This is a genomic window from Fictibacillus arsenicus (assembly GCF_001999465.1).
Classification (GTDB): Bacteria; Bacillota; Bacilli; order Bacillales; family Fictibacillaceae; genus Fictibacillus; species Fictibacillus arsenicus.
This window is the reverse complement of sequence record NZ_MQMF01000001.1, coordinates 1153425-1211095: the sequence shown is the minus strand read 5'-3', so window position 1 is coordinate 1211095 and position 57671 is coordinate 1153425. Positions and strand designations below refer to the sequence as shown.

General features: G+C 42.8%; 59 protein-coding genes and 1 riboswitch (2 of these 60 cut by a window edge). Of the genes, 50 read left to right on the top strand and 9 right to left on the bottom strand.

Going from position 1 to position 57671, the window contains the following annotated elements:
* Nucleotides 1-534, bottom strand: partial view of a MurR/RpiR family transcriptional regulator gene (locus UN64_RS05935; protein WP_077360621.1) — the 5' portion only. Its footprint begins 315 nt before the window's first position; 534 of the gene's 849 nt are visible here — the first part of the coding sequence; the start codon lies at nt 532-534; the stop codon falls past the left edge of the window.
* 154 nt (nt 535-688) lie between these two features.
* Between UN64_RS05935 and UN64_RS05930 the strand changes: the two genes are divergently transcribed.
* Together UN64_RS05930 and UN64_RS05925 are read left to right on the top strand one after the other, a co-directional pair.
* Complete coding sequence (locus tag UN64_RS05930) at nt 689-2032, top strand: GntP family permease (RefSeq protein WP_077360619.1); 1344 nt, start codon at nt 689-691, stop codon at nt 2030-2032.
* Nucleotides 2033-2104: 72 nt separating this feature from the next.
* Entirely contained in the window at nt 2105-3628 is a 1524-nt protein-coding gene (locus tag UN64_RS05925; RefSeq protein ID WP_306460355.1) for a gluconokinase, read from the top strand.
* Between the two features lie 240 nt (nt 3629-3868).
* On the opposite strand, the gene UN64_RS05920 is transcribed toward UN64_RS05925, so the two are convergent.
* Complete coding sequence (locus UN64_RS05920; protein WP_077360615.1) at nt 3869-4312, bottom strand: hypothetical protein; 444 nt, start codon at nt 4310-4312, stop codon at nt 3869-3871.
* 204 nt (nt 4313-4516) lie between these two features.
* Between UN64_RS05920 and UN64_RS05915 the strand changes: the two genes are divergently transcribed.
* From UN64_RS05915 to upp, 4 genes are all read left to right on the top strand, one after another.
* Nucleotides 4517-5752 carry a serine hydroxymethyltransferase gene (locus UN64_RS05915; protein ID WP_077360613.1) on the top strand — a complete coding sequence of 412 codons (1236 nt, stop codon included), beginning with the start codon at nt 4517-4519 and terminating at the stop codon, nt 5750-5752.
* A gap of 341 nt (nt 5753-6093) precedes the next feature.
* Nucleotides 6094-6666: a sigma-70 family RNA polymerase sigma factor gene (locus UN64_RS05910; RefSeq protein ID WP_245801967.1), complete on the top strand. Its 573-nt coding sequence runs from the start codon at nt 6094-6096 to the stop codon at nt 6664-6666.
* Nucleotides 6656-7702 (top strand): DUF4030 domain-containing protein, encoded by a 1047-nt coding sequence (locus UN64_RS05905; protein ID WP_139343029.1) that lies wholly within the window; start codon nt 6656-6658, stop codon nt 7700-7702. Before UN64_RS05910 ends, UN64_RS05905 begins: the two co-directional genes overlap by 11 nt.
* A 450-nt stretch (nt 7703-8152) precedes the next feature.
* Complete coding sequence (upp, locus tag UN64_RS05900) at nt 8153-8782, top strand: uracil phosphoribosyltransferase (protein ID WP_066293906.1); 630 nt, start codon at nt 8153-8155, stop codon at nt 8780-8782.
* Between the two features lie 283 nt (nt 8783-9065).
* On the opposite strand, the gene UN64_RS05895 is transcribed toward upp, so the two are convergent.
* Nucleotides 9066-9473 carry a DUF3889 domain-containing protein gene (locus tag UN64_RS05895; RefSeq protein ID WP_077360609.1) on the bottom strand — a complete coding sequence of 136 codons (408 nt, stop codon included), beginning with the start codon at nt 9471-9473 and terminating at the stop codon, nt 9066-9068.
* A gap of 299 nt (nt 9474-9772) precedes the next feature.
* On the opposite strand from UN64_RS05895, the gene UN64_RS05890 reads away from it, so the two are divergent.
* The 10 genes from UN64_RS05890 to UN64_RS05845 all read left to right on the top strand — a co-directional run bounded on the left by UN64_RS05890 (nt 9773) and on the right by UN64_RS05845 (nt 17055).
* Entirely contained in the window at nt 9773-9997 is a 225-nt protein-coding gene (locus UN64_RS05890) for an AtpZ/AtpI family protein (RefSeq protein WP_077360607.1), read from the top strand.
* Entirely contained in the window at nt 9997-10380 is a 384-nt protein-coding gene (locus tag UN64_RS05885) for an ATP synthase subunit I (protein ID WP_077360605.1), read from the top strand. The genes UN64_RS05890 and UN64_RS05885 overlap by 1 nt, the downstream gene beginning before the upstream one ends.
* Before the next feature lie 6 nt (nt 10381-10386).
* Nucleotides 10387-11097 carry a F0F1 ATP synthase subunit A gene (gene atpB, locus UN64_RS05880; protein ID WP_077360603.1) on the top strand — a complete coding sequence of 237 codons (711 nt, stop codon included), beginning with the start codon at nt 10387-10389 and terminating at the stop codon, nt 11095-11097.
* A gap of 83 nt (nt 11098-11180) precedes the next feature.
* A complete protein-coding gene (gene atpE, locus UN64_RS05875) occupies nt 11181-11396 on the top strand; it encodes a F0F1 ATP synthase subunit C (RefSeq protein ID WP_066293895.1) in 216 nt (71 codons plus the stop codon).
* Nucleotides 11397-11505: 109 nt separating this feature from the next.
* Nucleotides 11506-12021, top strand: coding sequence for a F0F1 ATP synthase subunit B (gene atpF / locus UN64_RS05870; protein WP_245801966.1), 516 nt, complete (start codon nt 11506-11508; stop codon nt 12019-12021).
* Nucleotides 12018-12569 carry a F0F1 ATP synthase subunit delta gene (locus UN64_RS05865; RefSeq protein WP_077360599.1) on the top strand — a complete coding sequence of 184 codons (552 nt, stop codon included), beginning with the start codon at nt 12018-12020 and terminating at the stop codon, nt 12567-12569. The genes atpF and UN64_RS05865 overlap by 4 nt, the downstream gene beginning before the upstream one ends.
* 19 nt (nt 12570-12588) lie before the next feature.
* Nucleotides 12589-14088 carry a F0F1 ATP synthase subunit alpha gene (atpA, locus tag UN64_RS05860; protein WP_066293888.1) on the top strand — a complete coding sequence of 500 codons (1500 nt, stop codon included), beginning with the start codon at nt 12589-12591 and terminating at the stop codon, nt 14086-14088.
* A 239-nt stretch (nt 14089-14327) separates the two neighbouring features.
* A complete protein-coding gene (atpG, locus tag UN64_RS05855; protein ID WP_077360598.1) occupies nt 14328-15179 on the top strand; it encodes an ATP synthase F1 subunit gamma in 852 nt (283 codons plus the stop codon).
* A gap of 57 nt (nt 15180-15236) precedes the next feature.
* Nucleotides 15237-16625: a F0F1 ATP synthase subunit beta gene (atpD, locus tag UN64_RS05850; RefSeq protein ID WP_077360596.1), complete on the top strand. Its 1389-nt coding sequence runs from the start codon at nt 15237-15239 to the stop codon at nt 16623-16625.
* Nucleotides 16626-16647: 22 nt separating this feature from the next.
* Entirely contained in the window at nt 16648-17055 is a 408-nt protein-coding gene (locus UN64_RS05845; protein ID WP_066293883.1) for a F0F1 ATP synthase subunit epsilon, read from the top strand.
* Nucleotides 17056-17551: 496 nt separating this feature from the next.
* On the opposite strand, the gene UN64_RS05840 is transcribed toward UN64_RS05845, so the two are convergent.
* Nucleotides 17552-17734, bottom strand: coding sequence for a hypothetical protein (locus UN64_RS05840; protein ID WP_077360595.1), 183 nt, complete (start codon nt 17732-17734; stop codon nt 17552-17554).
* Between the two features lie 166 nt (nt 17735-17900).
* Between UN64_RS05840 and UN64_RS05835 the strand changes: the two genes are divergently transcribed.
* The 4 genes from UN64_RS05835 to UN64_RS05820 all read left to right on the top strand — a co-directional run bounded on the left by UN64_RS05835 (nt 17901) and on the right by UN64_RS05820 (nt 22919).
* Complete coding sequence (locus tag UN64_RS05835) at nt 17901-18446, top strand: glycerol-3-phosphate responsive antiterminator (RefSeq protein WP_077360593.1); 546 nt, start codon at nt 17901-17903, stop codon at nt 18444-18446.
* 213 nt (nt 18447-18659) lie between these two features.
* On the top strand, nt 18660-19487 hold the full coding sequence (locus tag UN64_RS05830) for an MIP/aquaporin family protein (RefSeq protein WP_077360591.1): 828 nt from the start codon (nt 18660-18662) through the stop codon (nt 19485-19487).
* Between the two features lie 33 nt (nt 19488-19520).
* A complete protein-coding gene (glpK, locus tag UN64_RS05825; protein ID WP_077360589.1) occupies nt 19521-21023 on the top strand; it encodes a glycerol kinase GlpK in 1503 nt (500 codons plus the stop codon).
* 231 nt (nt 21024-21254) lie between these two features.
* A complete protein-coding gene (locus UN64_RS05820; protein WP_077360587.1) occupies nt 21255-22919 on the top strand; it encodes a glycerol-3-phosphate dehydrogenase/oxidase in 1665 nt (554 codons plus the stop codon).
* A gap of 298 nt (nt 22920-23217) precedes the next feature.
* Here the strand turns inward: UN64_RS05820 and UN64_RS05815 are convergent, their stop codons facing one another.
* Nucleotides 23218-23607 (bottom strand): DUF1722 domain-containing protein, encoded by a 390-nt coding sequence (locus UN64_RS05815; protein WP_077360585.1) that lies wholly within the window; start codon nt 23605-23607, stop codon nt 23218-23220.
* Nucleotides 23608-23639: 32 nt separating this feature from the next.
* On the bottom strand, nt 23640-23837 hold the full coding sequence (locus tag UN64_RS05810; protein WP_077361165.1) for a hypothetical protein: 198 nt from the start codon (nt 23835-23837) through the stop codon (nt 23640-23642).
* 227 nt (nt 23838-24064) lie between these two features.
* Here UN64_RS05810 and UN64_RS05805 point away from each other — a divergent pair, with 227 nt between their 5' ends.
* The 16 genes from UN64_RS05805 (at nt 24065) to UN64_RS05735 (ending at nt 40825) form a co-directional block, all read left to right on the top strand.
* Complete coding sequence (locus UN64_RS05805; protein WP_077360583.1) at nt 24065-24439, top strand: NADH-quinone oxidoreductase subunit A; 375 nt, start codon at nt 24065-24067, stop codon at nt 24437-24439.
* Nucleotides 24430-24945 (top strand): NuoB/complex I 20 kDa subunit family protein, encoded by a 516-nt coding sequence (locus UN64_RS05800; protein ID WP_066293864.1) that lies wholly within the window; start codon nt 24430-24432, stop codon nt 24943-24945. Before UN64_RS05805 ends, UN64_RS05800 begins: the two co-directional genes overlap by 10 nt.
* A complete protein-coding gene (locus tag UN64_RS05795) occupies nt 24942-26342 on the top strand; it encodes an NADH-quinone oxidoreductase subunit C (protein WP_077360581.1) in 1401 nt (466 codons plus the stop codon). The genes UN64_RS05800 and UN64_RS05795 overlap by 4 nt, the downstream gene beginning before the upstream one ends.
* Before the next feature lie 3 nt (nt 26343-26345).
* A complete protein-coding gene (locus UN64_RS05790) occupies nt 26346-27446 on the top strand; it encodes an NADH-quinone oxidoreductase subunit D (RefSeq protein WP_077360578.1) in 1101 nt (366 codons plus the stop codon).
* Nucleotides 27446-28447 (top strand): NADH-quinone oxidoreductase subunit NuoH, encoded by a 1002-nt coding sequence (nuoH, locus tag UN64_RS05785; RefSeq protein WP_077360576.1) that lies wholly within the window; start codon nt 27446-27448, stop codon nt 28445-28447. The genes UN64_RS05790 and nuoH overlap by 1 nt, the downstream gene beginning before the upstream one ends.
* Nucleotides 28448-29046: 599 nt before the next feature.
* Nucleotides 29047-29466, top strand: a complete 420-nt coding sequence (gene nuoI, locus UN64_RS05780) for an NADH-quinone oxidoreductase subunit NuoI (protein ID WP_077360573.1) — start codon at nt 29047-29049, stop codon at nt 29464-29466.
* Nucleotides 29463-29975 carry an NADH-quinone oxidoreductase subunit J gene (locus UN64_RS05775; protein ID WP_066293848.1) on the top strand — a complete coding sequence of 171 codons (513 nt, stop codon included), beginning with the start codon at nt 29463-29465 and terminating at the stop codon, nt 29973-29975. The genes nuoI and UN64_RS05775 overlap by 4 nt, the downstream gene beginning before the upstream one ends.
* Complete coding sequence (gene nuoK, locus UN64_RS05770) at nt 29972-30286, top strand: NADH-quinone oxidoreductase subunit NuoK (protein ID WP_066293845.1); 315 nt, start codon at nt 29972-29974, stop codon at nt 30284-30286. The genes UN64_RS05775 and nuoK overlap by 4 nt, the downstream gene beginning before the upstream one ends.
* An 18-nt stretch (nt 30287-30304) precedes the next feature.
* On the top strand, nt 30305-32173 hold the full coding sequence (gene nuoL / locus UN64_RS05765; RefSeq protein WP_077360571.1) for an NADH-quinone oxidoreductase subunit L: 1869 nt from the start codon (nt 30305-30307) through the stop codon (nt 32171-32173).
* Entirely contained in the window at nt 32170-33687 is a 1518-nt protein-coding gene (locus UN64_RS05760) for a complex I subunit 4 family protein (RefSeq protein ID WP_077360569.1), read from the top strand. Before nuoL ends, UN64_RS05760 begins: the two co-directional genes overlap by 4 nt.
* A 3-nt stretch (nt 33688-33690) precedes the next feature.
* Entirely contained in the window at nt 33691-35226 is a 1536-nt protein-coding gene (nuoN, locus tag UN64_RS05755) for an NADH-quinone oxidoreductase subunit NuoN (protein ID WP_077360567.1), read from the top strand.
* 535 nt (nt 35227-35761) lie between these two features.
* Nucleotides 35762-35995 (top strand): DUF1146 family protein, encoded by a 234-nt coding sequence (locus tag UN64_RS05750; RefSeq protein WP_077360565.1) that lies wholly within the window; start codon nt 35762-35764, stop codon nt 35993-35995.
* A gap of 108 nt (nt 35996-36103) precedes the next feature.
* A complete protein-coding gene (locus UN64_RS05745) occupies nt 36104-36847 on the top strand; it encodes a YwmB family TATA-box binding protein (protein WP_171978805.1) in 744 nt (247 codons plus the stop codon).
* Nucleotides 36848-36877: 30 nt separating this feature from the next.
* Nucleotides 36878-38188: a UDP-N-acetylglucosamine 1-carboxyvinyltransferase gene (gene murA, locus UN64_RS05740; RefSeq protein WP_077360561.1), complete on the top strand. Its 1311-nt coding sequence runs from the start codon at nt 36878-36880 to the stop codon at nt 38186-38188.
* A gap of 442 nt (nt 38189-38630) precedes the next feature.
* A complete protein-coding gene (locus tag UN64_RS20480) occupies nt 38631-38777 on the top strand; it encodes a lmo0937 family membrane protein (protein WP_139343027.1) in 147 nt (48 codons plus the stop codon).
* A 374-nt stretch (nt 38778-39151) separates the two neighbouring features.
* Entirely contained in the window at nt 39152-40825 is a 1674-nt protein-coding gene (locus UN64_RS05735) for a M4 family metallopeptidase (protein ID WP_077360559.1), read from the top strand.
* 49 nt (nt 40826-40874) lie between these two features.
* Here the strand turns inward: UN64_RS05735 and UN64_RS05730 are convergent, their stop codons facing one another.
* Nucleotides 40875-41489, bottom strand: a complete 615-nt coding sequence (locus UN64_RS05730) for an RsiV family protein (RefSeq protein WP_077361163.1) — start codon at nt 41487-41489, stop codon at nt 40875-40877.
* Nucleotides 41490-41682: 193 nt separating this feature from the next.
* On the opposite strand from UN64_RS05730, the gene spoIID reads away from it, so the two are divergent.
* The 10 genes from spoIID to UN64_RS05680 all read left to right on the top strand — a co-directional run bounded on the left by spoIID (nt 41683) and on the right by UN64_RS05680 (nt 50910).
* On the top strand, nt 41683-42714 hold the full coding sequence (gene spoIID / locus UN64_RS05725; RefSeq protein ID WP_139343026.1) for a stage II sporulation protein D: 1032 nt from the start codon (nt 41683-41685) through the stop codon (nt 42712-42714).
* Between the two features lie 191 nt (nt 42715-42905).
* Complete coding sequence (gene spoIIQ, locus UN64_RS05720) at nt 42906-43868, top strand: stage II sporulation protein SpoIIQ (RefSeq protein ID WP_077360557.1); 963 nt, start codon at nt 42906-42908, stop codon at nt 43866-43868.
* 574 nt (nt 43869-44442) lie between these two features.
* Nucleotides 44443-44709: a sporulation transcriptional regulator SpoIIID gene (spoIIID, locus tag UN64_RS05715; protein ID WP_007203593.1), complete on the top strand. Its 267-nt coding sequence runs from the start codon at nt 44443-44445 to the stop codon at nt 44707-44709.
* A gap of 197 nt (nt 44710-44906) precedes the next feature.
* Entirely contained in the window at nt 44907-45908 is a 1002-nt protein-coding gene (mreB, locus tag UN64_RS05710; RefSeq protein WP_077360555.1) for a rod shape-determining protein, read from the top strand.
* Between the two features lie 288 nt (nt 45909-46196).
* Nucleotides 46197-47024: a flagellar hook-basal body protein gene (locus UN64_RS05705; RefSeq protein WP_077360553.1), complete on the top strand. Its 828-nt coding sequence runs from the start codon at nt 46197-46199 to the stop codon at nt 47022-47024.
* Between the two features lie 11 nt (nt 47025-47035).
* Nucleotides 47036-47863, top strand: a complete 828-nt coding sequence (locus tag UN64_RS05700; protein ID WP_077360551.1) for a flagellar hook-basal body protein — start codon at nt 47036-47038, stop codon at nt 47861-47863.
* A gap of 15 nt (nt 47864-47878) precedes the next feature.
* Nucleotides 47879-48175: a DNA-directed RNA polymerase subunit beta gene (locus UN64_RS05695; protein WP_066293813.1), complete on the top strand. Its 297-nt coding sequence runs from the start codon at nt 47879-47881 to the stop codon at nt 48173-48175.
* Between the two features lie 347 nt (nt 48176-48522).
* Entirely contained in the window at nt 48523-48948 is a 426-nt protein-coding gene (gene fabZ, locus UN64_RS05690; RefSeq protein ID WP_066244840.1) for a 3-hydroxyacyl-ACP dehydratase FabZ, read from the top strand.
* 186 nt (nt 48949-49134) lie between these two features.
* The gene (locus tag UN64_RS05685) at nt 49135-50121 is read left to right on the top strand and encodes a hypothetical protein (protein WP_077360549.1); all 987 of its coding nucleotides are present in this window, start codon (nt 49135-49137) and stop codon (nt 50119-50121) included.
* 27 nt (nt 50122-50148) lie between these two features.
* Nucleotides 50149-50910 carry a hypothetical protein gene (locus tag UN64_RS05680; protein WP_077360547.1) on the top strand — a complete coding sequence of 254 codons (762 nt, stop codon included), beginning with the start codon at nt 50149-50151 and terminating at the stop codon, nt 50908-50910.
* A gap of 169 nt (nt 50911-51079) precedes the next feature.
* On the opposite strand, the gene UN64_RS05675 is transcribed toward UN64_RS05680, so the two are convergent.
* On the bottom strand, nt 51080-52114 hold the full coding sequence (locus UN64_RS05675) for a class I SAM-dependent methyltransferase (protein ID WP_077360545.1): 1035 nt from the start codon (nt 52112-52114) through the stop codon (nt 51080-51082).
* A gap of 124 nt (nt 52115-52238) precedes the next feature.
* Here UN64_RS05675 and UN64_RS05670 point away from each other — a divergent pair, with 124 nt between their 5' ends.
* From UN64_RS05670 to UN64_RS05660, 3 genes are all read left to right on the top strand, one after another.
* Complete coding sequence (locus UN64_RS05670) at nt 52239-52835, top strand: SGNH/GDSL hydrolase family protein (protein ID WP_077360543.1); 597 nt, start codon at nt 52239-52241, stop codon at nt 52833-52835.
* Nucleotides 52836-52855: 20 nt separating this feature from the next.
* The gene (locus UN64_RS05665; protein ID WP_139343025.1) at nt 52856-53332 is read left to right on the top strand and encodes a GNAT family N-acetyltransferase; all 477 of its coding nucleotides are present in this window, start codon (nt 52856-52858) and stop codon (nt 53330-53332) included.
* Nucleotides 53333-53506: 174 nt separating this feature from the next.
* The gene (locus tag UN64_RS05660; RefSeq protein ID WP_077360539.1) at nt 53507-53728 is read left to right on the top strand and encodes a hypothetical protein; all 222 of its coding nucleotides are present in this window, start codon (nt 53507-53509) and stop codon (nt 53726-53728) included.
* 228 nt (nt 53729-53956) lie between these two features.
* On the opposite strand, the gene UN64_RS20790 is transcribed toward UN64_RS05660, so the two are convergent.
* Nucleotides 53957-55138 (bottom strand): DUF5667 domain-containing protein, encoded by a 1182-nt coding sequence (locus UN64_RS20790; protein WP_077360537.1) that lies wholly within the window; start codon nt 55136-55138, stop codon nt 53957-53959.
* Nucleotides 55139-55221: 83 nt separating this feature from the next.
* Nucleotides 55222-55307, bottom strand: a riboswitch (cyclic di-GMP riboswitch).
* 234 nt (nt 55308-55541) lie between these two features.
* Between UN64_RS20790 and UN64_RS05650 the strand changes: the two genes are divergently transcribed.
* A protein-coding gene (locus UN64_RS05650) for an alpha-amylase family glycosyl hydrolase (protein ID WP_245801965.1) crosses the window boundary here: on the top strand, nt 55542-57671 show its beginning. Its footprint extends 2217 nt past the window's final position; only the first 2130 of its 4347 coding nucleotides appear in the window; its start codon is at nt 55542-55544; its stop codon lies off the right edge, out of view.

Below are 57671 nucleotides of genomic sequence, written 5' to 3'. Positions count from 1 at the left end.
ATCAGTCAGCTGTGACGCGGACATGAGCTGCATATGCGTGTCACTGTATGCGGAGCTGCTTTTGCCTGTCCGGATAAATTTATGATGAGCGTCCATCGCGATGACACCTGAGCCGCCGTTTCCGTAGAAATCGATTTTCCGGGCCGCATTCAAAACAGAAACAGCACGCTCTAAAACTTCGCTGTTCATGATATTTAACGTTTCTTCCAACGTGCGGATATTGGATTTCACGACTTTTGATGCAATATCGATCTCAGCATCTGATTCCAGGATCTGCTCGTGGATATCTTTTATCGGTGTCACGATGTCGGCGGCAAGAGCGATCCTCATCGCTTGATAGCCTTTATAGCCCAGTCGCTTACAGAACCGGAACACCGTTGCATCCGCCACATCGAGATCATCTGCGACTTGATTGATGCTTTTATGAACCATCTGTTTTGGATCTTTCAGGACGTAGTCTGCGATTTGCTTTTCTTTTTCGCTGAAAGAAAAATAGGACGATTTTATACGTAAAATACAAGATTGGTGATTCATAGGTAGACTCCTTTTTAAGAAAAGGTTAGTAAGTTAAGTGTAGCGTAGAAAAAGAATCTTGAAAATAATTTTCTTGAAAACGTTTACAATAAAAAAATTTTATTATAAAATACCGTTACATGAAAAAAATTTTAATATATAAAGGATGATAAGTATGTCAGGATCTACATTGATTCTCGTTGCACTACTTGGTGTTTTTGCACTCTTATTTTTAGTTATTCGAACAAAGCTGCATGCATTTGTTGCGCTCCTTCTTGTATCTTTGCTGGTAGGTATAGCAGCTGGCATGCCGCTTAATAAAGTCATAGAGTCTATCACGAACGGAATGGGCGGTACCCTAGGATTCGTAGCTGTTGTCGTTGGACTTGGTGCGATGTTTGGACAGATGCTTGAAGTGTCAGGCGGTGCTGAACGTCTTGCGCAGACATTGGTGAAAAAGTTTGGTCAGGATAAAGCACAATGGGCGCTTACGTTGACAGGTTTCCTCGTTGCGATTCCGGTATTTTTCGATGTTGGTTTCATTATTTTAGTTCCGATCGTTTACGGTTTAGCGAAAAAGACAGGTCGTTCATTGCTTTATTACGGTATTCCACTTTTAGCAGGGTTAGCGGTAACACACAGTTTTGTACCGCCGACACCAGGACCGATCGCGGTCGCTGACCTTTTAGGAGCTGAGCTTGGCTGGGTTATCTTATTTGGTGTTTTAGCAGGTATTCCTTCTGCAATCTTGGCTGGACCTGTATTTGGTAGATACATTGCGAAAAAGATTCATGTATCTGTGCCGGATTATATGGAGCTTGAAGAAAAGCAATATGACAAAGAGCTTCCAAGCTTTGCGATGATCGCAAGCTTAATCTTCATTCCGCTTGTACTGATTTTAGCGAACACAGTTTCAGGCGTTTTATTAGAAGAAGGAAACACAGTGCGTTCTGTATTAACATTCCTTGGTCATCCGTTCGTAGCGCTGATTATCGCGACATTGCTCGCATTCTACTTCCTAGGTGTTAGAAGAGGATACAGCGGTGACGAGATTCAGAGCATCGCAACAAAAGCGCTTGAACCAGCTGGGATTATTATCTTAGTTACAGGTGCAGGTGGTGTTTTTAAACAAATCTTGATCGATTCAGGTGTTGGTAAAGTTTTAGGTGACATGATGGCGGGTTCAGCATTGCCTCCAATCTTACTAGCGTTCCTGATCGCATCGATCGTTCGTGTTGCACAAGGTTCAGCGACGGTTGCGATGGTTACAGCAGCTGGATTGATCTCTCCGCTAATCGACACATTAGGTTTAGAAGGACCAGTACTAGGTTTGATCGTTATTTCGATCGCAGCGGGTGCAACGATTCTGTCGCACGTTAACGACTCAGGCTTCTGGCTTGTAAACCGATACTTTGGATTGGATGTAAGAGATACATTGCGTTCTTGGACAATCATGGAGACGATTATTGCATTAACTGGATTTACGGTCGTATTTGTATTAGGATTCTTTATACAATAGGATAGTGGTTAATAGAGGGAGGGCATACTAATGCTGCTCCCTTTTGTGAACGGTTTGAAAGGAGAATAGATTTTGAAAAGTTATGCGATCGGCATTGATATAGGAACAACAAGCACGAAGGTCGTCCTTTTTGATGAAAAAGGAGCGGCTGTTGCTCATCATGCAAAAAGTTACCCTTTGCTCGCAGAGGTTCCCGGTGCTGCGGAACAAAGACCTGATGAGATTTATGAAGCAGTCGTTTATTCTTTAAGAGAGACGGTAAGAAAGAGCGGGGATCTCGCTGAAAAAATTGGCTTTATCTCATTCAGTACGGCGATGCATTCTCTTATTGCGGTGGATTCGGATGGAAAACCGCTGACGAACAGCATCACGTGGGCAGACACGCGCAGTGAGTCATATGCTTTTGCGGTGAGATCCAGCGCTGAAGGATTAGATTTATATAAAAGAACAGGCGTGCCGCTGCACCCGATGACACCTCTGTTTAAATTGCAGTGGCTGAAGAATGAGCAGCCGGAGATTTTTCAAAAAGCAGTAAAGTTTGTTGGTATAAAAGATTATATACTGTATCGCTGGTTCGATGAATGGGCAACCGATTATGCGTCGGCTGCTGCAATGGGTATGTGGAACATGAACACACTCGAGTGGGATGAAGAAGCTTTACAGATGGCGGGAGTTACTCCTGAACAGCTGCCTGTGATCCAGCCTACGACATTTTACTGGGACAGCCTTTCTGAGACACTAGAAAAATTGAGCGGACTCGATTCCTCTGTAAAAGTAGTGATCGGAGCGACAGATGGCCCGCTATCTAATCTTGGAGTCGGTGCGATTTCACCCGGAGATGTTGCGGTAACGATCGGAACGAGCGGAGCGATCAGGACAATTTCAAAGACGCCGATTTTAGATGCAGAGGGAAGAACGTTTTGCTATCCCCTGACCGAAAAGTACTGGGTCTCAGGCGGTCCGGTGAATAATGGGGGTATCGCTTTTCAATGGGTTCACGACCTTTTTACAGAAGATGAAATCGAAGGGTCGTATGAAGAGCTTTCCCGACGAGCTGATGCCGCATCCCCAGGCAGTGATGGCTTGATTTTCCTGCCCCATTTAACGGGTGAACGTGCCCCATTATGGGATGCGCAGGCAAAAGGTTCTTTTATCGGTTTGACGCTTCGCCATAAAAAAGATCATATGGTAAGAGCGGTATTAGAAGGTACGATCTTCAATCTGTACCAAGTTTATAGCCTAGTGAAAACGCAAGCGCAGGAAAAAGCAGACGTTAAGATCTTCGCGACTGGCGGTTTTACGAACTCACCGGTGTGGAAACAGATTTTAGCAGACGTGTTTCAGAAAGAAGTCAGCATTCCTGAGCACACAGAAAGTTCTTGTCTTGGAGCGGTTCAGCTTGGAAGATTTGCAATCGGTGAAACAGACGTTTTACAGGAAGTGGCTGAAGAAACGAAGCAGTATGGAAAAGTGATGCCGAACGCTGAACATAAAGAGATCTATGAAGAGATGTTTGGAATCTATCAAAGTTTATCCAAAGCGATGGAATCTCAATATAAGGCGATTCATGAGTTTCAAAATAGACGTAAAAAATAGGGGATCACTCACAAGGAGCTGTTTTCGCAATCATTGTAGTACTTGGAAGTGGTTGATTTCCGTTTCAGATACTCGCTTTCCACGGGGCGTGCGGTGAGCCCCCTAGGCTAATCAAGCCTGTCGTGGTCTCACCTGTCCCCGTAGGAGTCTCGCATCTTACACTCCTATCAACTTGTCAATGAAGAGTAAAAAAACAGGGCAGCCAAAGTAAGTTTACTTACTTTTGACAAGCCCTTTTCTCTATTCAATATAAGTAGCGTTGATCAACGAAAGTCCTGATTTTGCATCTTTTCCAGTCTTCACGTTTCCGTAGACGATGATGTCAGAACCAGGTGCGACTTTGCTCATCGTAAAGTTCATAACCTTAAAGTCTGTTTCTCCCACTTTAAGCTCAAAGCTTCCGCCTGTTGCGACTGGAGTTTCCGAATTAACGGTACCAACCGCTTTAATAATTTTTTGCTCATAAGCTTTCGGGTCGGCTTCTAATGCTTTTGGATCTAATTCAACTGCATTTTCCTGCATGTTTTTAATGATTTTAGCCTGATTGGCTGTTTCATCAGAAGCTGTTTTCTCTTCTGTTTGTTCCTTTTTTGGCTTTTCTTCTGGCTTCACATTTTCCTCGCTGCAGCCAGCAAGTGCAAGCATAAGGACGAGAAGACTCGCTCCAAACCACTTTTTCTTCATGATGTATGACACCCCTTTTAAATCTACTGTTTCTCTCTATTATGTATCATCATACCATGTTCATCCCTATCAAATAAAATGAATTTTCACACCTTTGTGAAAGATTGTGCATTTCCTCTTACAACTGACAGCATAAATGTGTAAGATAGAAGGGTATGTTACAATCATAATAGTTTTTTCACATAAGGTAAGGGGGAAGCGAAAATGAACCATTTGAAAACAGCTGATCAAGAAGTCTACCAATCCATCATGGATGAACTGCATCGCCAGCGTACAAAAATCGAATTGATTGCTTCTGAAAACTTTGTTAGCCAAGCCGTAATGGAAGCTCAAGGCTCCGTTTTAACGAATAAATACGCAGAAGGCTACCCGTCAAGACGCTATTATGGCGGATGTGAACACGTGGATGTGGTTGAGAACCTGGCAAGAGACCGCGCGAAGAAAATCTTTGGTGCCGAGCATGCCAACGTTCAGCCGCACTCTGGTGCACAAGCCAACATGGCGGTTTACTTCACAATTTTAGAGCAAGGTGACACCGTTCTTGGTATGAACCTTTCTCATGGCGGCCATTTAACTCACGGAAGTGCTGTTAACTTTTCCGGCATTCAATACAATTTTGTAGAGTACGGAGTTGATAAAGAGAAGAATGTCATCGATTATGAGGATGTTCGTCAAAAAGCGCTTGAACACCGTCCGAAGCTGATCGTCGCTGGAGCGAGTGCGTATCCGCGTGCGATCGATTTCGCAAAGTTCCGTGAAATTGCTGATGAAGTGGAAGCTTACCTTATGGTGGACATGGCCCACATCGCTGGTCTTGTAGCAGCCGGCCTTCACCAGAATCCAGTTCCTTATGCTGACTTTGTAACGACGACAACACACAAAACGCTTCGCGGACCGCGCGGCGGAATGATTTTATGTAAAGAAGAATTTGCTAAAAAAATTGATAAATCCATCTTCCCGGGCATCCAGGGCGGTCCTTTGATGCATGTGATCGCTGCAAAAGCGGTATCGTTCGGTGAAGTGTTAACAGATGATTTTAAGGTATATGCTGAGCAGATCGTGAAAAACGCGAAGCGCCTTGCTGAGTCTCTTAAAAAAGAAGGACTTACGCTAGTTTCTGATGGTACAGATAACCACTTGATCCTGATCAACGTGAGCGAGCTTGCGTTAACAGGAAAAGTAGCTGAAAAAGCGCTTGATGATATCGGAATCACAGTGAACAAAAACACGATCCCATTTGATCAGGAAAGCCCGTTTGTAACAAGCGGAATTCGTATCGGAACTGCAGCCGTTACTTCCCGTGGTTTTGTAGAAGAAGATATGGATGAGATCGCATCGATCATGGCATCCGTATTGAAGAACGTTGAAGATGCAGATGTATTGAAAGATGCGGAAGCACGTGTTGGGAAGCTAGCAGGTAAATATAAGCTTTACGAATAAAAATAGATTTGATTAGAACCAGAACCCTTTTGCCGATTGGCGGAAGGGTTCTTGTTTTCTTAATGAAACTCATATTATGGGAAAATTTTAAATAAAGATGTTAGGTGAATGATGACGCCGGTGTATGTATTGTTGGGTGTTTCAGTCGTTTCGGTCGTGTAGTTAAGTGAATTTATCAGGTGGAGCGGAAAGGTAGAATGCTCATTACACCTTGCTGTAAAAAAGTGTATGTTAGGAGTGTCGGTTTTTTAACGACACTTCTTTTTTTATAAAAAAATTTATATTTTACGGAACCGTTTAAAAAAAATGTCGTCTGTATCTGTAGAAAAGGAGGTACGACTTTGATTAATCACATAAAGTCTGAAGCTGGTCAGCATACCGGCTATGATCTCATACAGAGAAAGGAATGCGACCTTGACAGTCTTATGAAAGAGTATGGACAAAGTGTTTTGTGGTTAGCTTATTCTTATGTAAAAGATAAAAGCCTAGCAGAGGAGATTACACAGGATGTATTTATCAGCTGTTACGAAAAGATGGATACTTTCCGGGAAGAATCTTCAATAAAAACATGGGTATACCGAATTGCGAGCAACCGATGTAAAGATGTCTTGAAGTCACGTGCGTACAAGTATAAGAAACTCACACAATCTTTATTTGATCACTATTTTTCTACTGAGCAGACACCAGAAGATTCCTTTATTAAGAAATCAGACGAAAATGAGCTCTCACTAAAAGTCCTGGCTTTGCCCATCAAGTACAGAGAAGTGATATACCTTTATTATTTTGAAAACTTGAAACTGGATGAAATCAGCATCCTTCTATCAATAAAAACAAACACGGTAAAAACGAGACTGCACAGAGGCAGAGATCTTTTAAAGAAAATGTATGAAAGAGGTGGGAGTCATGGAAGATAAGCTGAAAAAATTAAGGGGAAGCATGACAAATACAGTATTATCAGATGTTACATTCGATCAAAACCTGGAGCGGAAAATACATGACCGGATAGAAAGACGAAGCTTTACCAGCAAGAGGAACCATTTGGGGAAGAGATTCATGTACCTTACTGCTGCTGCTGTACTTCTTTTTGCATTATTTATCGGCTCAGCATTCGTTTCTCCCGCAATGGCAAAAATGGCCGCAAAGATTCCGTACTTAGGACAGTACTTTGAATCTGAAAATATCGGTTATGTCATCCATGAAAAACTGAAGGAAGAAAGATATCAAATAAGCGGAGTAGGTGCCTCTTATCAAGGGAAAAAAGAAATATTTATTGATATACAAGGCGATGATCAATATTTCGAAAAAGTGAAAAACGAAGTCCAATCTTTGGCTGCAGAGATTTTGAAATCCCGAGGCTATGATGCATATTCCGTTAAGGTAGGTAAATATCAGGAACGTATCTTAAGTGAAGAAGACAAAAAGTTTATGCAAGAGCAGGAAAAACAAGCAGAACAAGATGAGAATATATTAACGGCTATCAATAAGAAGCGTGAAGAGTATCAATTAGAAGGTTTAGGGATCGACTCCAATAAAAAAATAATCGAGATGGAAGTTCCAAACACGGTTGAAAGAACAGATGAAATGAAACAACAAGTTCAAAAGATTGTTAGCGCTCATACGAATGAGTCTTACACGATTAAGATTAAAAAAATAAATATGAAGAAAAGAGATCAGGATTGGAGATGGGGACAGATCCTTACAATGGTTGGCGAGGATTTAATGGGCAAAAAAGTGTATAAAGTAACCGGTCTGGCGTACTCTGTCTACCCATCACCTGAAATCATTTTTAAAACTTCTTTAAAAAGCACTGATCCTGATTCAAAAGAGCATGCAGAACAGCTTGAGAAAGTGATTGAAGACTATCTGAAAACAGACGAAATGAAAGAAAAGGTAAAAGGCGATTCTTATACGATCACAATCCGCAGCAAAGATCAAAAGAAATTAAATTAAGGTAAAAAAAGAGATCGCGGTGCTGCGGTCTCTTTTTCATTGGTAGTTATGACCGCTGTCTTTCTAAGGCGGACACTAAATTTCATTAAATTCATAATTGTACGGTGGCTCTTATTTTTTGTATGGTAACGCGCTATTTTTGTACGGTTTCGGCAAATTTTTGTTCGGTCTAACTTCCTAATTTTTACTTGCCTCAACAAATAGAAAGAAAATGTATTTGTGAAAAAGAATGATGAGTACTCGCGTCAATATTTATCCTTTTTTTCATGGTTTCATCCCACAAAAAGGGGAATAGTAACAAGTGAGCTGAACAAGAAATATTTGGAGTACATATTGCGGGAATATTACCGCTGATTTTCCTTGAAGTGCACCATGTTTTTCTGTACAATGCTAGAGATGCTTTTTTAGAAACGCCAATAAAAGTTACATAAAAGGAGAGGTGCTTTAAACATGAGCAATGTATATGTCCTTGATCATCCGTTAATTCAGCATAAATTGACATACATTCGAGATGAAAGAACGGGTACAAAAGAATTTCGCGAGCTTGTAGATGAAGTGGCTGGGCTGATGGCTTTTGAAATTACGCGTGACCTTCCATTGCAGGAAGTTACCGTGAAGACGCCAGTTGCTGAAGCGACAATGAAAACAATCGCCGGAAAAAAATTAGGGCTAGTACCTATCCTTCGTGCCGGTCTTGGTATGGTAGACGGCATTCTTAAACTGATTCCAGCGGCAAAAGTAGGACATGTCGGTCTATACCGCGATCCTGAAACGCTGACACCGATCGAATATTACGTAAAGCTTCCTTCCGATGTAGAAGAGCGCGACTTTATCGTGATTGATCCGATGCTTGCGACAGGCGGATCTGCATCTGCAGCGATCACTTCTATTAAAAACCGCGGTGCGAAAAACATTAAGCTTATGTGCTTAGTTGCTGCTCCAGAAGGTGTAAAAGTGATCCAGGACGAGCACCCTGATGTGGATATTTTCTTGGCTGCATTAGACGAGAAGCTGAACGACCACGGATACATCGTTCCAGGTCTTGGCGACGCTGGTGACCGTTTGTTCGGAACAAAATAAGACGGAAAAATGATGAAACTGACTCGATCGAGGGTGGAAATGCCTCTGTCGGGTCAGTTTTTTTGGAATATAGGTTGTGTGCGTGAAACTAACATAATCCTGCGTGGACAGATAGAGATTCTGCGTGGAAGTCATGAGTTTCTGCGTGAAACAAAGTAATGTTTGCGTGGAAATGAGATTTCCTTGAGCGAACGTGTAATAAATAAAAGAACACGTACCGTAAATCCGTAAAATCCAATAAAAGAAGGCTGACAACCGTCAGCCACCCTCGCCAAAAATCTATTTAGCCCATTTCCTCAAACTTCATATCGATCAGTTTCTCATCATCATGCATCACGCCGACTTTCACGAGATGCTTCTTATTCTTCTGATACACCGTAAAATCAAAGTAATCGGTGATCGTCCCGTCCGGGGCAACTCTGCGCGTGTCATATTGATAATCGCTGACGCGGCTTTCCGGATACTTCTTTTTAGTTTCTTCTAAGGCCATTTTACCCCATTTTGCATAATCAACCTGTGTCATGCCCGTTGGTGTCTGATCGTTATATTGTACATTCAATGGTTTGTCGCGATCATTCTCGACATTATTTCTCATATCGCGGGACTCTTCCACCGGTTTTTTGTCGTAGTTCATGCAGCCGGCAGCGAAAATGGCAACAACAGCAAATAATATTAAAACTTTTTGTTTCATTTTGACCAAGCTCCTTCCATATATTTAATGTAAGTATTTATCAAATAGGTAATATTATTCCGTTTAATCCGGTTTCATGGGAAATTGAGGAAAAAATAGTACACAATGTTAACTATAAACCTTTGAAACAAGCCACAAAATTTCCACAATTTATTTAATAAACCGCCCCGGAAGTCGTTGACATAGAAATGTCACTATTGTATTCTTACAAAGGGAATATGGTAAGGTTTACATTCTTGTCTTTTCAAGGGTTTTTTAAGAAAAAATTACCTGTTTCCAGAAGGAAGGAGTCCACATCTATGAGCAATGGGAAACGCCCCTATAAAGCAATGGCTTTAATGTCTGGCATTCTCTCTCAGCTTGTTGGCTGCATTTTGATTGGACTTTTTGGAGGGAAATGGCTTGATGAATACATCGGCAATGAATTTCCAATCTTCCTCATCATCGGGTTGTTTCTTGGTCTTGGAGCAGGTGTTTACGGGATGATCCGCTTAATATCGAAGTTTTCAGGGGATGGGCAATAATGGATGAGTACCGATCGGTGTTTTTTAAATACATAAAGTACACATTATATCTCCTCTCGATTCTTTTCGTCGGTTACGCTGTCACTCCTTACAAAACCATCTTTTTAGGACTGGCTCTAGGTACTGTTTTCGGTCTCTATAATCTTTGGAGTATGTATTCGAAGATTGAAAGAATGGGACAAGCAGTGATTCAGCAAAAAAAAGTGAAGTCACTCGGTTCACTTTCAAGACTCCTATTAGCAGGGTTAGCGGTGCTCATCGCAATGAAATACCCGGAACATTTTCATTTATTAAGTGTGGTAGTGGGATTGATGTCGGTCTACATTATCATGTTAATAGATTCACTAACTCAAGCTATACGCACTCCAAAGGAAAAGAGGTGAACATAGGTGGAACATGGTGCAGTTACTAAAGATTTTCTCGGTTTGACGTTTAACTTGTCAAACGTACTGATGATCACAGTTTCATCCGTTATTGTTTTCCTAATTGCGGTACTCGCTACTCGGGCCTTGTCAATGCGACCAGGAGGAATGCAAAACTTCCTTGAATGGGTAGTCGATTTCGTAAAAGGAATCATAGGCAGCACGATGGACTGGCATACTGGCGGACGTTTTCTTGCTTTAGGACTTACGCTTATCATGTATATTTTCGTAGCCAACATGCTGGGATTACCTTTTGCAGTAGTAGTCGACCATAATTTATGGTGGAAATCACCTACTGCAGACCCGACGATTACATTGACTCTAGCGGTTATGGTAGTGGCGCTTTCACACTATTACGGTGTGAGAATGAAGGGGTTCAAAGAATATGGAGCAGAATTTTTCAAGCCAATGAAGTTCTTGTTCCCGTTGAAGATTATTGAGGAGTTTGCAAACACCCTTACGCTTGGTCTTCGTCTTTACGGAAACATTTTCGCTGGTGAGATGCTCTTAGCACTATTAGCAGGACTTGGTACAAGCGGTATTTTCCAAGGAGTCTTCGCATTGCTGCCGATGATGGTATGGCAAGGGTTCTCGATCTTTGTCGGTGCGATCCAGGCGTTTATCTTCACAATGCTGACAATGGTTTACTTGGCACATAAAGTAAGCCACGATCACTAATTATCGGGAAAAATCAAGCTTCTATATATAGGAGCCAATTTTCATAAAAATTTTAAGGGAATTCAGAAGGGAGAAATTTTATCATGAATCTTATTGCAGCTGCAATCGCGGTAGGTCTAGCGGCACTTGGTGCTGGTATTGGTAACGGTTTAATCGTAGGACGTACAGTTGAGGGTGTTGCTCGTCAACCAGAACTACGTGGTACTCTTCAAACAACAATGTTCATCGGGGTTGCGTTAGTTGAAGCACTTCCAATCATCGGTGTAGTTATCGCGTTCATCGCTCTTGGCGCTGAGTAATCATAACAAGCATTGTTTATTACGATTTTTATAATGGCGAAGCAAGTTTCCGAATAGGGACTACCCTTCGCCATTCCTTATGTATGATCGATTGAAGGGAGGAAATGCTGTGCAATCCTTAATTCTAGGTGCTGCTACAGGTGGAATTAACACTGGAGATATCCTTTTCCAGTTAGTATCATTTATCATCCTATTAGTATTGCTGCGCAAATACGCATGGGGCCCGTTAATGGGAATCATGAAAGAGCGCCAATCACATATTAACAGCGAAATTGATGCGGCTGAACAATCCCGTCAAGAAGCTAAGACTTATCTTGAAACTCAAGTTGAAGAGTTGAAGAAAGCACGAGAAGAAGCAAAAGCAATTATCGACAATGCGAAAAAGCAAGGCGAAGCTCAAGGTGAAGCAATTATTAAAGCATCCCGTGACGAAGCTGAACGCGTGAAAGAAGCTGCATTGGCTGAGATCGCTTCTGAAAAAGAAAAAGCAGTTGCTACACTTCGTCAAGAAGTTGCTGCTCTATCCGTTAAGATCGCTTCTAAAGTTATTGCAAAAGAACTTGATGAAAGCTCTCAGGAGAAGCTCATTAACGAATACCTTCAAGAGGTAGGCGAGTCTCGATGAGCAAAGATCAAGCAATCGTAGCAAAACGTTATGCATTAGCACTTTTTGAAGTAGTTGGTGTTACGAAACTTGAAGAAACAGTTTCAGAATTGCGTCTTGTAAAAAACGTTCTGGAGATGAACAAAGATCTTCAGAAAGTTTTAGCACATCCAAAAGTATCTAAAGATCAGAAGAAAGAATTGATCAAAGAGAGCGTTGGAGCTGACCTTTCTCCTGCTGTAATGAACACTGTTTACCTGATGGTAGACCGCAACCGTTACACATATATCACGGAGATGGCAGCGCAGTTCATTGAATTAGCAAATGAGGCACAAGGCATTGCTGACGCAAATGTATTCTCTGTTCGTCCTTTATCAGACACAGAAATACAGAAGCTGGAGCAGACGTTTGCTGCCCGAGTCGGCAAAAAAGCGTTGCGCATTAATAATATTGTAGATTCTTCATTAGTTGGAGGAATCAAGATCCGCATTGGCAACCGTATTTTTGACGGAAGCATCAGCGGAAAGTTGAATCGAATGGAACGTCAATTAGCTTCTAACGGAAGCTGAGAGGATAGGGGTGAAATTCATGAGCATTAAAGCTGAAGAAATCAGTGCTTTAATAAAAAAGCAGATTGAAAACTATCAATCTGAGATCGAAGTAAATGATGTGGGTACAGTTATCCAGGTCGGTGACGGTATTGCCCGTGCCCATGGATTAGATAACGTAATGGCTGGTGAGCTAGTTGAATTTTCTAACGGTGTAATGGGTATGGCCCAAAACCTTGAAGAAAACAACGTAGGTATCATCATTCTTGGGCCTTACCAAGAAATTCGTGAAGGTGACGAAGTAAAACGTACAGGACGCATCATGGAAGTTCCTGTAGGTGAAGAGCTTCTTGGTCGTGTAGTTAACCCTCTTGGACAGCCTATCGACGGCAAAGGTCCAGTTGCTACTACTAAGACTCGCCCAATCGAGCAAAAAGCACCAGGAGTTATGGCTCGTAAATCAGTACATGAGCCGCTTCAAACTGGTATTAAAGCGATTGACGCACTTGTGCCAATCGGACGCGGACAGCGTGAGCTTATCATCGGTGACCGTCAAACAGGTAAAACAGCTGTAGCGATCGATACGATCCTTAACCAAAAAGATCAAGATATGATCTGTATCTATGTAGCGATCGGACAAAAAGAATCAACAGTTGCGGGCGTTGTAGAAACACTTCGTTCACACGGAGCGCTTGATTACACAATCGTTGTATCAGCATCTGCTTCTCAACCTGCACCAATGTTGTTCCTTGCTCCTTACTCTGGAGTATCTATGGCTGAAGAATTCATGTGGGCTGGCAAGCACGTATTGATTATCTATGATGATCTTTCTAAGCAAGCTGCTGCATACCGTGAGCTTTCCTTGCTACTTCGCCGTCCTCCAGGCCGTGAAGCTTATCCAGGGGACGTTTTCTACCTTCACTCACGTTTACTTGAGCGTGCAGCGAAGTTAAACGACGAGTTGGGTGGCGGTTCCATCACAGCGCTTCCGTTCATTGAAACGCAAGCATCTGACGTATCTGCATACATTCCAACAAACGTTATCTCTATCACAGACGGACAGATTTTCTTACAATCTGACTTGTTCTTCTCCGGTGTTCGTCCGGCGATCAACGCAGGTATCTCCGTTTCTCGTGTAGGGGGAGCAGCACAGATCAAAGCGATGAGTAAAGTATCCGGTACACTTCGTCTGGATCTTGCTTCATACCGTGAGCTTGAAGCATTTGCTCAGTTCGGTTCTGACCTTGATAAAGCAACTCAAGCAAAACTTAACCGTGGTGCACGTACTGTAGAAGTACTTAAGCAAGGACTTCACAAGCCGCTAAAAGTTGAGCACCAAGTTGCAATCCTATATGCATTGACTCGCGGATACATCGATGATGTAGCTGTTGAAGATGTAAGCCGCTTTGAAGAAGCCCTTTACGCACACATGGAAGCTAACTCTAAAGACGTTCTTGATGCAATCAAGACATCTGGAAAACTTCCTGGCGACGACAGCCTAGACGAAGCTATCAAAGCATTCAAAAAGACGTTTGCGTAATTTTTTATAGATAAAAGACCTAAAAGCAGTGGTGCGGAAACGTTTCGCACCCTGCAACCAGCTTACTAAAAAGGTTTGTTTAAAATGAGGATTAACAGGGCGGAGGAGTTCGAGGCGACGCAGTTTCGAGGATCGGAGTTTAGTTGGCTAAATGAGAACCGGAGAAACAAGTCAACGAAGAAATCCGACAGGAATGTTAACCGGAATTTTAAACCTCCGCTATAAAGGTGGTGAAATGAATGGCATTAAGAGACATTAAAGCTAGAATAGATTCTACTAAAAAGACGATGCAAATCACGAAAGCGATGGAGATGGTTTCAGCTGCAAAGCTAAACCGTGCTGAGCAGAATGCAAAATCTTTCGGCCCTTACGTGGATAAAATCCAAGAAGTGGTTGGAAGCATTGCGTCTGGAAGCAACGCGAAACATTCCATGCTTTTAACACGTCCAGTGAAGAAGACAGGTTACTTCGTCGTTACAGCTGACCGTGGATTGGCAGGAGCTTATAACTCAAATGTTTTACGTCACGTTTACCGCACGATCCAACAGCGTCACAAGTCACCTGATGAGTACGCATTGATCGTCATCGGTAAAGTCGGTGTAAACTTTTTCAAAAGCCGTAAGATGTCTATATTAGACAGCATCACAGGTGTGGCAGACCAGCCATCCTTTGCTGAAATTAAGGCGATCGCATCAAAGGCAGTCAGCCTTTATGCAGACGGTACGTTTGATGAGCTTTACATGTATTACAACCATTTTGTAAGTGCCATTCAGAGCGATCTGACGGAGAAGAAGCTTCTTCCGTTAACTGATATCGCTGAAACTAAATCAAAATCTTCTTATGAGTACGAACCTTCAGAGGATGAGATCCTTGAAGTACTTCTTCCTCAATATGCAGAGAGCTTGATTTATGGTGCTTTACTTGATGCGAAAGCAGCCGAGCATGCTTCTCGTATGACTGCGATGAGAAATGCAACGGATAACGCTAATGAACTGATCGGCCAATTGACACTTTCATATAACCGTGAGCGTCAAGCAGCTATCACTCAGGAAATTACGGAAATCGTCGGCGGTGTAGCAGCACTTGAATAGAACTTTTTAAAGTTGATTGAAGTGCATCATGTGCAAAGTAAGATAGGAGGGAAACCGATGAATAAAGGCTATATTACTCAAATTCTTGGACCGGTCGTTGACGTAAAGTTTGAAGGCCAGCTTCCAGAATTGCTTAACGCTTTAACTGTTAGCGCTGAGGGTGTTGATCTAACACTAGAAGTAGCACTTCACCTTGGTGATAACATGGTTCGTACAATCGCAATGGATTCAACGGATGGTCTTGTTCGTGGGATGGAAATCGCTGACTCAGGTAAGCCGATTTCAGTACCAGTAGGTGAAGCAACACTTGGACGCGTATTTAACGTAACAGGTGATCACATTGACCTTGGTGAGGCAGTACCGGCAGATGTTCGCCGTGACCCAATTCACCGTTCAGCACCTTCTTTTGAAGAATTAACAACAAAAACTGAGATTCTTGAAACAGGAATCAAGGTAGTTGACCTTATCGCTCCATACGTAAAAGGTGGAAAAATCGGTCTTTTCGGTGGTGCGGGTGTAGGTAAAACAGTTCTTATCCAGGAGCTAATCAACAACATCGCACAAGAGCACGGCGGTATCTCCGTATTCGCAGGTGTTGGTGAGCGTACTCGTGAAGGTAATGACCTTTACCACGAGATGAGCGACTCTGGTGTTATCAAGAAAACGGCAATGGTATTCGGACAAATGAACGAGCCGCCAGGAGCACGTGCACGTATCGCTCTTTCTGGTTTGACAATGGCTGAATTCTTCCGTGATGAGCAAGGACAAGACGTTCTTTTCTTCGTAGATAACATTTTCCGTTTCACGCAAGCAGGTTCTGAAGTATCTGCCCTTCTTGGCCGTATGCCATCAGCGGTAGGTTACCAGCCAACTCTTGCTACTGAGATGGGTCAGCTTCAAGAGCGTATCACATCTACGAAAAAAGGTTCTGTAACATCTATCCAAGCGATCTATGTACCTGCCGATGACTATACGGATCCGGCTCCAGCTACAGCGTTTGCTCACTTAGATGCAACAACAAACCTTGAGCGTAAACTAACAGCTATGGGTATCTATCCAGCGGTAGATCCACTAGCTTCAACTTCTCGTGCACTTTCTCCTGAGATCGTTGGAGAAGAGCATTACGAAGTAGCGCGTAAAGTTCAGGCGACTTTACAGCGTTATAAAGAACTTCAAGATATCATCGCGATCCTTGGTATGGACGAGCTTTCTGAAGATGACAAGCTAGTTGTACACCGTGCGCGTCGTATCCAGTTCTTCTTATCTCAAAACTTCCACGTTGCAGAACAATTTACAGGACAAAAAGGTTCATACGTTCCTGTTAAAGAAACAGTTCGTGGATTCAAAGAAATCCTTGAAGGAAAATACGATGATCTTCCGGAATCAGCGTTCCATCTCGTAGGCTCTATTGAGGATGCTATTGAAAAAGCAAAAACTTTGGCCTAATGCCTGAAAGGGGTAAGATTGGATGAAAACCATTCAAGTCAGCGTAGTAACCCCTGATGGTCCTGTGTTTGAAGGAAATGCGAAAATGGTCAGCGCGAAAGCAAAAAGCGGGGAGCTTGGAGTTCTTCCAGGCCATATCCCGCTTGTAGCTCCTTTAACGATCAGCGCCGTGCGTGTTCACGACGTTGATGGGAAAACACAATACGTGGCCGTTAGCGGTGGATTTATTGAAGTGCGACCTGAAAAAGTCACAATTTTAGCAGAAGCTGCTGAAGTTGCTGGCGACATCGAAGTGGATCGCGCACGTGCAGCGAAAGAACGTGCCGAGAAGCGTCTTGCAGGCAACAAGCAAGATAACGTAGATGCAACTCGTGCGGAATTTGCACTAAAACGTGCAATCAACCGTATCGACATTGCAGCAAAGCGTTAATTTTTCAAGCCTTCCAGCTCTTTTATGGAGCTGGGGGCTTTTTTTGTTGTTCTTTAATGTGATGGGAGAGAGTAGGGTATCAGCAGTAAATATTGCGGGAATAAGTGGATACGCGGGTATATAGGCGGCGAAAAATGTCGAGGATTGTAGACTCGCGGATAAACAGCTAAAACTTTTGGATTGAGGGCTTTAACTCGTGGATAAACTGCCCAAATTTCTGGATTGATGCGGCTTTTTTCTGGATTCGACCCCTTGAACAAGACTGAATACCCCTTTAGGTATCATCTCAAAACAGTTTCGGAACCCGAAACTCCACCTAATTTAAGTATCTTAGGTTTAGTCCATCACGTCCAACTTAGTTTTTTTGTAGAATAACCTCATTTTCTCCCTGAAAATAAAAATATCCCTTCTGAAAATAATCAGAAGGGATATCTGCATCACGTTCATTTCTTTTAAAGGAGGCTGAAATGAAAATTTACTATTATGGGGGACTGAATCAGGATTTTCCGAACACCGATGGAAGGTCATTTTTCTTTTTTAGCCAGACCTGTTCTCCGTTTTCATCTACAATCCTATCCGCTTCTTCTAACTCCGCTTTTTCAGCAACTTCGTCTCTAAAAGGATTTGGAAAATTGCTATAAGGAACGAGTTGATGTCTTATCTTTTTATTTATAATCATAATCATCTCCTCTGCATAAAGCTGCTGGGTTTAAGAAGCCATACTACATTAAATGCTCGTCCACGGCAGTTCGTATGTGTTATTATCACAGAATATAAAAAAGGGCTACACATCAATAAAATTACGCGAAATGAAAATGATAAGAAGTATAAGAGGAGTGTGCACGATGAGTTTTCATGGTCAAAAAGTTCTACCAGCGGCTAGAAAGATGAAAGATTTTGAGAAGCTGCTTAAAAGCAAATATACATACATAGTTTGTTTAGATACGCATATTAGTCAGCTGAAATTTATGATCGCCATGGCAAATGAGCGGAATAAGAAAGTTCTTGTCCATCTGGATCTGATCAATGGCTTGAAAGCAAACGAATATGCCGTGGATTTTTTAGCTCAGGAAATGAAACCGTCGGGAATCATATCGACACGCTCAAACTGCATTATTCGAGCGAAAAAAAGGAACATGATCGCTGTCCAGCGCTTATTTTTATTAGATTCATTAGCACTTGAAACAAGCTATAAAGTAATCGAACGTGCTCAGCCAGACTATTTAGAGGTTTTGCCGGGCATCATGCCGGAAATAATTAAAGAAGTGAGAGAGCAAGCGCAAATACCAATAATTGCTGGCGGGCTTATCCGTACGAAAGAAAATGTCTTGCAAGCCCTTAGTGCAGGAGCGGAAGCAGTAACGACCTCTAATCCAGAATTGTGGATCTAATATTTTTCTTGAATAACGTTTGACAACGTTTACATCCTTGCTATAATAGAGACAAGTTCATAAACGTGACGGAGAACATGGAGATCCACAAAGGGTAACTTATAGCAAAACTATAGGTATCTTTTGCTGGGTCTTTTTTGTTTGCTTCCATCACGGTTCAAAAAAGCAATTATACAAAATCATCTTGTCAGTAAGCATAAAGGAGGAAAAATGATGTCAACATTTATGGGAGAATTAATCGGTACGATGATCCTCATTATTTTTGGAGGGGGTGTTGTTGCAAACGTTTCCTTGAATAAATCCAAGGCACAAGGCGGCGGTTGGATAGTCGTTGCACTAGCTTGGGGACTTGCCGTATCAGTAGCGGTTTACGCGGTCGGAGGTTTCAGCGGTGCGCACATTAATCCGGCTGTAACACTCGGACTTGCTGCAATCGGTGAATTTGCCTGGAGCGATGTCCCAATGTACATCGTCGCTCAGGTAATCGGCGGAATGCTTGGTGGAATCGTTGTGTACTTCCACTTCCTGCCGCATTGGAAAGCGACTGAGGATAAAGCGGTAAAGCTCGGAGTTTTCTCAACTGACCCTGCGATCCCGCACACTTTCTCGAACTTGCTTTCAGAATTTATCGGAACAGCTGTTTTGCTTGTAGGATTATTATCGATCGGAGCGAATAAATTTTCAGAAGGACTAAATCCGCTGATCGTCGGATTCCTGATTGTCGCAATCGGCTTATCACTCGGTGGTACGACTGGCTACGCGATCAACCCTGCACGTGACTTAGGACCAAGAATTGCACACGCGATTTTGCCAATTCCAGGAAAAGGCGGTTCAAACTGGACGTATTCATGGATTCCAGTTGTAGGTCCAGTACTTGGAGGGGTATTCGGAGCGTTGTTCTATCAAGCTGTTTTCACTGGCAAAGTAACGTCGCTATTTTGGATTTGGACAGCGGTATGTGCAGGAGTATTGGCAATTACGTTCATGTTAGGACAAAAAGGCACACATGCAATACCGCACGGAAATAAAATTGAAAACTAAAATACAAATAAGATACTCGGGAGGGTTTTTGAAATGGCAAAAAAATATATTATCGCACTCGACCAAGGAACAACAAGTTCAAGAGCTATTCTATTCGATCAAGCTGGAGAAATCGTTGAAATCTCTCAAAAGGAATTTAAACAGCATTTTCCTAAGCCAGGCTGGGTGGAGCATGATGCACAGGAAATCTGGGGAACGATTTTAGCGGTTGTTGCAGAAGTTCTTCATAAAACAGATACAAATCCTGCTGAGATCGCGGCGATCGGAATCACGAATCAGCGTGAAACGACAGTTGTGTGGGACAAGAACACAGGGAAGCCTGTTCACAATGCGATTGTTTGGCAATCACGCCAGACAGCTGAAATTTGTGATGAACTGAAGAACCAAGGACATAATGACAAGTTCCGCGACAAAACTGGACTTTTAATCGACGCCTATTTTTCTGGAACAAAAGTAAAGTGGATTCTTGATAACGTTGACGGAGCAAGAGAAAAAGCGGAAAACGGCGATCTTCTTTTCGGAACGATCGATACATGGCTTGTGTGGAAGCTGACTGGCGGTAAATCGCACGTGACCGATTATTCAAACGCATCACGAACGCTTATGTATAACATCTATGACTTGAAATGGGACGACGAATTGCTCGATATTCTAGGCGTTCCAAAATCGATGCTTCCAGAAGTAAAATCTTCTTCTGAAGTATATGGAGAAACGATTGATTATCATTTCTTCGGACAAAACATTCCGATCGCAGGAATTGCCGGTGACCAGCAGGCTGCACTTTTCGGACAAGCGTGCTATGAAAAAGGAATGGCGAAAAACACGTATGGTACTGGATGTTTCATGCTCATGAACACCGGCGAAAAGGCAGTTCCGTCAGAACATGGACTTCTTACAACAATCGCTTGGGGCATCGATGGTAAAGTAGAATACGCTCTAGAAGGTAGTATTTTTGTGGCAGGATCTGCGATTCAATGGCTTCGTGATGGATTGCGCATGCTAAAAGATGCAGCAGACAGTGAAAAATATGCAGATCGTGTTTCGTCAACTGACGGTGTATATGTGGTGCCAGCCTTCGTAGGACTTGGTACACCTTACTGGGATTCTGAAGCACGTGGGGCGATCTTCGGATTGACGCGTGGTACAGAGAAAGAGCACTTTATCCGTGCAACGCTTGAATCACTCGCTTATCAGACGAGAGACGTACTCACTGCGATGGAAGCAGACTCTGGGATCGAGCTGAAAAAGCTGCGTGTTGATGGCGGAGCAGTTAAGAATAATTTCTTAATGCAATTCCAAAGTGATATTCTAAATGTTCCGGTTGAACGTCCAAAAATTAATGAGACGACGGCACTTGGAGCGGCTTACCTTGCTGGTCTTGCAGTAGGTTTCTGGAGTGACCGCCAAGAAATCGCAGAAAAGTGGAAAGTGGACAAAGATTTCGACGTAAACATGAAAGAAGAAGAACGCGACGAACTTTATGGCGGCTGGAAAAAAGCTGTTGAAGCAACGATTGCTTATAAACCTAAAGCTTAACCCTTGAAAAAGTTTAAATTTGCGTTATACTAAAACCAAGTTGATATTGAACCGGTTGGAGATCAGGAGAGACCACAAAACCTCGTAAACAGTTGCGGGGTTCTTGTGGTCTTTTTTTGCGTAATGAAAGCGCACTAAACGTAAAATCTGCGTGTTGCAGCGCTAATTAACGGGAAAACTACCCATAGCTTTTATGTGTCCGACGGTTCTAACAGAAGGAGTGAGAGGAAAATGACAGCAGCATTTTCAACCTATAATAGAGAAACAATCATCGATAATATGAAAAAACAAAAGCTCGATTTGCTTGTAATAGGCGGCGGTGTTACAGGAGCAGGTATTCTGCTTGATGCCCAGACGCGCGGAATGAAGGTCGGGCTCGTTGAAATGCAGGATTTTGCAGCAGGAACTTCGAGTCGTTCTACGAAACTCGTTCACGGCGGACTGCGCTATTTAAAACAGTTCGAAGTGAAGCTAGTTGCTGAAGTCGGGAAAGAGCGCGCAATCGTTTACGAGAACGCACCACATGTAACAACACCAGAATGGATGCTTCTGCCGATCTATAAAAATGGAACGTTCGGTAAATTCTCGACATCGATCGGTTTAAAAGTGTATGACTTTTTAGCAGGCGTAAAGAAACAAGAACGCAGAAAAATGCTATCAGCCTCAGAAACATTGAAACACGAACCACTTTTGAAAAAGAGTGGGCTACAAGGCGGCGGGTACTATGTGGAATACAAAACGGATGACGCCCGTCTGACTCTTGAGATCATGAAGGAAGCAGTTGCCCGAGGTGCATCAGCTGTTAACTATTCGAAAGTGACAAGTTTTATATACAATGGGAAAAAAGCAGTCGGGGTAAAAGTCGAAGATCAACTGACAGGTGAAGTTCATGAGATTTATGCGAAAAAGATTGTGAACGCAACTGGTCCTTGGGTTGATGAGCTCCGCGAAGAAGACCGGTCGAAAACAGGAAAAGAGATCCACCATACAAAAGGAATCCACCTCGTTATCGATCAGTCGAAGTTCCCGCTCAAACAGGCTGTTTATTACGACACAGAAGACGGTCGAATGGTGTTCGCGATTCCGAGAGCGGGCAAAACGTATGTGGGAACAACGGATACAGACTATAAAGGAGACCTCGCAAACCCAGGCATGACTGAAGAAGATCTGAACTATGTCCTGAACACGATCTCCTTTATGTTCCCGGAAGTGAAGGTTACCCGAGATGATGTCGAGTCCTCATGGTCAGGGCTTCGTCCGCTGATTCATGAACCGAAGAAAGGTCCATCTGAAATTTCGAGAAAAGATGAAGTCTTTCACTCTCCGTCTGGTCTATTGACGATCGCCGGCGGAAAGCTTACCGGCTACCGCAAAATGGCGGAAAAAGTAGTCGATATCGTTCGTGACCAGCTGGCAGAGGAAGAAGATGCGAAGTTCCCAGACTGCAGAACACAGCATTTGGAACTGTCAGGCGGAAAAATGGGCGGCAGCGAAAACTTCGGAGACTTTTTACGTATGAAAGTGCAGGAAGGTCTTGGATTAGGGCTTGATGAAACGAAAGCTAGTGAGCTTGTTCAGCGTTACGGAACGAATATTGATGTTGTTTACGGATTTATGAAAGAGCGCGGTGAGGAAGCGAAGAAATATAACTTGCCGAAGAGCCTTTACGCATCCCTTCTGTACGCGCAGGAATACGAGATGGCTTCGACTCCATCCGATTTCTTGATCCGCCGAATTTCTGCTCTATACTTTGACATCGATACGGTGTACAAATGGAAGGAAAACGTCATCAGCTGCATGGCCGATAAATTGGGCTGGGATGACGAACAGAAGCGTGATTACGCAGCCGAATTTGAAGAGCAGCTGAGATTGTCGGTTGAACCGGTTAATGAATAACGTTGAGATGAGCAATCCCGTATTGGTCCGGGATAGCTTTTTTGTTGGTGGGATGGGGGTATATGTGTGCAGGGGTTGGTCACCTTTTGTCGAAATTCGTTTAAATATTTCATTACCGTGGAATTAATTCCATTTACCCTGTAATAAAATGCATTTACCGTGGAATTATTTCGGTTTACCGTGGAATTAATACCTCATATACCTAGTGAGGTATTCACGAAGTGCGTAGCGAACTCACTGGAATCCCCGATTTTTAACCAAATAAAAGGATGCTGCCCGCAAAAGTTGGACAGCATCCTCATTTTTTTATAAAAGTAGATTGTTTTAAGTAGTCAGATGGGTATTTTTGAAGCAAATATTGCAAGTACAGCTGAATTTCATAAGGAGTCTCTTCAAAAACTCCATTCTCGCTATCCTTTAGCTCATCCAGCAGTGAAAAAAAGTGCTTTTTATCGTCGGTTTCAGCCACTTTTTTAAAATAACCCCAAACATGTTCCAATGTATTGATGAGTGCTTTTTTATCGTAAGGTTTTTGTTTATAATCGAAGATCAACTTTTGAATCTCAACATATTCTTCTGTAAATTGTGCTTCTCTCATTTTACCCTGAATATCTTTATAAAGGTTATAGCCCTTGGCCATTACAGAATACTTTTCACTAGCCCAAAGCAGTTCGGTCTCTTTTTTCAAGTAGAGATCACTTCCTCTTTTTAGGCATTTTATTAAATGAAAACGTAAAGCGCGAGTGCTATTAATGAGACAAGAATCAGCACAGCGTAAATCGCAGTTAAACGAAAGAGATTTTGTTTTGTTGAACTTCCGTATTTTTCATCCTGCGTTCTGGAGATCATGATTGTTCCTACTAACCCTGCTACTGAAATGACAACAATTAAGAAATAAGCAATCCACCAAAAGTCCATAAATACATCTCCTCCTCTTTTCACTTTTATCATACTCCTAACTTCCTGATAATCACATGTGAAAATTTACAGGATTATGAACATTTCTATAGAAAAATAAGAATACAACATTTTTATAGTTCATAAGCATGTCACAAAAGGTATCATCGACACAAAAAATGGAATTTGTTATAATTGAAGCGGTTACATAATTTGAAAAATTCTGAGTTTTTATGGGGGTAGTCAGAATGGATTTTTACAATTTATATCAGAACAATTACCTCATCGTGGCTGTATTTCTTTTTTTAGGGATCCTTTTGCCGGTTGTCGCTTTGACAGCGGGTCGTATTCTGCGTCCTTATAAGCCGTCGGCAGAAAAATACACCACTTACGAAAGCGGGATCGAACCTTTTCACCAAAGCTGGGTTCAGTACAATGTCCGCTATTATTTGTTTGCACTTATGTTCGTTATTTTTGATGTTGAAACGGTGTTTTTATATCCATGGGCAGTGGCTTATGAAGAGCTAGGCGTTTTTGCCCTGATTGAAATGGGAATTTTCGTTGTTCTTTTAACGTTAGGTCTCGTATACGCTTGGAAAAAGAAGGTGCTTAAATGGACATAAAATGGGAGCTTACGGCTGAAGAACGTTCAGAACTGGAACGCAACGTCTTTATGGTAACACTCGAACAAGTAAAAGCATGGGCACGAAGCAACTCGCTTTGGCCTCTGACATTCGGACTCGCGTGCTGTGCGATCGAAATGATGGGAACCGGCTCCTCGCATTATGACTTAGACCGATTTGGGAGTATCTTTCGAACGTCTCCTCGGCAGTCAGATGTCATGATCGTTTCAGGAACGGTTACTAAAAAAATGGCGCCTGTATTAAAAAGGTTGTATGAGCAGATGCCTGAGCCGAAGTGGGTCATAGCGATGGGTTCATGTGCAACCGCAGGCGGTCCATATATCAAATCATATGCCGTTGTAAAAGGGGTCGATCAGATCGTCCCTGTCGACGTGTACATACCTGGCTGCCCGCCAAATCCAGCAGCGCTGATTTACGGCATCAACAAGCTTCAGGAAAAAATCCGTTATGAAGCGAAGACCGGCAAGAAGGTGATGAGCGAATGACAAAAGAACATAACGAATCCAATGAAGGTTTATCCATAGAAGAGCAGAAGAAAAAGGCTGCTGCTGAAGCAAAGGCAAAGGCGCTTGAACTCGCGAAGCAGCGCCAGGCGGAAAAAGCAAAAGCGGAAGAAGCAACGGAACCCGTGGCATATCCAGAATTAACAAAAGAAGAGTTGAAAAAGAAAGCTGCTGCTGAAGCAAAGGCGAAGGCACTTGAACTTGCGAAGCAGCGTCAGGCAGAAAAGGCGAAAGCGGCGGAAGCGGCGGAAGCGTCCGAACCCGCGGCAGAACCAGAATTAACAAAAGAAGAGCTTAAAAAGAAGGCAGCCGCAGAAGCGAAGGCGAAAGCGCTTGAACTTGCGAAACGGAGACAGGCAGAAAAAGCAAAAGCGGCAGAAGCCTCCGAACCAGCTGCTGAACCAGAATTAACAAAAGAAGAGCTAAAAAAGAAGGCTGCTGCAGAAGCAAAGGCGAAAGCGCTGGAACTCGCGAAACAGCGTCAAGCTGAAAAAGCTCAAGATTCTACTGAATCAAATGAACCAGCTGGTGACGACGAAAAGGCGAAAGCAGCAGCAAAAGCAAAGGCTGCCGCCGCAGCTAAAGCGAAAGCAGCCGCTGCCGTGAAGGCAAAACTCGCAAGAGAAACAGGCGGAGACGCAGCAACCGAACCAGCATCCGACGACGAAAAGGCAAAAGCAGCAGCAAAAGCAAAGGCCGCTGCAGCTGCAAAGGCGAAAGCAGCCGCAGCCGCGAAAGCAAAAGCATCAAGAGAAGCGGGCGTAGAAGCTCCAGCGGGTGACGATGAAAAAGCAAAAGCCATCGCAGCCGCGAAAGCAAAGGCTGCAGCCGCTGCAAAAGCGCGTGCCGCAGCTAACGCAAAAGGTGCTGCAGCAGAACCAGCAGAAGAAGAAAAACCTTCACCAAATCAGCCGATCCTCGATACCTACATAAAAGTCATCAAAGAGCACTTAGGAGAAGAGACGTTAGAAGATGCTTATATCAACAGACTCTCAAAAGACGTGCCGACATTAGTCGCGAAACCCGATACCTATTACAAAGTCGCTGAGTTTTTAAAACACAACGATCAGCTTCGTTTTGATTATTTGTCTGAAATGCATGGAACAGATTTTGAAACGCATTTTGAAGTATATAACCATTTATATTCGTATGTAAATCGCCAGTCCGTTGCATTAAAAGTAAAAATAGACAGAAATAGTGCCGTTACCCACTCTATTACCCCGTTATGGGCAGGCGCAAACTGGCCTGAGCGTGAAACGTATGATCTTTTAGGAATCCATTTTGAAGGTCATCCGAACTTAACACGCATAATGCTTCCGGATGACTGGGTAGGTCATCCGCTTAGAAAAGATTACGAACCGCATGACGTGGAGGTGTAGAGAATGATCAGAACAGAAGAGATGCTCCTCAACGTTGGACCTCAGCATCCGAGTACACACGGCGTTTTCCGGATCGTACTAAAGATCGACGGTGAAACGATTATTGAAGCAACACCTGTAATCGGCTACCTCCACCGCGGGACTGAAAAGCTTGCTGAAAACTTGCAATATACGCAGATTATCCCGTACACAGACCGCATGGATTATTTGGCTGCGATGACGAACAACTACGTGATCTGCCATGCCGTTGAAACGATGATGAGTCTCGAGATTCCTGAACGTGCGGAATACTTGCGCGTTATTGTGATGGAGCTCGGACGAATCGCGAGTCACCTCGTTTGGTTCGGTACATATTTACTTGATATTGGTGCGATGAGCCCCTTTCTATACGCATTCCGTGAAAGAGAAGCGATCATCAACATGCTGAACGAAATTTGCGGTGCGCGCCTTACGTTCAACTACATGCGTGTCGGCGGCGTGAAGTGGGATGCGCCAGATGGATGGATCGAAAAAGTTCGTGATTTTGTTCCGTATATGAGAGAAGAGCTTGCGGGCTATCATGATCTCGTGACAGGAAACGAGATCTTCCTGAACCGTGTAAAAGGGATTGGCTATTACTCGAAGGAAGAAGCACTCGATTACTCATTAAGCGGTGCGAACTTAAGATGTACCGGCACGAGCTGGGATCTTAGAAAAGACGAGCCGTATTCGATCTATGACCGTTTTGATTTTGATGTACCTGTCTTTCATACAGGCGATGCATGGGCGCGTTATCAGTGCCGCATGCAGGAAATCGAAGAATCATTAAAGATTTTAGAACAAGCTGTTGAACAATTCCCTGAAGAGGGTCCGGTAATGGCAAAAGTGCCAAGAATCATCAAGCCGCCAAAAGGAGAAGCGTTTGTCAGAATAGAGTCACCACGTGGAGAAATCGGTTGCTACATCGCGTCCGAGGGCAAAAAAGAGCCTTATCGCTTAAAGTTTCGCAGACCGTCTTTTTATAACCTGCAGATCTTGCCTAAGCTTTTAGTCGGCGAAAACATTTCCAACTTGATTACGATTTTAGGTGGAATCGACATTGTGCTCGGGGAGGTTGATGGCTGATGATGGAGGATCTATTATACGCACAGCCTGGCTGGACGCATGTGGCCATCTTCTTCGCACTAGGTGCAGCCCTTCTAATGACCGTGCTGGGATTTGTAACATACGCGATCTTAGCTGAACGTAAAGTGCTCGGATTCATGCAGATGCGTACAGGACCGAACCGCGTTGGGGGAAGATTCGGTCTTCTGCAAACCGTCGCTGACGTATTTAAACTTTTAATCAAAGAAGATACCATTCCTAAGCTTGCTGACCGTCCGCTATTTATTCTGGCTCCGGTTATCGCGTTTGCTCCCGCGTTCATGGTGCTTGCGACGATTCCGTTCTCGGAAAACATGCAGTTCGCAGACCTTGGTGTCGGCTTGCTTTATTATGTGGCCATCTCAGGGATTTCGACGATCGGCATCCTGATGGGCGGCTGGGCTTCTAACAATAAATATTCACTGCTTGGGGGCATGCGTGCTGCGGCACAAATGATATCGTATGAGATCCCGCTCGTTATTTCGGTGATCGGCGTTATCCTTTTTGCCGGCAGCCTGAACTTAAACGACATTGTACGGGGACAAGAAAATATCGCGTACATCTTTCTAACACCGATCGGGTTTTTTGTCTTTTTGATCTCCTCGATCGCCGAGTTGAACCGTACGCCGTTCGACTTGCCAGAAGCAGAATCAGAGCTTGTTGCCGGATACCACGTAGAATACTCAGGCTTCCGCTGGGCGTTCTTCATGCTGACAGAGTACGTGTACTTGTTCGCAATGGCGTCGCTCACAACGGTCTTGTTCCTCGGCGGATGGATGCCGCTTCCGTTTCTGGGCTTCATACCAGGAATGCTGTGGTTCGGCATAAAATTCAGCCTTGTCGTGTTTTTCATGATCTGGATTCGCGGAACACTTCCACGTCTCCGTGCTGATCAGCTAATGGGCTTTGCATGGAAAGTCCTTCTACCGCTCGCACTGCTGAATATATTCGTAAGTGCAGCCGTAAAAGAACTATTTTTATAAAAGATTGTTTTTGTAAACTTTGTTGTTTTTGGAAGATGTTGATTTCCGTTCCAAGTTGCTCGCTTTCCGCGGGTCAGGCGGTGAGCCACATTCGTACGTTTCACTTTTAAGTGTCTCACCTGACCGCCAGTCCCGCAGGACAAGGAAGGCTACGGCAGCGACACATCGCACGAAGAAAATTTGAAGTTTAATTTTCGAGGAGTCTCGCAACTTTCCACTGCAATCAACCTTTTCGATGAAGAACTCTGTAGCAACAATCTTTTAGAATAGAACCTTATAAAATGACTTAAGGAATTGCTTAGTTGTTTGGTTGAAGCTAGCAAATTTACTTTCTATCTAGCTTTTTGTAACAACTTCATCGAATTGTTGGTTGGAGCGCAAGGTGCGAGACTCCTGCGGGATCAGCGGGACAGGTGAGACCATTCAATGTCGCAAAGCGACGAGTGGGCTCATCGCACGCCCCGCGGAAAGCGAGCATCCTGGAGCGGAGATCAACACTTTCATGAACAGCGAAGCAGCTTCTAGACTAATAGATTCCAACAAGGCAAAACCCAGTCAGTTCAATAGATAGACCAAAGCATAAGGAGCGTGATCTCAGGATGAAAGGTCTTGTGAAAGGTTTAAGCTACACCGTTAAGAACTTGACGAAGCAAAACGTGACGACAAGTTATCCGGACGTGCCGATCCAAATGCCTGACCGTTTCCGCGGTATCCAAAAGTTTTATCCGGAAAAGTGCATCGTGTGCAACCAGTGCGCGCAGATCTGCCCGACAGACTGCATCCAGTTAACGGGTAAGCCGCATCCGGATCCAGCAAAAAAAGGAAAAATCATTGATACGTACGATATCAACTTTGAAATATGTATTTTGTGCGATCTCTGTACGGAAGTGTGTCCGACAGAGGCGATTGTCATGACAAACCAGTTTGAACTAGCCGAATACAGCCGGGATGATCTATTTAAGAACCTGGAATGGCTGGATGAAAACGATGAGAACGTCAGAAAGGAGAACAAAGCATGACCGGTGAAATGATAGCTTTTTTCCTGCTAGCGCTGACAGCAATTACCGGCGGTGTTCTTCTGATCAACCTGACAAATGTCGTACACATGGTTGTCGCTCTTATTTTTACTTTTATTGCGATTGCAGGTATTTACATTACGCTCTCGGCTGAGTTCGTAGCGGTTGTTCAAGTGCTGATCTATTCAGGCGCGATTACAATCATCATGCTGTTCGGAATCATGCTGACAAGGCATCAGGAAAAAGAGAAGCGTGCACCGCGGCTAAAGATTATACTTACAGGCCTTGCGATCGGTCTTTTCTTTCTGATCATGTATGGAAAGATCAAAGACTTAAATTTTGGTCAGCAGGACGTGGAACTGCACGTTGATAACACGAAAAAAATCGGGATTGAGCTGTATTCCCATTACGTCATCCCGTTTGAACTAACATCAGTACTGCTCTTAGTAGCACTGATCGGCTCCATCATCCTCGCAAAACGTGACGATGATGAGAAGGAGGCAAAAAAATGAGCTCTGTACCTTTAACGGCTTACTTGATGCTTGCCTTGATCCTATTCTGCATAGGACTCTTCGGTGCACTTACAAAACGAAACGCGGTTATTGTGCTCATTTCAATAGAATTGATGCTGAATGCCGTAAATATTAACTTAGTAGCTTTTGCGAAATACTCAATTAATCCGGGGCTTACCGGACAGATTTTCTCCTTGTTCACCATTACGGTAGCGGCTGCAGAAGCGGCAGTCGGGCTTGCGATCCTGATCGCGCTGTATCGCAACCGCCAAACGGTAAACGTGGATGAAATGGATACGATGAAGCGATAAGAGAGGAGATGGACAATTATGTTGCAGATGAGTTGGCTTATACCGTTATTCCCGCTTTTATCCTTCATTCTTTTATTGCTGTTCAGAAAATCCAAAAGTGAAAGCACCGCTTGGATTGGTGTGCTTTTAACAGGAATTTCGCTCGTCATGTCTGTTGGTGTATTTTTAGCTGTCTGGCAAGGTGAGGGGATAAAAACGGAAGGAACATGGTTTCAGATCGGTGAACGGGCGATCACGATGGGCTTTGAGGTGAATCCTCTTAATGCGCTCATGCTCGTCATCGTTTCACTCGTCAGTTTTTTAGTACATCTGTATTCAAAAGGGTACATGCACGGCGACGAACGATTCCCAGTATTCTTCGCCTATTTAGGATTGTTTTCATTCGCGATGCTCGGACTGGTTGTTTCTCCTAATCTATTACAGCTATATATGTTTTGGGAGCTTGTAGGACTAGGTTCTTTTCTATTAATCGGATTCTATTATTTTAAACCGGAAGCAAAGGCCGCTGCGAAAAAAGCCTTCGTCATGACCCGTATCGGGGACGTTGGTCTGTTTATCGGGATGGTTTTGCTATTTTGGCAGGTTGGCAGTTTCGAATATGACGAGATTTTTGCTTCTGTAAAAAATGGCGACATCTCATCAGGGATGCTGACGCTCACGGCGCTTTGTATTTTTGTAGGAGCGGTCGGAAAATCAGGTCAGCTGCCGCTTCACACATGGCTTCCGGATGCGATGGAAGGTCCTACACCCGTTTCGGCGCTCATTCACGCTGCAACGATGGTAGCAGCAGGTGTGTACTTAGTAGCGGCGATGTATCCTCTTTTCCAAGCGTCAGAAGCAGCATTGACGGTTGTTGCAGTTGTCGGGGGATTGACTGCGATATTCGCGGCATCGATCGGCCTCATGCAAAAAGATATTAAACGCGTTTTAGCGTACTCCACTGTCAGCCAGTTAGGATACATGATGCTAGCGCTAGGTGCATCAGGCTATGTGGCAGGGATTTTTCACCTGACGACACACGCCTTCTTTAAAGCATTGCTGTTCTTAGCAGCCGGAAGTGTCATTCATGCTGTACATACACAAAACATCGAAGAAATGGGCGGACTATGGAAAAAGCTTCGGATCACGGGGCCACTCTTTTTGATCGGGGCACTCGCGATCTCAGGGGTTCCGCTTTTATCAGGATTCTTCTCAAAAGATGAAATTTTAGCAAGCACCTATGCAGACGGCAAATACGGACTGTTCTGGCTCGCTGTCATCGCCGCATTCATGACGGCGTTCTATATGTTCCGTTTGTTTTTCCTTGTGTTTACAGGAGAAGCGCGCGGCAATGAGAAGGGTGTTCATGAATCACCAAGCGTAATGACATTCCCGATGATCGTGCTTGGTGTGTTAGCGGTCGTTGCGGGTTACTTGAACACAACATGGTTTGGAACATTTTTATCCGATTACCTGGCTCAAGGACCGGTTGAACTGCCGCACGGCGATCACCATGGACCTGCTTGGATCCCGCTTGTTGCCACACTGGCTGCCGCTTTAGGAATCGGTCTCGCTTATTTAATCTATCAAAAAGGGACTCTTTCAAGAGACTGGATTACTAGATCGTTCCCAAGTCTCGCAGAAGTCATTTACAACAAGTGGTATATCGATGAAGGCTATGATCAAACCGTTGTAAAAGGAACAAGAGGATTGAGCAAGCTGGGTGTTCTCTTTGACCGTTATGTTGTGGATGGACTAGTAACAGCTGTAACGAACGGTGTGCAAGGACTGAGCAAGATCGGCTCGCGTCTGCAGAACGGCCAAGTGCAGTCCTACGGAACAGCGGCTATCTTTGGAATCGTGATTTTATTACTTATTGTGGCATTGACAGGGGGGTATTTCTCATGAACGCATGGCTTCTTTCCATCTTGATCTTTTCCCCTTTGTTAGGAGTGCTGGTACTCATGTTTGTACCTTCTAACGATGAAAAATCGATTAAATGGCTTGGTGTTTTAGGAACACTTTTCCCATTAGGCATCGCACTAGTCGTCCTCTCAGCTTTCAAAATGGGAGGAGAAGGGCTGCAGCTGACGGAAAAATTCAGTTGGATCTCTTATGAAGTTTTTCAGTCAAAAGGTCAGGTAAGCTATCCGATCTTTTATGAAGTAGGGGTTAACGGACTTTCGATGGTGCTGATCCTCTTGACAGCTGTCGTTTCAGTGCTCGCAGCAATCGCTTCTTTCTCTATCAAACAAAACTGGAAAAGCTACTTCATTTTGTTTTTCCTTCTGGAAATGGGAATGCTCGGCGTTTTTGCCGCTCAAAATCTGTTTTTATTCTTTATTTTCTTTGAAATCACGCTCATCCCGATGTTTTTCTTAATCGGACGCTGGGGTTACTTAGAAAAAGAAAAAGCGGCTTATAGCTTTTTAATTTACAACGGTGTTGGTTCAGCGATTCTACTGATCGTGTTCGTCGCGCTGTTCATGAAAACAGGTACGATGAACTTCGAACAGCTTGCTTACACGTTTTCACTGCCGCAAGCAGAATTGAACCAGTTGTTTATCACAAAGGGCTTTAAGATGGGGATGCTGATCGCGCTTCTGGTCGCATTTGCCGTAAAGCTGCCGGTTTTCCCTCTGCATTCATGGATGGTCCGAGTGCACGTACAGGCACCGCCGGCGATCGTTATGATTCACTCAGGGATTCTTTTAAAAATTGGAGCATATGGCGTCATCGTGTTTGGGGCAGGCATGTTTCCTGATCAGTTCAAGTCACTCGCCTTTGTTATCGGACTTTTCGGTGTGATCAACCTGCTTTACGGGGCGTTTTTAGCTTTAACCCAAACCGATGTAAAACGCGTACTCGCATATTCTTCCGTTTCGCATATGGGAATCGTGCTGATCGGTCTTGCTGCTGGAAATGAATTTGGCATGACGGGTGCCGTTTTCCAAGTAGTCTCTCACGGATTGATATCAGCACTCTTGTTTTTCCTAGTCGGTGCTTTATATGAACGGTCCGGCAGTTCCGAGTTAAGCGCATTTGGCGGGGTGGCAAAAAGGATGCCGATTCTGGCAGGTGTATTCCTAGCAGGCGGTCTCGCATCACTCGGTCTCCCCGGGATGTCCGGATTCATCAGCGAGTTCATGGCGTTTTTAGGATTATTTGAAAAAATGCCAGTGTTAGCAGCTGTGGGAACCCTTGGCCTGATTTTAACTGCGGTTTATGTATTGAGAGCCGTGCTGGCAATTACGTTTGGTGCTGAAAAAGAACTGCATGAAGCGCGGGATTTAACTTCGTCGGAGCGGGTTCCAGCGTTCGTGCTCCTCGCAGCGATTCTTTTTATCGGAATCTATCCAGCGTGGTTAAGTGATATGCTCCGTCCAACATTAGATGCCATTCTGCTAGGGTTAGGGGGCTAATCGATGGATCTAGATACGTTATTATCCTTTAAATGGAGCGTTATGGCTCCGGAATTTATCATACTTGGTGTTGCGACGCTGCTATCTGTGATCGACCTTTTTATGAAAAAAGAAGCCAGCCGTAAACCTTTGGCATGGCTTGCAGGTGCAGGAGTGCTCGGTGCACTTGCTGCGATCTTCATGCAGCTGGATACTGAAGTAACGTCCATTCTCTATGATACGTATAGACTTGATTCCTTTTCAAAGGCATTTAAGATTTTGCTTTTGCTCGGAACTTTGCTAGTTTTGGTCCTAGCATCCAACTACAAAAAAGAAGACATAGACGAGAACCGCGGAGAATTTTACTACTTGCTGCTGTCTGCTCTATTAGGGGCAATGATGATGGCTTCGAGCGCGGACTTGATCACCTTGTTCGTCGGTCTGGAACTTCTCTCACTTGCTTCTTATATCATGGCAGGACTTGAAAGACGCAATAAACGAAGCAACGAATCAGCGTTTAAGTATGTAGTTTCTGGCGGAATCGCAACAGCGATCACGTTGTTTGGAATGAGTTATGTTTTCGGTCTGACAGGTGAAACGAATCTGTTTTTAATCGCTCAAAATATGCAGGACCCAGAATTACTGAAGCACGGATTCCTATTGATGTTCGCATTCCTGATCACGTTTGCCGGGCTCACGTTTAAAATTGCAGCAGCACCTCTTCACATGTGGGCGCCAGATGTGTATGAAGGAGCACCGGTTCCGGTCACCGCATTTTTGAGCGTAGTTTCAAAAACAGCGGGATTCGTGATCTTGCTGCGCTTTATCATCATCACGTTTATCGCAGCACCCGGAATCGACAGTGAATCACTTCTGTTGGAAGTCCAGCCGTATGTCATGATCTTGGCAGCTACCACAATGATCATCGGAAACGTAACGGCACTTCGTCAACGGAATATTAAGCGGATGTTCGCTTACTCGTCCATTGCACAAGCAGGTTACATCTTAGTTCCTTTTGTTTCGAACTCGTCGCTTTTATTTGAACTGATCTGGTTCTATCTTTTAGCGTATCTGTTTATGAATATTGGTGCGTTTACGATTATTCAAGTCTTAACTGCTCAGGAAAAATCAAACGACATCAGTATTTTTAGAGGGTTGTTTAAACGATCACCGTGGCTCGCTGTACCGATGACATTTTTCCTTTTATCATTGGCAGGAATCCCGATTACAGCTGGATTTGTTGGGAAGTTCGGAATCTTTATGGGAGCGCTTGGCCTCGAGCCCGCTCATTATTGGCTTGCAGCTGTAATGATGGCAACAACTCTATTCTCTTATGTGTACTACTTTAATGTTATCGCGGTTATGTTTTTCCGGGATGGCGAAGGGGCGAAGGTTTCTGTTCCATCAGGTATGGCAGCGGTACTCGCATTTTGCGCCGTATCGACGATCATTCTTGGCGTAATGCCAGATCTCGCACTGGATTTCTTTTACGGAAATTTTGATATTAATGAGTTTTTCATGAATATCGAAGCGGTTGATACACATACGCACGATCATTAAACATTGGCTCGTTGAGGTTGCAAGTTGACCTTAGCGGGTTTTTTTATTGCCGCAGATGGACTGAGGTTAAACGATTCTTAAGCAGGTGTTTGTCGAACCCGTGGGAATATTTCATTTAACCGTGGGATTAAGTCCATTTTTCGTGGAATTAAAAGAGCTAAGCGTGGAATTAAATCGATTTTACATGGGATTATTGAAATTCAGCCTAGAATCATGAGTCGGTCAGGTTACAATACGCAAAATCTGTGCGTCAGGTACGGACTTTCTCACAGAATGTTTCTCTCAATAAGAACGCTCTCTTTTCTATAAAAATAATGACGTAAAATGAGCCAAAACTCCCGTAACCCTGTCCGTTTTTAAACGACTATATAAGAGGAAGTAAATATTAAAAATTAAATAATCGTTACAACTTTTTGAACACTTGAAAAGTAAGGGCTTTCATAAGGCAAAAGTAGGGATAAAGTATCTTTTTTTAATGAGAAGAAAGAATTATGCTTAAAGTTGTCGAAATATGTAATAGGGGGTAAGTTGATTTATGATTCCAGTAGGACAACAGGCTTTATTACATATAATCGTACATTTATTGTTTATTGTCATTGCTTGGTGGGCAATGCAGGCGATTCACTTTGATAAATGGATCAAAAAAGGCAAGGTTATGCAGGCGAGAGTGCTCTACATCTTAATGGTTATCAGCCTCGCAAGTCTAGCCAGTGATTTCTTTTTAAAGTATCTACAGTATTCCACCAATCTCAGTCAATTATTTGGCTGATTCCGTGACACAAATTCATTAACGGAATTGTCGGAATATGACTACAAGTTCCACGGATATCCTTTCTCTCTTTGGCAACAATGAGAAATAGAGAGGATGTGCTGGGGAATGAAAAAATGGACAATGACGATTACAGCAATTTTGCTTATTATTATGGTTTCATCTGGATACGCAAAAGACGATCAAACAAATGAAGTAGCACATATAATAGACGTTTTAAAAGAAAAAGGTGCGGAACCTGACAAATGGACCATGTATTTTAATGGGGAATTAGGTTTTACATCTAAAGGACTAGGGTATTTAAAACAAGCAGAAGAGCTTAAGCGTAATTATCCTGAATTTAGCTGGGTGGCAAGTGAAGATGATGCTGGTCATCACAAAATGACCGGGAAGTTTCAGCATGATGAACTTGGTCTAACTGAGAAGGTTACCATCATCACATACCCCCAAAAAGAACAAACTGCATCGTATTTTATTTATGCGGTTGAAGGACTTGTAAATACAAATCAGAATTGGAAAGAAATTCGACGCTTGTTGGATAACCGTATTAAAGATTCTGTAGGAGGAAATCCCAAAATTTTCTCTTGTGTTACCGGTACATACGGTGATAAAATGGTGGTTGATTTGTATTCGCAAGCAAATAAATTGGTACAAGCTTTTTCTGGCGTTTCTGTAGAGGAATTAAAGGAAGAGACGTTTGTGTCACTATCTGCATATACTGGACAGTGGGAACAAGCGATTTATACCGGTCATCAAAATAAAATGAATCTTCAGGTGGCGTTAAGATCTGAAGGATTGGGCAGTAAAACTACTGTCACAATTGGCACACCAATAATTACGTCTGAATATTAATATACAAATTGGACGCGGAGGGGAATATCGTTGGAAAAAATCATTGTCCGTGGTGGTAGGCGGTTAGAGGGCTCTGTACGAGTTGAAGGAGCTAAGAATGCCGTACTTCCTGTCATCGCAGCATCCATTTTAGCCAGTAGAGGCACGAGTACTATAAAAGAGGTGCCCACTCTTGCTGATGTTTTTACGATTAATGAAGTATTACGCTATTTAAATATTGATGTAGCTTTCGAAAATGGGCAGATCCATGTTGACGCTACAAGTGAATTAAAAACGGAAGCACCATTTGAGTATGTCCGTAAAATGAGAGCTTCATTCCTAGTTATGGGACCATTGCTTGCTCGAGTAGGACTATCTCGCATTGCACTTCCTGGAGGATGCGCAATCGGATCACGTCCGATCGATCAGCATCTTAAAGGTTTCGAAGCGATGGGTGCTACTGTTAAGATCGGCAACGGCTTTATCGAAGCAAAAATCGATGGCCGCTTGCAAGGCGCTAAGATTTATTTGGACTTCCCAAGTGTAGGTGCTACTGAGAACATCATGATGGCAGCAACACTTGCTGAAGGAACAACAGTTATTGAGAATGCGGCAAAAGAACCAGAAATCGTTTGTTTAGCAAACTATCTGAATGCTATGGGTGCTACTGTGATCGGTGCAGGTACAGGCACAATCCGTATTGTTGGTGTAGAAGAGCTAGCTGGTGCTGAGCATACTGTTGTACCAGACCGTATCGAAGCAGGAACTTATATGGTAGCTGCAGCAATTACACAAGGTGACGTGTTAATTGAAAATGCTATCGCAGAACACTTGCGTCCTTTGATCGCAAAAATGGAAGAGATGGGTGTTCAGATTCATGAAGAAGGCCAAGGACTTCGTGTTCGCGGACCTCGTGAATTAAAGCCTGTTGATATTAAAACAATGCCTCACCCAGGATTCCCGACTGATCTTCAGTCGCAAATGATGGCACTATTGCTTCGTGCAAACGGAACGAGTGTTATTACGGAAACTGTGTTTGAAAACCGCTTTATGCACGTGGAAGAATTCCGCCGCATGAATGGTGACATTAAAATCGAAGGCCGTTCTTCTGTAATCAACGGACCTGTAAATCTTCAAGGTGCTGAGGTTGCTTCAACAGACCTTCGCGCAGGTGCTGCTTTAGTACTTGCTGGGCTTGTTGCAGAAGGTTACACTCGTGTAACTGAATTGAAGCACATTGACCGTGGATACGTTGATTTTACTGGAAAACTATCTGCATTAGGTGCTGACATCGAACGTGTAAACGAAGGTGTTGAAACAACACCAGCGAAAGAGCAATCATTAAAAAGTAATTTAGCTTAATATCTATCATCCAAGAACCCTCGATGAGAGGGTTCTTTTCATTTGAGCTTTTTTGCTAAAAGTTGCTGCTTCTGGTGGGATTTTTTGTGATTTGCCTTCATTGCAAGGTTGATTGGAGTGCAAGGTGCGTGCCTGCCCCACCTGAGAAACTTCTCGCAAGGCATGCGACGAGGAAATCACTGTGTTAGCATTAACTTGCAGACGCAGGAGCAAGGACTTCCTTGAAGCGGGACAGGTGAGACCCCGCCAGCGCGAAGCATAGGGAGGCTCACCGCACGCCTGCGGAAAGCGAGCATCCTGGAACGGAGATCAACTACTTTCAAAAACAACCAGGAATATCAAAAGCATCCTTTCATTTTTATTGTAAAAACGTTTATAACCTCGATGGTTCGGGAAATCTATAACTAGTTGCAAGAATACATTTTGAAAGGATGTCGAACTCATGCTTTGGACAATAGCCGCAATTTTATTAGTATTATGGTTGCTAGGTTTTCTTTTCGACGTCGCAGGCGGAATCATTCATATTCTACTCGTCATCGCTGTGATCGTCTTCCTATTGAACTTCTTTAAAGGCAGAAAAATGAAATAGCTGTTTATAATGAAAAAGCCGGCCGGTGTGGCTGGCTTTTTTGTTGTCGTGTCGAAAATTCGATAAATATCCGTATGTGTGGAATTATTGGAGATTACCGTGGAATAATTCTGGATTACCCTGTAAAAATTCATCATTACTCTGTAATATTTCAAAATCACCTTAAATGAGTGTTTGATTGGAGCGTTTTAGTCATAAAACGCTTCTTTTTTTATGCGTGTGGTAGTTCTATTCTCCTATTTTTTTGAAAATAAGCTTTCGGTTGGTACATTATAATCAAAATTTTTTAAATAGTTTGAAAATAAAATAAATAATGGTAATATAAATCCACTGGCTTCAAAAAAATTACATAAGGCAAAGGGGATAGAACAGGGATGAATACAAAGAAATTTGCAGCATGGGGTTTAGCACTGGGGTTGGCAGTGAGTCCGCTGGCAGGAGGACAAGCATCAGCAGATTCACCGGTTAATGTTTTATCGACAAAGCAATTTAACAGTTTAACGGGTACGCCATCATTCGTATCAGGTAAATTGTCTGAGGCTTCAAGCAAATCTGCGAAAGATGTCGTTCTTTCATATATTCAAAAAGAATCCCAGACTTTCAAGCTTGGGAGCCAAAAAGCTGCTGAGGCTTTCACAGTAAAATCAGTAACAAAAGATGAGCATGGGCGCCAAATGGTCCGCCTTCAGCAAACATATAAAGGAGTACCGGTTTGGGGCTCTACACAAGTGGCACATGTAAACGATCAAGGAGAACTTCTTGTATTCTCTGGTACAGTAGTTCCGAATTTGCAGGACAAGCCTGGACTAGGGTTTGGGAAAAAGATTACTGCTTCCAAAGCAGTTGAAGCAGCTGTTGCAGATTTAGGCTTCACACCTGAATATGAAGCAGATCCAACTTCAGATTTGGTGGTTTACACGCAAGGAGACGAAGCAGCTTATGCGTATCTCGTTAACCTGAACTTCTTATCTCCTGAACCAGGGAACTACAATTATTTTGTAGATGCCAAAACAGGAAAGATTCTTAACTCTTACAACGATCTAGATGAAGCGAACGGCGGTCACAAAGCACCTCCTGGAGGCGGTGGAGGCACATTAGTTGGAACAGATGCAGTTGGTACTGGAACGGGTGTCCTTGGTGACACGAAGTCGCTGAACACGCTATTATCAAACGGAACATACTACCTGCAGGATAACACGCGTGGAGGCGGCGTATTCACATACGACGCAAAGAATCGCCAGCAGCTGCCGGGCAGCCTTTGGGCGGATGCGGATAACCAGTTCAATGCTTCCTATGATCGAGCAGCTGTAGATGCACACGTTTATGCAGGCGCAACGTACGATTATTATAAAGAAGTATTTAACCGCAACTCATATGATAATAATGGGGCAGCGCTTAAATCATCCGTTCACTACGGCAGAAACTACAACAACGCATTCTGGAACGGCCAGCAGATGGTATATGGAGATGGAGATGGAACAACATTCGTTTCACTATCCGGCGGTCTGGATGTTGTAGCGCATGAATTAACACATGCTGTTACAGACTTCTCATCTGATCTGATCTATCAAAATGAATCAGGTGCACTAAACGAAGCGATGTCTGATATCTTCGGAACGCTTGTAGAGCATCACGAAAACAACAACCCGGATTATGAGATCGGTGAAGACATCTATACGCCAGGAACGAATGGTGATGCACTTCGTTCGATGAGTGATCCAACAAAATACAATGATCCAGACCACTATTCTGTTCGCTACACAGGAACAGGAGATAACGGCGGCGTGCACATCAACAGCGGAATCATCAACAAAGCAGCATACTTGCTGGCAGTTGGCGGAACGCATTATGGTGTGACGGTACCTGCGATCGGAAACGATAAAGTGGGAGCGATCTACTACAGAGCAAACACTGTTTACTTAACGGCTTCTTCTAACTTCAGCCAAGCGAGAGCAGCTCTAGTTCAAGCAGCAGCTGATCTTTACGGTGCAACATCAGCTGAAGTGGCTGCTGTTAAAAAATCATATGACGCAGTCGGTGTAAACTAAATCACTGCAAAACCCTGATCTTCCACGTGAGGATCAGGGTTTTTTATCGTTATAAACTATTCACCGCCAGCTTTCCAAGCGGCCCGTTCTCATCAATAATATTTTGCAGATCGAATAACGAGATTACAAACATCGGAAATCCGTAAGCGTAAGCAGTAAGGTCATACAGCTGAAAATAGATGACGAGCGCTTTATCGGCAATATAGTAATCTTGGTTCGGGCTGATGGTTTTGAATGGTTCAAACGTGAAAATCTCCTGCTGTTTAATCTGTTCTTTTATGATCCGATTCAATACCTGCACGTAGTTGCTGCCAGGTTTGAAGAGGTCTTTTAGCTGATATGTGCGTCCTGTTGTCAGGTCCCATGTTTGCGATTTGATATACGTCATTCCGTGTGCCGCCATTGGAGTGTAGCCGTAGTTTAAGAATCCGATGCTAAGAATGTTCTTTTCGTTTGTTTTTACAGCGAACTCTCCATACATAGTAGGCCGGGCTTCAGGATTTTGCATCTGCTGGAGCTCTTGGTTGATCTGAATGATCTGCTGATTTACCTGCTGCTGAATGCGAGGATTGATCCTGCCTTCTATTTGAGGATAGTAAATCCTCATCTGGCCAGGGGAATACGTAAGCGTCCTGACAAGAACAGGAGGCTGAAAGTTGTCCATACCGCTCACCCTTTCGTTGGGTCTCCTTATAATTTATGCGGCGGGCGGCTTGTAACAGAAGGCTTGAAAACAAAACTTGTAAACTGGTCGTAGCAAGCACATTTCAATTGTAAAAATACTAGTTTTCATGTTCTAAAGGTTCAACCTTTTGTATAAGTTGTATGGTAGAAAACAAATAGGAGGGCATTGGAACGTGAATGTAAAAATTAAGCCACTGATCTGGATTCTAGCAATTTTTGTTGCCGTAATCGTCTTGCTCCCTGCCATACTCGTGCTACCATTTTCGTCGGCGCCCCCTGAATGGAAAGAACAGAATCAGGCAAGGCCATCTGAGAGAATGCTAGCTTTGGAAATTCCACACTCGGACATCGTCGTTCCTGTATTTCGTACAGAAAAGGATACAGTCGAGAACATCCCGTTAGAAGAGTATGTGGCAGGAGTGGTAGCCTCTGAAATGCCGGCGGAGTTTGAGCTCGAGGCGCTGAAAGCACAAGCATTAACCGCTAGAACGTTTATTGTAAAAGCAATGCTAAACCCCGGGAAAGATGATAGTTTACCAGAGGAAGCGGTCGTATCCGACACGATCATGCACCAGGTGTACAAAGGAAACGATGAACTTGAGGCGCTTTGGGGAGACGATTTTAACAAGAAGCTCGCAAAGATTGTAGAAGCCGTCACAGAGACAAAAGGACAGATCTTAACGTATGAAGGAGAGCCGATTCAGGCAAGCTTCTTCTCTACAAGCAATGGATTTACCGTTAATTCAGAAGACTATTGGAAAAATAAATACCCATACTTAAGAAGTGTGGAAAGTCCATGGGATAAGAAGTCGCCGAAGTATGTGCAGACTATTCAATTGCAAGTTAGAACCGTTGAGGAGAAGCTGGGCGTTTCGATCAAGAAGGACGGCAAAGTCGGCAAGGTTGTCGCAACAACGAGCGGAAAACGAATCGGTAAATTCGCGATCGGGAAAAAAGAGTTCACCGGAAAAGAAATTAGAGAGAAGCTGGGTCTCCGCTCAACTGATTTTCAAATGGAGAAAAAGGGGAAAGAGATCACCATCACTACAAAAGGCTATGGACATGGAGTTGGTTTGAGCCAGTATGGCGCAAACGGGATGGCGGAGGAAGGCAAGTCGTATAAGGAGATTGTAAACTATTATTATAAGGGGATTGAAATAACAGATTACAAGCCGATTGCAGACAAGGGATTGGCTCTGAAGTGAATTGTGTGAGAATTGAAAGGGGTCTGTCCCGGGTCTGTCCCCGGGACAGACCCCTTCTATATAGAGAACCGCATTGTGTCATAAGGCATGGTGCGGTTTTTTCGTATGTCGAAAGAAACTTTCAAAAAATTTTCGCACTAAAGTATATATTTTCAGAATTCTGTTCAAACTTGTTGCTGAGGTGATGAAAAATGAAAGAAGAAGAAAAACAAAACAAAAAAACAGTACCGATGAAAGGTAAGAATGCTATGAAAAAACGTTGGGTTTATCCTGCAGTGTATCTTAGTTTTGCAGCAGTCATTTTAACATCTGTTCTATGGTATCAAAACGATGCGAAAAATACGGAGAATAATAATACTCCAGAAAGCGCATTAGAAGACGATGGAACAGCAGTACCAGTTTCACTTACAAAAGAAGTATTCCAAATGCCAGTCGCTGACCCTGAAGCCATTGAAGTAGTGAAGGATTTCTTTAGTTCAGACGCTACAGCCCAAGAGCAAGAAGCAGCACTGGTATTCTATAACAATATCTACTACCAAAACCGTGGTATCGATCTAGCAACAGAAGATGGTAAATCGTTCGATGTAACCGCTGCACTAAGTGGTAATGTTGTAAAAGTTGCAAAAGACCCTGCACTAGGCTTTGTTGTAGAAGTTGAGCATGACAAAGGTGTTGTCACACACTATTCATCATTAGCTTCTGTATCTGTTAAGCAAGGCGACCAAGTGAAACAAGGAGCAGTTCTTGGACAAGCTGGCGAAAATGCTTATGATAAGGATGCGAAAGTTCACGCACACTTCGAAGTCCGCAAAGACGGAGAAGCAGTGGACCCAGTAATGGCTTGGGATCAATCCGTAGCACAGCTTGCTTCAGCTGTTGAAGATTCTCGTAAAGAGATGAAGAAAGCAGAAGAGCAAAAAGCGGCGGAAGAGCAGAAAAAAGCTGAAGAGAAAAAGCCTGCTGAAGAAAAGAAGCCAGCAGCACCAAAAGCCGATGATAAAGGCGGCAAAGACACAAAAGGCACGAAAGACGACGGTAAAGACGGCAAAGATGCTAACCGTGAACAAGAATCATCATCTCAATCTGCAGAAGACACTGATGCTCCAGCAGAATCAGATGAAACATCAGCAGATGATTCAGGTGCAAACGAATAATTTTAAAAATGGAAGCTGTCTCGAGGATATCGGGGCAGCTTTTTCATTTTGTAAAAGAAATAATGAAGATTTTGCTCGGCAAAATGGACGATATGAAAAGGTTTGAGCGTAGGAAGGTTTTTTTGAGCGGTAGTGCAGGTGTTTTGAGCGAAGCGTGAAGATTTTGAGCGTAGATCGTGAATTCTGAGCGTAGCGCAGTATTCTTGAGCGAACGTGTAACAGAAAAAAGAACACGTACCGTAAACCACATAATCACCACCAATTTCCTCAGCCGAGCCTCCTTTCACCAATAAGTTTTTCACCTGTATATGCAGGTTTTTTCACAAAAATGGACATTTCCCCTTGTCCCAGTTGAGATTTAGGCATATAACGAAAACTTGGTTAATAAGATGTTACAAAACCTACAATAATTCAAATTGAGGGTGAGCGGTGAGAAATCGTACTATGGCTGCGGTGGAAAAAGGGGAATGGAAGCAATACTTATAAGCCGAAGATGACAACAGAACTTGTCACGTAGCTTGTTCATAGAAGTCTCTATCGCATCTCTCACATCCATTTTAGGGAGGCGAGTGGTGTGCACGATTACATCAAAGAGCGAACCATCAAGATAGGACGGTATATCGTGGAGACAAGAAAAACAGTCCGCATGATCGCAAAAGAATTCGGGGTTTCCAAAAGCACGGTGCATAAAGACCTCACCGAGCGGCTGCCTGAAATTAATCCGGATCTTGCAAACAATGTAAAAGAAATCCTCGAATACCACAAGTCCATCCGGCACTTGCGGGGTGGAGAAGCGACGCGCGTAAAATATAAAAAAGGCACAGAGGAAGTTGTTCAATAAATAATTCTGTGAATGATAGGGATGCAACATGACACGAAAATCATTATGTGCCCATCGGTCTGACGTCCAATAATTAATTTTTGACAATATTTCACCTTGTTCGACAAACTTGTGATATAATGATAAATTGGATAGAACTTCGATTTTTTACTAAAAATGTCATTATATTGTATGGATGTTAACAGGGAGGATATAACATGTTTTCAAGGGACGTTGGAATTGACCTTGGTACCGCTAATGTATTGATCTATGTAAAAGGAAAAGGGATTGTGCTTGACGAACCATCCGTCGTTGCGATCGACACGAATACCGGAAAAGCACTCGCTGTTGGAGAAGAAGCCCGCCGCATGGTAGGCCGTACACCAGGCAACATTGTAGCAATTCGTCCGCTGAAAGACGGCGTAATTGCTGACTTTGAAGTAACTGAGCAAATGCTGAAACACTTTATTAATAAAATAAAAGTGAAGGGCGTGTTTGCTAAGCCAAGAATCTTGATCTGTACGCCAACGAACATTACGTCTGTCGAACAAAAAGCCATTAGAGAAGCTGCGCAAAAATGCGGCGCTAAGCATATTTTTCTTGAAGAAGAGCCGAAAGTGGCTGCAATTGGGGCGGGGATGGATATCTTCCAGCCAAGCGGCAACATGGTTGTTGACATCGGTGGTGGCACAACTGACGTTGCGGTCTTGAGCATGGGCGATATTGTCACCTCCTCTTCTATTAAAATGGCTGGGGACAAGTTCGATACTGAGATCCTTCAGTACATAAAGAAAGAGTACAAGCTGTTGATCGGTGAGCGCACAGCGGAAAATATCAAGCTGAACGTAGCTACAGTATACCCTGGCGCGCGTGACGAAGAGCTTGAGATCCGCGGTCGTGACATGGTATCCGGCTTGCCGCGTACGATTACGGTTCACTCAAAAGAAATTCAAAAAGCGCTGATGGAGCCTGTGATGGTAATCGTTCAAGCTGCGAAAAGCGTGCTTGAAAAGACACCGCCAGAATTATCAGCTGACATCATTGACCGTGGCATCATGCTGACAGGTGGAGGCGCTTTATTGCACGGAATCGACAGACTATTTGCAGAAGAATTGAAGGTTCCAGTACTTGTTGCTGAAGAGCCGATGAAAGCCGTAGCGAACGGAACAGGCTTAATGCTTGAACATATGGATAAAATCGCGAAAAGAAAAGTGTTTTAATTAAGGAATGCCACCCGGATTGGGTGGCATTTTTGGTTTTTGACTTGTTATTGAAGCTTAGTGAGTGTCAAGCAACATGATTTATATCGGTATCTGGTAAGTTATGATCCTTTAAATCCATTTATAGGCTTTTTGACAAACGGTCACTATGAACCTTCTGGTACAAATTCCTCATTTTAAAAAGGAATCCGTCATTTTTCGCAGAATCTTATTAAGAAATGTAAAAATCTGTCGATATGAACGATGAGACATTTTGTGTCCAGATTACAAGTGCAGGAGGAATACTCCGTGTTAAGAGGATTTTATAATGCTGCCGCCGGCATGCTGGCACAGCAGCGCAAACAAGAAATTTTAACGAACAATATGGCGAATGCCAATACACCTGGATATAAAGCGGACAACGCAAGTCTGCGCACGTTCCCGACAATGCTTCTTCAGCATATGGGACAAACCGAGATCAACGGCAATAAAATTCCGAACAACCACCCGGTAGGAATTCTTTCAACGGGCGTTTATGTTCAAGAGACGACGCCGAACTTTATGCAAGGCGATCTTCGCGAGACAGGAATCAAGACGGATGTTGCTCTTTTACAAGGACAAGTGCCTGCTGATCCTGAAACAGGACTGCCGGGTGGACTCCTTTTCCGTTTGAACGTAAACGGACAGGAGCGCTTTACACGAAACGGTCATTTCTCAGTTGATGCAGATGGCAGTCTAGTAACGCCTGAAGGACATTATGTTCTTGGAACGAATGGAGAACGAATCACGGTAACCAGTGAAAATTTTACGGTGAACAAGAACGGTCAGGTAATCGATAACGGTGCGGTAGCAGGACAGATCGATGTTGCATTTGTAGCGAATCCTAACAATCTAGTAAAAGAAGGGTCAGGACTTTTCAGACTAGATGGAAATGGGGAAGCCGCTAGTGCGATCGGCAATCCGGCAATCACGTATAACCTGCAGCAAGGTTTTGTTGAACGCTCGAACGTGAACACAGAACAGACGATGACGGAGATGCTTACGGCATACCGTGCATTTGAAGCGAATCAAAAAGTGCTTCAAGCCTATGACCGTACGATGGAAAAAGCCGCAAATGAAATTGGCCGAATCGGCTAGGGGGATCACGCATGAACCAGTCTATGATTTCAGCAGCAGTGACGATGGGACAGCTTCAGCACAAGCTCGATACCATTTCAAATAACATGGCGAACAGCACGACGAACGGCTACAAACGCCGGGAAACACAATTTTCTGATCTGCTTTTTCAGCAGATGGAGAGTAAGGCTCTAAACCCTACTGAAGATGGCCGATTGACTCCGAACGGCATCCGGCTCGGGAGCGGCGCGCGTGTTTCTTCTACAGCCATGAGCATGGAAACCGGAACATTACAGCAGACAAGCAGGACACTTGATGTTGCGCTGACAGAACCAGGACACTATTTTACAATTGGCGGAACAGACAACAATGGAAATCCAATGCCGCTGTATACAAGAGATGGCGCGTTCTACTTATCGCCTTCTGCTCAAGAGCCTGGCTATCTCGAGCTTGTTACATCTGAAGGGAATCAAGTGTTGGGAGATGAAGGTCCAATTTTGATACCTGAGGATCATAATAAAATTACCATTGGACAAAACGGTCAAGTTTCGGTAACGTTAAATAATGGAGAAGTTGTTGAATCAGGTCGAATTGGTGTTGTGAATATGATTCGTCCGCAGCTCATGTTGTCGGTTGGACATAATCTGCAGCTGCCAGAAGGAATTCCATTAAATCAGCTTTTTGAAGAAGTTAATGGGGGAGCAGGAAACTTTGTTCAGCAGGGCGTGTTGGAGTCTTCCAACGTGAACATTTCAACCGAGATGACAGAACTGATTCAAACACAACGTTCTTATCAATTTAATGCGCGTTCTCTTACAATTGCTGACCAGATGATGGGGTTGGTAAACGGGCTTCGCTAAATGGGGTAGGTTTGTATGACAACGAATGAAATGCATGAGCAAGAGTTAAATAAAAAAGAAAATCAAAAAACACAGCGATATCAGGAGAAAAAGAGTTCTTCAAAGGAAGAGAAGAAGAAACTGATCCACCGCGGCACAAAGAGAAGCTTTCCGATCTGGCTTCGGCTTTTACTGCTGATCTGTGGAATCGTGGTTTGTTTTGCTATCGGTACAATGGTGGGCTATGGTGTGATCGGTGACGGAAAGCCGATGAATGTCTTTGAGAAGGAAACGTGGACACACATTATCGACCTTGTAGAAAAAGAGAAGTAAAGATATAATAATAAAACAATGGCAGATTTACAGAGTCATTGTTTTTCTTTTGATTAGAATTAGTACCAGGTAACAATACCAAGTATAATAAAAGTAAATGATGATGATCTTCGTAGTTGAAAGTAGTTGAAAGTAGTTGATTTCCGCTCCAGGTCCTCGCTTTCCATGGGGCGTGCGGTGAGCCTCCTGCCGCTTTGCGCCATTAGGAGTCTCCACCTGACCGCTCGTCCCATAGGAGTCTCGGACCCTGCGCTTCAATCAACTTTTCTACGAAGTACTTTAGTAAAACTAACTCAGAAAAAACATTCTTTTAGAAAAGCACATAAAAAGAAAGGTGATGTTAGCGTATGTTAACCATTGAAGAAATCAAAGAAATTATCCCGCATCGTTATCCATTCTTGTTGATCGACCGCATCTTAGAAGTAGACGAAGGGCAGCGTGCAGTCGGCATCAAAAACGTAACGGCAAATGAAGAGTTCTTTAACGGCCACTTCCCTGAGTACCCGGTAATGCCAGGGGTGTTAATAGTTGAAGCTCTAGCACAAGTTGGAGCAGTAGCGATGCTGAAGAAAGAAGAAAACCGAGGGAAGCTTGCATTCTTTGCAGGTATTGACAACTGTCGTTTCAAAAAGCAAGTGGTACCAGGAGATCAGTTGCGCTTAGAAGTTGAGATGACACGTGTTCGCGGTTCAATCGGTAAAGGCAAAGGAATTGCGACAGTCGATGGTCAGGTAGCATGCGAAGTCGAAATCACCTTCGCACTAGGTAAATAAGGGGGACTGTCCCTAACACGATAATTATAAAGGCGTAAAATGTATCATGTTTCCTAATTGGGAATATCATTCATTTTACGCTTATTTATTACGTTTTTATGATTCCTCCTAAATTATCATCTATTGGACAATATTGGATAAAATTCATGTATAATAATGTTGTATTTTAAAAAGGGGGAGTTTTCAATGGCTTATTTATATTATGCTAAAGTGAATGTGAATTCTAACATTCATGAAATTCATCAAACTAAACAAGAGAGTATTAAAGAAATAATGGATCGAGTATATGATCGATTAAATGATGAAGTAGAATATATTAAAGAAGAAACAAACGAATTTATTAATGATTCTGGTGAAGAACAAAGTATAAAAAAAACGGAAACTTATAATTTTTCACAATTAGATAAAATTAAAGATATTAACAAATTTTATATCTCTGGAAAATTAGTACGACGCTTTCCGTATAAAGGAGAAGAATTTGACGAGGAAACAAGAGAATCAGAAATAGTTATATATAAAAACAATTCAGTAAGTACTTATTTTTTGTTTGATTTGAGATCTGAGATAGTTGTATTTTTTGAAAGAAATAAACTAGGTTATAACCAGTTCATGGAGGGCTTCCAGGGGTTATTGGATTTACATATTCCCGATATTGGATTTCAAGTCTTTTTAGCTAAAGATAAATTTTCAATTAGGGAAAGAATAAAAATGATTCGAAAAGTTTATAAAATTACCTCAACAATTATTCCGCCTAATGCTAATGAGGAGGCTTTGGAAGAGTTGTATGACAAAAAATCTGATGAGATGGCTGAGAGTAATACAACACGACAAACGAGTATTTTTGAATCACATAAGAGAAATAAAAAGGGTTTAGATTTAAATTCAAAAGAAGTTTCAAAAGTAATAGATATTAGCGAAGCTTTCATCAGTAAGGGATATGGAAAAATGAAAGTAGAAGGGGAAACTAGTGAGGGTATAGAAATCCATTATGATTCTGATGCAGATTCACCCTTCCAAACTAGAATTTCTGAAAAACAAAAAAATGATAAAGATTCATTTATTGATACAGCACTTAAAGGAATAACTGCAATCTTAGGTAAGCAAACTATTGATAGAATAAAGAATGAGAATGAAAAACCTAATAAATTAAATGATCCGCCTCAAAATAAATGAGTTTATCAGAAAGATGGTGAATAATCTTTGAATAGACTTACATACAAAAGTTTAAAAGCAGAAGTGAATCCACCCAATTATGTATTTGATATTAAAAAGTTTGAAGTATACTTTTCATTAATATGCTCATTAGTATTAACATTGTTATTATTAGTTGTTACTATTAAGTCAAATACTTATGAAATAATTAAATTACTTGATGTTACAAGAAACATTTTATTAAATACAGTTTTCGGATTACTGGGAATGCTAGGTTTTATTGTTTCAGGTTTAGCAATAATAACAGGTACTATTAATAATAAAATTACGCAAAAGTTGATTGAAAATGATAAATATAAGTCACTCCTTTCTATCTTTTTTAGTTTTGCTTTTATAGGTAAATTTATCGGTATATTAATAGTCGCATTAATTATGGTTTACTTTCTTGGGAGTATGCCTTTATCTTTTAATATTTGTATCTTTCTAGGATTATCTTTTGTATTATCTTTTAGTTTATTTTTTTCAATATTCTTTGCAGTATCTTTATTGATAACCTGCATAAATATCTTTCAAATTAATTTTAATTATTCCGCAGAGGATAGAGTTTCAATTATAGAAAGTCAAGAAGAAATAGATATTCGCTTCAATGATGCAAGAATTGATACATTAACTAGTATTTTAATTAATAAAGCAAATTTAACAAAAGAAGAGTTTACTGATGAACTTATTAAGAATATAAATAATGATTGTCCAGAAGAATATAAAAAAAAGGTTATAAAAAAAGCTAAAAAATACTATCATTTTGAGTGAGAATTAACAATTAACATACAAAATTATTGAGGGCTTTATAATATTCGTGGATTCAAATTTAGTCCGTTCATCCCAAAAGATAAAAAGTTACTTAGAACCACTAAAAAAACGTTTTAACTACAGCTAAGTACTTGTACCATATTGCGTGAACGGACCTTTTACTAAATTCCTATTTCGCCTTCGCCACAATCCCATTATGCACTTTTATATAGCCGTGCTTCATAATATCCAGTCCGTTCTCATACAGATAAAGCCCCATCTGCTCGAGCGTCATGAGCTCCCGGTACGTATGGTTCATCACATCCGCCATGATCTCGTAATACAGCTTTGATCGAAGCTGGGCTCGCGGTGTTGTCATCACAATATAGCCGCCAGGTTTTAAAAACTTCCGGTGCCATTCCACAACCTCAGCCTTCATGGAATCAGGGAAGTGCTCAAGCAAACCGACGCTCAGCACAATATCAAACTCCTTCCCGTAAGGAAGATTGCGAATATCGTCCACTACATATGAAATATTAAAATCGTCTTTAAAATAAACTTTTTCTCCGCCTGTACTAGGATTTTTCCCTAAGAACGGATATAACTCAGGGAACTCTGCAAACCTCGCATCCCGGCAAAACGGATCGTAATCGACCATTACAACTTCACCGCCAGGATACATTGCAGAGAGCTGCATCGCTTCATATCCTTCAGCCGCACCCAAAAATAAAATGCGAGGTTTTTGAACATCCAGCCCTTCAAATAGCGCACGCTTTCCGCGTGGATCCCAAATGCCATCCTGTACCCGGTGAACATAATTCCATAAATGAATGCGCAAATAATCTCCGAGCGCTACTTTTACTTCAGAAGGCTTAAAGCTTTTTAAACTATGAAAAAAGGCACCCTTCTTTTCGTGGATTTCAGCGGGAACATCCTTCGAAAACCACTCATGAAAAGACTGGTTGAACATCGTCCAGGAAGTTTGGACAGGCAGGATCTCGCCATGCTCCTTCTCCCAATCCAATTTTTCCTTCGAAAACGAAGTCACCTCATACGGCTTCCCGATGTCTTTCCATGAAACGGTCGACCAGTCATTCACCGTATTTACTTTTACAAACTTCTCATATTCTTTCTGACTTTTATATTGCCGCAAATCCATACGATAGGACGGCATCTTTTCCGTCTGACCTAATGTAACCGGGCGATGAACAGCAGTTTCGATCATGTTCTTCCTCCTATAAAAAGGATTTTCTATATGTATTCCAAAACGGCCGTGCAAAATCCTCTAAATGATGTTTTATTTACGCACATGGTAAAATAAGAGAAATGAACAGGAGGGGGAAGCAGTTATGAAAATCATTTTTATCGGAGACAGCATCACAGCTTCTAACAAGAATACGGATCCTGAAAGACTGGGAAACGGGTATGTGCGGATGATTAAAGATGTTTTGCCAGAGGACGTTAAAGTAATCAATAAAGGGGTTAATGGACATCGTGTTACTGACCTTGCCTTTCGCTGGGAGAGGGACGTTATTGATTTAGAACCTGATCTTTTAACGGTTTCCATTGGAATCAACGATGTGTGGCGGCAGCTCGACAGCCCAGATCTCCCGCAAGTAGATGTTTCTAAATTTCAAGAGGTTTATCGTGAGTTGTTGTCACAGCTTCCCGCCACTACAAAACTCGTACTTATGGAACCGACGATCATAAAAGAGAACCCGCAATCTAAGGGAAATCAGATGCTGATTCCGTATGTAGAAGTTGTTCGAAAGCTGACGGTGGAGTATGATGCAGTGCTCGTCCCGACACATGACGTTTTTATTGATCACCTAACAAAAAAGCCTGACGTTTCATTAACATCAGACGGTGTACATATGAGAAAAAAAGGGAACGAACTGATCGCAAAAGCTTGGCTGAAAGCAGCAGAACCACTAATTGAACAATAAAATGAACAGGGGTTATGAATATGGGGAACGTTGTACTTACTTTTTTCGATGAAATTCATCGTGAAGCTCTTAATGCCTTTGATCTAGCTGAAGACCAAAAGAAATTCACCGCCATGCCAAGTGACGCTTTGAAAATATGCGAAGAAGATCGTAGCCGAAACCCAGTGGTTATCATGGCTTCAGACGTGCCAGTAGGCTTTTTTGTTCTGCATACAGGTAAGAATATTCGTGATTTTACAGCGAATCCGAATGCAATGGTCATTCGTGCCTTGTCCATCAATCAAAAAGAGCAGGGGAAAGGCTATGCGAAAGAAGCAATGCTGCAGCTGCCAGCGTTTGTCTCTACTCATTTTTCTGATATCAAAGAACTTATTTTAGCTGTTAACTTTAAAAACGAACCTGCAAAGAAGCTGTATGAAAAAGCAGGATTCCAAGATCGCGGTCAGATCAAACATGGACCGGTCGGACCTCAATATGTGCTGCATTATGATGTATAAAGTCGTTTTATATTAAGCCAATATAAAGATGGTTTAGGAAGTGTAAAGTCTCCGTTATGACTTGGTAAATTGCGTCTTTTCAGGATTTTTTCGTGATATATTCTGAGCAGGGACAAACAAATCCCATACTCATGCAAAAAATCATAATGAAAATCCGAAGGGAGCAATTTAAAGATGAGCAAAACGTTTATGGCGAAAATCGGAGCATCTCTTTTGGCAATTATGTTAATCACTGCATGTAACAACCAGGACGACAACACGGAAGAAGAAACAAACACAGAACAAACTGAAACTCAAGACGAGGAAACATCAACTGAGGAAGAAACATCAACAGAAGAAGGTTCTACTGAAGAAACTTCAACAGATGAAGAATCAACTGAGGAGTCAGCTGAATAAGATATAAAAACGGACCAGGCCTCTACCTACCAGAGAGGACCTGGTGTTTTATTTTTTTGGAGGGAGCGGGTTGCGGAAATGAAACCTCGTGTCGAAAATCGTTTATATCTTAATTAACGTGGAATTTTTCATTTTAATGTGCGATTCCAGACGGCTAACGTGTGATTTTATAAAATAACGTGCATATATGTGTAAAAACCCTGCCAAAAGCTTCGGCAGGGTTCATTATTATTCTTTGTTTTTACCTTTATTCTCTTTTTCTTTACCTTTTTCATCGTCTCCACGGTCATTTTCACGATCATCATTGTCTTTTTGTTCTTTAAGATCATCATTTTTTCCGCGATCTTCGTTTTTAGATTCCTCTTTTTTAGGATGCTCTTTCTTAGGCTCTTCCTTCTTCGGCTGTTCCTTTGCCGGAGGAGCTTCTTTCTTCACATCGTCTTTTTTAGGATGTTCCTTCTTAGGCTGCTCTTTTTTAGGAGCGGGAACAAGAGGCTGCTGCTTTGTTTGCTTTTCTTTTACAGGCACTGCTGTAACGGAAACAGTGTCTTTATCAGCTTCTGTTGTGTCACCAGCTGGCTCTTCCGTTTCAGGTGTTTCAGTTAGAGAATCTTCTTCCTCAGTAGACTCATCATCTTCTTTATTCTGCTTCTTCTCATGCTTTGCTATTTTCTTTTCGAGCTTTCCAAACGCTTTTGCAATATTTTTAGATAGTGCTTCTTGTGCTTTTGGGTTATCAATTTTTTCAAGAGCCGTCATTAACGCGACGATATTTTGGAAGAACTTTTTCTCAAGCTCGGTAGCAGTATCTTCTTCCTCTTCAGCTGCTGAATCTTCTTCTGCAGCTTCTTCGTCGCCAGTTGTTTCGTCTTCTGTGCCTTCCTCAGCAGGTGTTTCCTCGGCTGCTTCCTCTTCGGTTACATCCCCAGCTGTTACTTCTTCAGAAGCTTCTTCCTCTATTTCAACAGCTTCTTCTTGCTGAGCAATCGCTTCTTCTAAAAGCTTTGTTGCGCCTTCAACATCACCTTCTTGTAAAAGGACATTTGCTTCCTTAATACGTTCAGCTGCAAAATCAGCCAAAAGTTTCGCTTCTTCATAGTCATCTGTCGTTACAGCCAGTTGGATTTTCTCCATCATAATTTTTACAAAATAAAAGAAATCTCCAGGTACTAGATCTGGTGCTTCTTCATCAGCGGGCTCTTCGGATTCAGCAGGCTCCTCTGCCGCTGGATCTTCTGTTGTATTTTCATCTGTCGTTTCTGGTGTTGTCGTCTCAGTTGTTTCCTCTGTTTGTGTTTCTTCAGCGGGTTCTTCTACTGGTGTTGCAGCGTCTGTGTTAGCAAAAACGGACGGTCCAAACCCCGTTGTTGCAAGTCCTAACGCTAAAAATGAACTTAAAATCTTCTTCACTTTCATTCTCCCTTTCTTATTTAAAGAATTGGAAAACTATAAAAAGACACACTCATGCCGTTTGGCGGAGTGTGCTCCGAAAAAACGGCAGCTGGCTGGCATTACACGGTGTGCAGAAGCCCCTTTAGCTTTGCGTCCCTATGTTTCCATAGGTTTGCCTTTATCCTTTTACGTTTCCAGTGTTCGTGATTCATGCTTTATATCGGTTGAAAGTGATTTAGATATAAAGGTTTTAAGAAAAAATAAGAAAATTTACCTATTTATTTACAGCCTTATCAGCCGAATGGCGCATTTTCCAAAATAAGAAAACGTGGGATAATAATTGAAATGAAAGCGCTAACTTAAATGGTTTTGTGCAAACGCTTTCACTTATTTGCACAACATTTTAAAAGGGGGATAAAAAGTGAGGAAAAAACAATCGCGTTACGCAGTATCATGGCTTTTATTAGTTACGATGATTTTGCAAACGTTTGCATCTGCACTGCTTATACAGCCAGCGAAAACGACAGCTGAAGAAAGAACGGTGACACTCGTTGGCAGCCTGCAAAACGAACTTGGCGGAGCTACCGAATGGAATCCAGCTGATCCTGCAACTAAGATGGAGCTGCATCCAAACGGAAAGTACAGGCTGACTGGCACTCTTCCAGCAGGCTCGTACGAATACAAGATCGCCATCAACGGTTCTTGGGATGAGAACTATGGCGTTGACGGGAAAGCCGGTGGTGACAACTACAAACTTACTCTCGATTCTGAAAAAGAGGTAACGTTTATGTATGATGACACGACGCATAAAGTGACACTTCCAGAGCCCCTTCCAGAAGAACAGACTCCGCGTATCGTTGGCGACATCCAGCCCGATATTGGAGCTGGCGCTGAATGGGCACCAGGGGAATCAACGGCACTTTTACAAGATGAAGATCTAGACAATATCTACACATATACAGCACAAGTGCCAAAAGGAAAGCACGAGTTTAAGATCGTGCTCGGCAACAACTGGGATGCGCCAGCATATCCGGCTAACAATTTCGTTCTTAACGTTGTAAAAGACGCTGAAATTACGTTCTTTTATAACCATGACACAAAAGAAGTGTATACGAATTATGATGCGGGATTGCCGGACGGCAGTGTGAACGGGGACAAGCTGTTCCATGATACGTGGAACGAAGCATTCCGTGCACCGTTTGGAGCGGTCAAAGCTGGAGACAACGTAACACTGCGTCTTCAAACGAAAAAAGGCGACCTGACTGGTGCAAAGCTTTATCTACGAAACTACAACTCCGGCAGCACGACTGTAAAAGATATGGAGAATGCTGGCTGGACAACCGTTAATGGTGAAGAAATCGAACTTTGGGAAGCGACAGTTACACCTGAAGAAAAAGGCGTTTACGGCTATAAATTTACGGCACGTGATGGAGATGCTGTAAAAGAATATGGTGAAGACACTGCGGAAGGTGGAAAAGGTGCGGCTGCTGACACGAACGCTGGTCTTTTCCAAATGACCGTTTATGACTCTTCTTATAAAACACCAGACTGGATGAAGGAGTCTGTTGTGTATCAGATTTTCCCTGACCGTTTTTTCAACGGCAACAAAAAGAACGACACAGCAAAAACAACAGCGCGCGGTGAAGAACCGATCGAACATCAAGAGTGGAGCGAACTTCCAGACAATCCTCGTCAAGCTGAAACAGAAGGATACGAGGGCGACGAGATCTGGTCGAACGATTTCTTTGGCGGTGACATTGCCGGTGTTCAAAAGAAGCTGGACTACATTCAGTCTCTTGGCGTGAACACACTTTACTTGAACCCGATCGCACATGCGGCATCCAACCATAAATATGATGCGACAGACTACAAGGCGATCGATCCGATGTTCGGAACACCTGAAGAATTTAAAGCTTTTACAAAAGAACTGAAAAAACGCAAGATGCACCTGATCTTAGACGGCGTGTTCAACCATGTTGGTGACGACTCGATCTATTTTGACCGTTACGGAAAATACGACACGGTTGGTGCTTACGAGTATTGGGCAAGCATCTATGACCTAATGAACGAGCAAGGCTTAACAGAGGAAGAAGCATCGATCCAAACAGAAGAAAAGTTTACAGAGGAAGGTCAAAAATTCAGTTCATACGGCTTCCACAACTGGTTCAACATCGAGAATGAAAAAGCGAACGGCGTCTACAAATACCAGGCGTGGTGGGGCTTTGACTCACTTCCCGAGATCAAATCAATTCCAGGTGAAGCAGTAGACTATGATTCTGAACTGAACAACAAGCCGTTCGCGGACTACATCATGTATGACGAGGATTCTGCGGCAAAATCTTGGCTGGACCGCGGTGCATCAGGCTGGCGTCTGGATGTAGCGAACGAAGTAGATACCGAGTTTTGGAGAGAGTTCCGTGACGAACTAAAAGAAGGCAAGAAGGATGATCCGCTGATTCTTGGCGAAATCTGGGATGATGCGTCTGAATACTTCCTTGGCGACCTTTACGACTCTGTTATGAACTACCGTTTCCGCGGTGCGATGATTGAT

Coding starts and splice junctions, on each gene's coding strand:
- UN64_RS05930 (WP_077360619.1), top strand. CDS start 689: ATGTCAGGATCTACATTGATTCTCGTTGCACTACTTGGTGTTTTTGCA.
- UN64_RS05920 (WP_077360615.1), bottom strand. CDS start 4,312: ATGAAGAAAAAGTGGTTTGGAGCGAGTCTTCTCGTCCTTATGCTTGCA.
- UN64_RS05915 (WP_077360613.1), top strand. CDS start 4,517: ATGAACCATTTGAAAACAGCTGATCAAGAAGTCTACCAATCCATCATG.
- UN64_RS05905 (WP_139343029.1), top strand. CDS start 6,656: ATGGAAGATAAGCTGAAAAAATTAAGGGGAAGCATGACAAATACAGTA.
- upp (WP_066293906.1), top strand. CDS start 8,153: ATGAGCAATGTATATGTCCTTGATCATCCGTTAATTCAGCATAAATTG.
- UN64_RS05895 (WP_077360609.1), bottom strand. CDS start 9,473: ATGAAACAAAAAGTTTTAATATTATTTGCTGTTGTTGCCATTTTCGCT.
- UN64_RS05890 (WP_077360607.1), top strand. CDS start 9,773: ATGAGCAATGGGAAACGCCCCTATAAAGCAATGGCTTTAATGTCTGGC.
- UN64_RS05885 (WP_077360605.1), top strand. CDS start 9,997: ATGGATGAGTACCGATCGGTGTTTTTTAAATACATAAAGTACACATTA.
- atpE (WP_066293895.1), top strand. CDS start 11,181: ATGAATCTTATTGCAGCTGCAATCGCGGTAGGTCTAGCGGCACTTGGT.
- UN64_RS05865 (WP_077360599.1), top strand. CDS start 12,018: ATGAGCAAAGATCAAGCAATCGTAGCAAAACGTTATGCATTAGCACTT.
- atpA (WP_066293888.1), top strand. CDS start 12,589: ATGAGCATTAAAGCTGAAGAAATCAGTGCTTTAATAAAAAAGCAGATT.
- atpG (WP_077360598.1), top strand. CDS start 14,328: ATGGCATTAAGAGACATTAAAGCTAGAATAGATTCTACTAAAAAGACG.
- atpD (WP_077360596.1), top strand. CDS start 15,237: ATGAATAAAGGCTATATTACTCAAATTCTTGGACCGGTCGTTGACGTA.
- UN64_RS05845 (WP_066293883.1), top strand. CDS start 16,648: ATGAAAACCATTCAAGTCAGCGTAGTAACCCCTGATGGTCCTGTGTTT.
- UN64_RS05840 (WP_077360595.1), bottom strand. CDS start 17,734: ATGATTATAAATAAAAAGATAAGACATCAACTCGTTCCTTATAGCAAT.
- UN64_RS05835 (WP_077360593.1), top strand. CDS start 17,901: ATGAGTTTTCATGGTCAAAAAGTTCTACCAGCGGCTAGAAAGATGAAA.
- UN64_RS05830 (WP_077360591.1), top strand. CDS start 18,660: ATGTCAACATTTATGGGAGAATTAATCGGTACGATGATCCTCATTATT.
- glpK (WP_077360589.1), top strand. CDS start 19,521: ATGGCAAAAAAATATATTATCGCACTCGACCAAGGAACAACAAGTTCA.
- UN64_RS05820 (WP_077360587.1), top strand. CDS start 21,255: ATGACAGCAGCATTTTCAACCTATAATAGAGAAACAATCATCGATAAT.
- UN64_RS05810 (WP_077361165.1), bottom strand. CDS start 23,837: ATGGACTTTTGGTGGATTGCTTATTTCTTAATTGTTGTCATTTCAGTA.
- UN64_RS05805 (WP_077360583.1), top strand. CDS start 24,065: ATGGATTTTTACAATTTATATCAGAACAATTACCTCATCGTGGCTGTA.
- UN64_RS05800 (WP_066293864.1), top strand. CDS start 24,430: ATGGACATAAAATGGGAGCTTACGGCTGAAGAACGTTCAGAACTGGAA.
- UN64_RS05795 (WP_077360581.1), top strand. CDS start 24,942: ATGACAAAAGAACATAACGAATCCAATGAAGGTTTATCCATAGAAGAG.
- UN64_RS05790 (WP_077360578.1), top strand. CDS start 26,346: ATGATCAGAACAGAAGAGATGCTCCTCAACGTTGGACCTCAGCATCCG.
- nuoH (WP_077360576.1), top strand. CDS start 27,446: ATGATGGAGGATCTATTATACGCACAGCCTGGCTGGACGCATGTGGCC.
- nuoI (WP_077360573.1), top strand. CDS start 29,047: ATGAAAGGTCTTGTGAAAGGTTTAAGCTACACCGTTAAGAACTTGACG.
- UN64_RS05775 (WP_066293848.1), top strand. CDS start 29,463: ATGACCGGTGAAATGATAGCTTTTTTCCTGCTAGCGCTGACAGCAATT.
- nuoK (WP_066293845.1), top strand. CDS start 29,972: ATGAGCTCTGTACCTTTAACGGCTTACTTGATGCTTGCCTTGATCCTA.
- nuoL (WP_077360571.1), top strand. CDS start 30,305: ATGTTGCAGATGAGTTGGCTTATACCGTTATTCCCGCTTTTATCCTTC.
- UN64_RS05760 (WP_077360569.1), top strand. CDS start 32,170: ATGAACGCATGGCTTCTTTCCATCTTGATCTTTTCCCCTTTGTTAGGA.
- nuoN (WP_077360567.1), top strand. CDS start 33,691: ATGGATCTAGATACGTTATTATCCTTTAAATGGAGCGTTATGGCTCCG.
- UN64_RS05750 (WP_077360565.1), top strand. CDS start 35,762: ATGATTCCAGTAGGACAACAGGCTTTATTACATATAATCGTACATTTA.
- UN64_RS05745 (WP_171978805.1), top strand. CDS start 36,104: ATGAAAAAATGGACAATGACGATTACAGCAATTTTGCTTATTATTATG.
- UN64_RS20480 (WP_139343027.1), top strand. CDS start 38,631: ATGCTTTGGACAATAGCCGCAATTTTATTAGTATTATGGTTGCTAGGT.
- UN64_RS05735 (WP_077360559.1), top strand. CDS start 39,152: ATGAATACAAAGAAATTTGCAGCATGGGGTTTAGCACTGGGGTTGGCA.
- UN64_RS05730 (WP_077361163.1), bottom strand. CDS start 41,489: ATGGACAACTTTCAGCCTCCTGTTCTTGTCAGGACGCTTACGTATTCC.
- spoIIQ (WP_077360557.1), top strand. CDS start 42,906: ATGAAAGAAGAAGAAAAACAAAACAAAAAAACAGTACCGATGAAAGGT.
- mreB (WP_077360555.1), top strand. CDS start 44,907: ATGTTTTCAAGGGACGTTGGAATTGACCTTGGTACCGCTAATGTATTG.
- UN64_RS05700 (WP_077360551.1), top strand. CDS start 47,036: ATGAACCAGTCTATGATTTCAGCAGCAGTGACGATGGGACAGCTTCAG.
- UN64_RS05695 (WP_066293813.1), top strand. CDS start 47,879: ATGACAACGAATGAAATGCATGAGCAAGAGTTAAATAAAAAAGAAAAT.
- fabZ (WP_066244840.1), top strand. CDS start 48,523: ATGTTAACCATTGAAGAAATCAAAGAAATTATCCCGCATCGTTATCCA.
- UN64_RS05685 (WP_077360549.1), top strand. CDS start 49,135: ATGGCTTATTTATATTATGCTAAAGTGAATGTGAATTCTAACATTCAT.
- UN64_RS05675 (WP_077360545.1), bottom strand. CDS start 52,114: ATGATCGAAACTGCTGTTCATCGCCCGGTTACATTAGGTCAGACGGAA.
- UN64_RS05670 (WP_077360543.1), top strand. CDS start 52,239: ATGAAAATCATTTTTATCGGAGACAGCATCACAGCTTCTAACAAGAAT.
- UN64_RS05665 (WP_139343025.1), top strand. CDS start 52,856: ATGGGGAACGTTGTACTTACTTTTTTCGATGAAATTCATCGTGAAGCT.
- UN64_RS05660 (WP_077360539.1), top strand. CDS start 53,507: ATGAGCAAAACGTTTATGGCGAAAATCGGAGCATCTCTTTTGGCAATT.